This window comes from Pseudanabaena sp. lw0831 (genome assembly GCF_016584665.1).
Lineage (GTDB): Bacteria > Cyanobacteriota > Cyanobacteriia > Pseudanabaenales > Pseudanabaenaceae > Pseudanabaena.
Genome location: NZ_BBJB01000085.1, coordinates 57672 through 115342, shown reverse-complemented (window position 1 = coordinate 115342; position 57671 = coordinate 57672). Strand labels below are relative to the sequence as shown.

At 42.0% G+C, this 57671-nt stretch carries 48 protein-coding genes, 1 tRNA gene and 1 pseudogene (2 of these 50 cut by a window edge); 32 read left to right on the top strand and 18 right to left on the bottom strand.

The genetic code is table 11. The features are described 5' to 3' along the window. From APA_RS18495 to APA_RS18445, 11 genes are all read left to right on the top strand, one after another. A protein-coding gene (locus tag APA_RS18495) for a phospholipid carrier-dependent glycosyltransferase (RefSeq protein WP_201323723.1) crosses the window boundary here: on the top strand, positions 1-340 show its 3' end. The gene continues 1019 nt to the left of window position 1, outside the view; 340 of the gene's 1359 nt are visible here — the last part of the coding sequence; the start codon falls outside the window, past its left edge; it ends in the stop codon at positions 338-340. An 82-nt stretch (positions 341-422) separates the two neighbouring features. Continuing rightward, positions 423-1394 carry a DnaJ C-terminal domain-containing protein gene (locus APA_RS18490; protein WP_201323722.1) on the top strand — a complete coding sequence of 324 codons (972 nt, stop codon included), beginning with the start codon at positions 423-425 and terminating at the stop codon, positions 1392-1394. Positions 1395-1511: 117 nt separating this feature from the next. After that, positions 1512-1994 carry a CRR6 family NdhI maturation factor gene (locus APA_RS18485; protein ID WP_201323721.1) on the top strand — a complete coding sequence of 161 codons (483 nt, stop codon included), beginning with the start codon at positions 1512-1514 and terminating at the stop codon, positions 1992-1994. A 121-nt stretch (positions 1995-2115) separates the two neighbouring features. After that, positions 2116-3423: a P-loop NTPase fold protein gene (locus tag APA_RS18480; protein WP_201323720.1), complete on the top strand. Its 1308-nt coding sequence runs from the start codon at positions 2116-2118 to the stop codon at positions 3421-3423. A gap of 15 nt (positions 3424-3438) precedes the next feature. After that, positions 3439-5010 carry a tetratricopeptide repeat protein gene (locus tag APA_RS18475; RefSeq protein ID WP_201323719.1) on the top strand — a complete coding sequence of 524 codons (1572 nt, stop codon included), beginning with the start codon at positions 3439-3441 and terminating at the stop codon, positions 5008-5010. 55 nt (positions 5011-5065) lie between these two features. After that, positions 5066-5269 carry a type II toxin-antitoxin system HicA family toxin gene (locus APA_RS18470; RefSeq protein ID WP_201323718.1) on the top strand — a complete coding sequence of 68 codons (204 nt, stop codon included), beginning with the start codon at positions 5066-5068 and terminating at the stop codon, positions 5267-5269. Between the two features lie 12 nt (positions 5270-5281). Then, on the top strand, positions 5282-5509 hold the full coding sequence (locus tag APA_RS18465; RefSeq protein WP_201323717.1) for a type II toxin-antitoxin system HicB family antitoxin: 228 nt from the start codon (positions 5282-5284) through the stop codon (positions 5507-5509). 185 nt (positions 5510-5694) lie between these two features. Continuing rightward, positions 5695-6261, top strand: coding sequence for a peptide deformylase (gene def, locus APA_RS18460; protein ID WP_142653606.1), 567 nt, complete (start codon positions 5695-5697; stop codon positions 6259-6261). A gap of 54 nt (positions 6262-6315) precedes the next feature. Further along, positions 6316-6681, top strand: coding sequence for a cupin domain-containing protein (locus APA_RS18455; protein WP_201323716.1), 366 nt, complete (start codon positions 6316-6318; stop codon positions 6679-6681). Next, complete coding sequence (locus APA_RS18450) at positions 6671-7465, top strand: ABC-2 family transporter protein (protein WP_201323760.1); 795 nt, start codon at positions 6671-6673, stop codon at positions 7463-7465. Before APA_RS18455 ends, APA_RS18450 begins: the two co-directional genes overlap by 11 nt. A 167-nt stretch (positions 7466-7632) precedes the next feature. Continuing rightward, positions 7633-8529 (top strand): neutral zinc metallopeptidase, encoded by an 897-nt coding sequence (locus APA_RS18445; RefSeq protein WP_201323715.1) that lies wholly within the window; start codon positions 7633-7635, stop codon positions 8527-8529. A gap of 104 nt (positions 8530-8633) precedes the next feature. Here APA_RS18445 and APA_RS18440 read toward each other — a convergent pair whose 3' ends face one another. Continuing rightward, positions 8634-9527, bottom strand: a complete 894-nt coding sequence (locus APA_RS18440; protein WP_201323714.1) for a cation diffusion facilitator family transporter — start codon at positions 9525-9527, stop codon at positions 8634-8636. 266 nt (positions 9528-9793) lie between these two features. On the opposite strand from APA_RS18440, the gene APA_RS18435 reads away from it, so the two are divergent. From APA_RS18435 to APA_RS18420, 4 genes are all read left to right on the top strand, one after another. Next, the gene (locus tag APA_RS18435; RefSeq protein WP_201323713.1) at positions 9794-11209 is read left to right on the top strand and encodes an HlyD family secretion protein; all 1416 of its coding nucleotides are present in this window, start codon (positions 9794-9796) and stop codon (positions 11207-11209) included. Between the two features lie 123 nt (positions 11210-11332). Continuing rightward, the gene (locus APA_RS18430) at positions 11333-12607 is read left to right on the top strand and encodes an ABC transporter permease (RefSeq protein WP_201323712.1); all 1275 of its coding nucleotides are present in this window, start codon (positions 11333-11335) and stop codon (positions 12605-12607) included. A 63-nt stretch (positions 12608-12670) separates the two neighbouring features. Then, complete coding sequence (locus APA_RS18425; protein ID WP_201323711.1) at positions 12671-13357, top strand: ABC transporter ATP-binding protein; 687 nt, start codon at positions 12671-12673, stop codon at positions 13355-13357. Between the two features lie 61 nt (positions 13358-13418). Continuing rightward, positions 13419-14060 (top strand): type I restriction endonuclease subunit R, encoded by a 642-nt coding sequence (locus tag APA_RS18420; RefSeq protein ID WP_201323759.1) that lies wholly within the window; start codon positions 13419-13421, stop codon positions 14058-14060. A 13-nt stretch (positions 14061-14073) separates the two neighbouring features. Here the strand turns inward: APA_RS18420 and APA_RS18415 are convergent, their stop codons facing one another. From APA_RS18415 to APA_RS18390, 6 genes are all read right to left on the bottom strand, one after another. Then, a complete protein-coding gene (locus APA_RS18415; RefSeq protein WP_201323710.1) occupies positions 14074-14496 on the bottom strand; it encodes an HNH endonuclease in 423 nt (140 codons plus the stop codon). Positions 14497-14501: 5 nt separating this feature from the next. Continuing rightward, on the bottom strand, positions 14502-14909 hold the full coding sequence (locus APA_RS18410; protein ID WP_201323709.1) for a hypothetical protein: 408 nt from the start codon (positions 14907-14909) through the stop codon (positions 14502-14504). 39 nt (positions 14910-14948) lie between these two features. Further along, entirely contained in the window at positions 14949-15173 is a 225-nt protein-coding gene (locus APA_RS18405) for a DUF433 domain-containing protein (protein WP_201323708.1), read from the bottom strand. Between the two features lie 182 nt (positions 15174-15355). After that, positions 15356-17296 (bottom strand): hypothetical protein, encoded by a 1941-nt coding sequence (locus tag APA_RS18400; protein ID WP_201323707.1) that lies wholly within the window; start codon positions 17294-17296, stop codon positions 15356-15358. Between the two features lie 155 nt (positions 17297-17451). After that, on the bottom strand, positions 17452-17874 hold the full coding sequence (locus APA_RS18395; protein ID WP_201323706.1) for a type II toxin-antitoxin system VapC family toxin: 423 nt from the start codon (positions 17872-17874) through the stop codon (positions 17452-17454). Further along, complete coding sequence (locus tag APA_RS18390) at positions 17874-18092, bottom strand: hypothetical protein (RefSeq protein WP_201323705.1); 219 nt, start codon at positions 18090-18092, stop codon at positions 17874-17876. Before APA_RS18390 ends, APA_RS18395 begins: the two co-directional genes overlap by 1 nt. Before the next feature lie 292 nt (positions 18093-18384). On the opposite strand from APA_RS18390, the pseudogene APA_RS25850 reads away from it, so the two are divergent. Beyond that, a pseudogene (locus APA_RS25850) lies at positions 18385-18735 on the top strand (BrnT family toxin). On the opposite strand, the gene APA_RS18380 reads toward APA_RS25850, so the two are convergent. The 4 genes from APA_RS18380 to APA_RS18365 form a co-directional block, all read right to left on the bottom strand. Beyond that, a protein-coding gene (locus APA_RS18380) for an IS3 family transposase (RefSeq protein ID WP_374101331.1) occupies positions 18736-19879 on the bottom strand; the annotation gives its coding sequence in 2 pieces (ribosomal slippage) (positions 18736-19602 and positions 19604-19879; 1143 coding nt in all). Between the two features lie 153 nt (positions 19880-20032). Next, on the bottom strand, positions 20033-20302 hold the full coding sequence (locus APA_RS25605) for a DUF6745 domain-containing protein (protein WP_307837307.1): 270 nt from the start codon (positions 20300-20302) through the stop codon (positions 20033-20035). A gap of 273 nt (positions 20303-20575) precedes the next feature. Then, positions 20576-21034 (bottom strand): hypothetical protein, encoded by a 459-nt coding sequence (locus APA_RS18370; RefSeq protein ID WP_201323702.1) that lies wholly within the window; start codon positions 21032-21034, stop codon positions 20576-20578. A gap of 140 nt (positions 21035-21174) precedes the next feature. Further along, positions 21175-22110 (bottom strand): GIY-YIG nuclease family protein, encoded by a 936-nt coding sequence (locus APA_RS18365; protein WP_201323701.1) that lies wholly within the window; start codon positions 22108-22110, stop codon positions 21175-21177. Positions 22111-22251: 141 nt separating this feature from the next. On the opposite strand from APA_RS18365, the gene miaB reads away from it, so the two are divergent. From miaB to APA_RS18350, 3 genes are all read left to right on the top strand, one after another. Beyond that, positions 22252-23604, top strand: a complete 1353-nt coding sequence (gene miaB / locus APA_RS18360) for a tRNA (N6-isopentenyl adenosine(37)-C2)-methylthiotransferase MiaB (protein WP_201323700.1) — start codon at positions 22252-22254, stop codon at positions 23602-23604. Between the two features lie 77 nt (positions 23605-23681). After that, positions 23682-23753 (top strand) — tRNA-Lys (locus tag APA_RS18355). A 292-nt stretch (positions 23754-24045) separates the two neighbouring features. After that, on the top strand, positions 24046-25200 hold the full coding sequence (locus APA_RS18350) for a glycosyltransferase family 4 protein (protein WP_201323699.1): 1155 nt from the start codon (positions 24046-24048) through the stop codon (positions 25198-25200). An 88-nt stretch (positions 25201-25288) separates the two neighbouring features. Here APA_RS18350 and APA_RS18345 read toward each other — a convergent pair whose 3' ends face one another. Beyond that, complete coding sequence (locus tag APA_RS18345) at positions 25289-28300, bottom strand: AAA family ATPase (RefSeq protein WP_201323698.1); 3012 nt, start codon at positions 28298-28300, stop codon at positions 25289-25291. A gap of 138 nt (positions 28301-28438) precedes the next feature. Between APA_RS18345 and APA_RS18340 the strand changes: the two genes are divergently transcribed. Beyond that, the gene (locus APA_RS18340; RefSeq protein WP_201323697.1) at positions 28439-28801 is read left to right on the top strand and encodes a hypothetical protein; all 363 of its coding nucleotides are present in this window, start codon (positions 28439-28441) and stop codon (positions 28799-28801) included. A gap of 314 nt (positions 28802-29115) precedes the next feature. After that, entirely contained in the window at positions 29116-33378 is a 4263-nt protein-coding gene (locus APA_RS18335) for a response regulator (RefSeq protein ID WP_201323696.1), read from the top strand. A gap of 52 nt (positions 33379-33430) precedes the next feature. On the opposite strand, the gene cutA is transcribed toward APA_RS18335, so the two are convergent. Both cutA and psb29 read right to left on the bottom strand, forming a co-directional pair. Further along, complete coding sequence (cutA, locus tag APA_RS18330) at positions 33431-33757, bottom strand: divalent-cation tolerance protein CutA (protein WP_201323695.1); 327 nt, start codon at positions 33755-33757, stop codon at positions 33431-33433. 50 nt (positions 33758-33807) lie between these two features. Beyond that, positions 33808-34530, bottom strand: a complete 723-nt coding sequence (gene psb29, locus APA_RS18325) for a photosystem II biogenesis protein Psp29 (RefSeq protein WP_201323694.1) — start codon at positions 34528-34530, stop codon at positions 33808-33810. Positions 34531-34734: 204 nt separating this feature from the next. Between psb29 and APA_RS18320 the strand changes: the two genes are divergently transcribed. Further along, on the top strand, positions 34735-36234 hold the full coding sequence (locus tag APA_RS18320) for a class I adenylate-forming enzyme family protein (protein WP_201323693.1): 1500 nt from the start codon (positions 34735-34737) through the stop codon (positions 36232-36234). A 29-nt stretch (positions 36235-36263) separates the two neighbouring features. Here APA_RS18320 and APA_RS18315 read toward each other — a convergent pair whose 3' ends face one another. From APA_RS18315 to APA_RS18305, 3 genes are all read right to left on the bottom strand, one after another. After that, on the bottom strand, positions 36264-38063 hold the full coding sequence (locus tag APA_RS18315) for a DUF3685 domain-containing protein (protein WP_201323692.1): 1800 nt from the start codon (positions 38061-38063) through the stop codon (positions 36264-36266). 216 nt (positions 38064-38279) lie between these two features. Next, a complete protein-coding gene (locus APA_RS18310) occupies positions 38280-38729 on the bottom strand; it encodes an NAD(P)H-quinone oxidoreductase subunit N (protein WP_201323691.1) in 450 nt (149 codons plus the stop codon). Between the two features lie 181 nt (positions 38730-38910). After that, a complete protein-coding gene (locus APA_RS18305) occupies positions 38911-39291 on the bottom strand; it encodes a hypothetical protein (RefSeq protein ID WP_201323690.1) in 381 nt (126 codons plus the stop codon). 237 nt (positions 39292-39528) lie between these two features. On the opposite strand from APA_RS18305, the gene APA_RS18300 reads away from it, so the two are divergent. The 4 genes from APA_RS18300 to murF all read left to right on the top strand — a co-directional run bounded on the left by APA_RS18300 (position 39529) and on the right by murF (position 44729). Further along, the gene (locus tag APA_RS18300) at positions 39529-40863 is read left to right on the top strand and encodes a TrkH family potassium uptake protein (protein ID WP_201323689.1); all 1335 of its coding nucleotides are present in this window, start codon (positions 39529-39531) and stop codon (positions 40861-40863) included. A gap of 77 nt (positions 40864-40940) precedes the next feature. Next, positions 40941-41717, top strand: coding sequence for a TrkA family potassium uptake protein (locus APA_RS18295; RefSeq protein WP_201323688.1), 777 nt, complete (start codon positions 40941-40943; stop codon positions 41715-41717). Positions 41718-42049: 332 nt separating this feature from the next. Next, positions 42050-43153 carry a hypothetical protein gene (locus APA_RS18290; protein ID WP_201323687.1) on the top strand — a complete coding sequence of 368 codons (1104 nt, stop codon included), beginning with the start codon at positions 42050-42052 and terminating at the stop codon, positions 43151-43153. Positions 43154-43292: 139 nt separating this feature from the next. Continuing rightward, positions 43293-44729 (top strand): UDP-N-acetylmuramoyl-tripeptide--D-alanyl-D-alanine ligase, encoded by a 1437-nt coding sequence (murF, locus tag APA_RS18285; RefSeq protein WP_236579830.1) that lies wholly within the window; start codon positions 43293-43295, stop codon positions 44727-44729. A 103-nt stretch (positions 44730-44832) separates the two neighbouring features. On the opposite strand, the gene APA_RS18280 is transcribed toward murF, so the two are convergent. Further along, on the bottom strand, positions 44833-48393 hold the full coding sequence (locus tag APA_RS18280) for a PAS domain S-box protein (protein WP_201323686.1): 3561 nt from the start codon (positions 48391-48393) through the stop codon (positions 44833-44835). Between the two features lie 499 nt (positions 48394-48892). Between APA_RS18280 and APA_RS18275 the strand changes: the two genes are divergently transcribed. The 6 genes from APA_RS18275 to APA_RS18250 form a co-directional block, all read left to right on the top strand. Beyond that, positions 48893-50083 (top strand): response regulator, encoded by a 1191-nt coding sequence (locus tag APA_RS18275; protein ID WP_201323685.1) that lies wholly within the window; start codon positions 48893-48895, stop codon positions 50081-50083. 105 nt (positions 50084-50188) lie between these two features. Further along, positions 50189-50554 (top strand): response regulator transcription factor, encoded by a 366-nt coding sequence (locus tag APA_RS18270; RefSeq protein WP_103666878.1) that lies wholly within the window; start codon positions 50189-50191, stop codon positions 50552-50554. 13 nt (positions 50555-50567) lie between these two features. After that, positions 50568-51098, top strand: coding sequence for a chemotaxis protein CheW (locus APA_RS18265; RefSeq protein ID WP_201323684.1), 531 nt, complete (start codon positions 50568-50570; stop codon positions 51096-51098). Positions 51099-51159: 61 nt separating this feature from the next. Then, a complete protein-coding gene (locus APA_RS18260) occupies positions 51160-53496 on the top strand; it encodes a methyl-accepting chemotaxis protein (protein WP_201323683.1) in 2337 nt (778 codons plus the stop codon). Positions 53497-53566: 70 nt separating this feature from the next. Continuing rightward, entirely contained in the window at positions 53567-56203 is a 2637-nt protein-coding gene (locus tag APA_RS18255; protein WP_201323682.1) for a methyl-accepting chemotaxis protein, read from the top strand. A 48-nt stretch (positions 56204-56251) separates the two neighbouring features. Next, a protein-coding gene (locus tag APA_RS18250) for a hybrid sensor histidine kinase/response regulator (protein WP_201323681.1) crosses the window boundary here: on the top strand, positions 56252-57671 show its beginning. The gene runs 2174 nt beyond the window's last position; 1420 of the gene's 3594 nt are visible here — the first part of the coding sequence; it begins with the start codon at positions 56252-56254; its stop codon lies beyond the right edge, outside the window.

Here is a 57671-nt window from a genome sequence, read left to right as displayed (position 1 = left end):
TCAAATAAATTTTGAAAATAGTTCTCTGTCGCCATCAACATTATTCTGGTTTACGTTTTATGTAATCACTAGTTTTCTTGCCCATTGGTTGCCTTGGAGCCTAAGCAAACGCTGCATATTCTTGTATCACTACATGCCTGCGTCAGTTTTTGCTTTTGCAACTCTTGCGTTATTGGTATCGCTGATGTGGCGATCGCCATTACAAGAGTTGAGAACGCTTGGTTCTGGGATTGTGGTAATTATTGCGATCGCATTTATATTTTGGTTGCCAATTTATATCGGTTTACCGATCTCCTCAGGTTATTTGCCCGTGCTAATGTGGTTACCTAGCTGGATCTAAGTTCTTAGGGCTGCCCCCACGGCGTTTCCAAAAGCAACGATAAGGTAAGCTAAGTTATCTCCTTGTTTGCAGTTCGGGAAATATGCAAAACTTTCGCAACTATTATGAAATCCTCGGTGTACCGAAGACAGCCACGGCTGACGAAATTAAGCGCTCCTATCGCAGGTTAGCGCGGAAATATCATCCCGACCTGAATCCAAATGACAAAGCCGCCGAAGAGCGCTTTAAAGATATTGGCGAAGCCTACGAAGTCTTGTCTGATACCACCAAGCGTCAGCAATACGATCGCTTTGGACAATATTGGAAACAAGGCGGATTTCAAGGTGCAGGGAGCCGACCACCTACATCACGAGAGCAATATACGCCAGACTTTGAGCGTGGTGGCTACTCTGGCGATGTTGACTTTAGCCAATACAACGACTTCCAAGAATTTGTCGATCAATTATTAGGCAAGTTTCGCACTAATGAGCGTGCCCAAGACACTGGCGGTGCGTCGGCCTATCGCACTACTACACAAGCCCCTCCACGCCCCACACCACGCCGTGATTCTGAGGCTTTATTAGAGCTGCCTCTCGAACGAGCCTATGTTGGTGGTCGCGAACGCATTCGCCTCGAAGATGGGCGATCGCTAGAAGTAAATATGCCAGCAGGTGTGCTTTCAGGTCAAAGAATCAGACTCAAAGGTCAGGGCGCATCGGGCGGAGATCTTTATCTCAAAATTACGCTCAAGCCCCATACATTCTTCACTCTTGAAGGTTCCGATATTCGCTGCCAATTACCAATTTCACCGAGCGAATCGGTACTCGGTGTTCAGGTAGAAGTTCCCACTTTAAGCGGGCTTGTAAAGCTAACTATTCCTCCTGCGGTGAAGTCTGGACAGCAGTTGCGACTCTCTGGCAAAGGTTTCCCAAAGGATGCGCGAACCTTTGGCGATCAGTATGTAGAAGTCCAGATCGTAGTTCCCAAAACTCCCAGCAAGCGCGAGCGCGAATTATACGAGCAGTTGCTAGAAATCCAATCTTTCGATCCTCGCGAAAACTTACCGAAAAAATAAAAGTTTAATGGGCGCTTTGCGCCCATTAAACTTATTCTTCGCAAAAACTTACCAAAAAATAAATATTTAATCTTTAATGTGCGCAAAGCGCCCATCTTACTTAGCTCTAAAAGCCATATGTCTACTATCATCTACGTCAACCAAGCCTGTATTGAGTCGCTGGATATTACTCCTGCCAAAATTGCGATCGCGAAGTTATTAGCAAATTGGGATAAAACTCCCGAAGGCGATCGCCAGTTTCAAATCGAACTTGTGTGGGATAAGGAAGATGGCGATCCTCGCGAACTATCAGAAATCTCGGAAGTGCGTCTCTGGTTTGTGCGTCTCGATGCCACCTATCCTTGGTTTAGCTATCTCCTCGATTGGCGTGCAGAACTCAGTCGCTATGCCGCGATGCTAGTTCCCCACCAGTTTAAGCGCGAAGGTGATGGCTATGTATTGCAATACAATCCTGAAGCACTGGAGCTTTTTGTAATGCAGAAGATATTCACAATTTCTCTCTGGCTCAAGTCGCGCGGTATTGACAGCACGGCAAAGTTACAACAAATGACCCAAAGCCTAGGCTACGAAATTGATTCAGCATTCTTCAATCTGTTATAGCTCTAAATCTTAGTCCCAGATTACAAGTTACAACGAGAACATCATTGTTGTACCATACCTAAGCAATTTCGCCTTACAATGTAAAGGTGGATTTAGAAGCTAAGGACAGCACAATATTCCAATGTCTCAACGTACTCGTAATCAATTAATTGAAGTTTTTAGGGAAGCAGCTAATAACTTAGAGTTGTTTCCCTTAGATAATGCCTCTACGTTGGATCGGTTTGCAATTGAGTATGATCTAGAGACTTTAGAAGAACTTGCGGCGTTAGTCGAAGATAGTCCTAGCCAGTCGAGCAAAATTATTTTTAGTGGTCATACTGGTTGTGGGAAGTCTACTTTACTAGCGGCGCTAGCCCAAAAATTACACGATCGCTTTTTTGTGGTGCGCTTTTCTATTGCTAATACAATCGAGAATGCAGATGTGAATCACGTTACGATTTTGTTTGCGATCGCCTTAAAGATCATGCAAGAGGCAGAAATTCAGAATGTGACGATTTCCCCAAAAATCAAAGAGAGCTTACTTAACTGGTTTGCGAAAAAAACAAAATCTGAGGAGTTGAAAGTAACGGGTGAAGCTAGTATCGGGGCAAAACTATTAGAACTAATTGGCTTGAAACTTAAAGTTGATGCAGTGATTCGGCAGGAAATCAAGCAAGAATTTGAGAGAAAGGTATCGGAATTAGTTGCGAAGTTAAATGAGATTGCAGCGATTGCTAATGGGGCAAGTGGAAAAAATATTTTGGTGATTATTGATGATATCGATAAGCTAGAGATACCAGTAATTCGCGATGTTTTTATCAATAATATTAAGGCGCTATTTCTGCCTAATTTGCAAATCATTTACACATTGCCGATCTCGGCTTTGCATGACAAAGATATTGTGCCTATATTAGAGACGGAAACCAGCGATCGCATTGTACCGATGCGAATTTTGAAGCTATATAAAAAAGGTGAGAGTCGCCATCCAGATCCTACTCCTGTTATGGAGATTGTTGACAAGCTTGAGAAGTTATTGGCAAAGCGAATTGATTTAGAACTATTTGAGCCAGAGGCATTACAGAAAGTGATTGCCTATAGTGGCGGTGTGTTGCGTGAGGTGATTCGGATTGTGCAGCAGTCTTGTCGCATTTGTTTGCGTCAGTTGCGATCGCTACCTGAAGATGGGGATGTGAGCAATTTAAAAATTTCGCTGACAGTGGTTGAGGAAGCGGCGAATAATCTGCGTTTGCAAATGTCGCGTCCCTTGGGAAAAGTAGACTATGAGATTTTAAAAACGGTTTATCAATACTATGCCCCTGATGATCCCCGTGATAGTGAGTTTTTGGGATTGCTGAAGGGTTTGCCAGTTTTGGAATATCGCAATGCGCGGGAATGGCATGATGTGCATCCGTTGTTGTGGCAATTAGTTCAAGAGCGATTGACTCCTTAACAATATGGCGAAGCAATGGAACCGAATGAAGTTAATTTTCTAGATTTACTTGTTGCGATTGAGACGAGTAATAAGCATTTGAGTTTGTTGCTTGCCGTTTGCGATCGAGATCGCTTGCGAAATTCTTTAACTGAGCGATATGAGCAGGAGTTAGCCTCAGAGGGAATTAAATCCTATCGCGTGACGATTGATCGCCAAGAACCAAGTTTATTTGCTGCGATTAATCAACTGGTTGGAGCGGAACCCTATTTACAGGATGGGAATCTTGCGGTGATTACGGTGGAGGGGGTGGTGAGTTTGTCGAGTTTTGTATCAGAGGGTGAGAGATCGCCTGTCGATAAGTTTTTGGGCTATTTGCAATGGACTAGGGAGGGAATGCGTCAGTTTACGTTTCCGATTGTGATTTGGGTAACTGAACATATTCACAATGAGATTTCGCGTAAAGCCCAAGATTTCTACAGTTGGCGACAGGGTGTATTTTTCTTTGAGTCAATTCAAGAGGAGACGATTGTACCGATTGATGTTGAACCAATTGATTTTCCAGATCCTGAGTCTGATGATTTGGATCTGCCGATTGATGAGTTGTTGGTTTATATTGCTCAACGGGAGGCTACTGGTCAAGAGGATGCGAGTTTGGCTACGTTTTACACGTTATTGGCAAAAGCCTATAAGCGCGATAATCAGATTGATCAGGCAATTTCCACATGGGAGAAAGCAATCGATCTTCAAGAAAAGCTTAATCTCTCTCTAGAACTTGCTCATAGTTTGAATGAATTGGGATTTCTGTATTATTACCAAGGAAAGTACAACAAAGCCGAACCTCTCTATCTGCGATCGCTCGAAATCAGGGAACGGGAACTAGGAGTAGAACATTCCTCTGTCGCCACCAGTCTCAACAATCTTGCAGAACTTTACAATTCACAAGGGAATTACAACGAAGCCGAACCTCTCTATCTACGATCTCTCGACATCAAAGAACATCAACAAGAAGTAGACCATCCCAATGTCGCCATTAGTCTCAACAATCTCGCAGAGCTTTACCATTCACAAGGGAAGTACAGCGAAGCCGAACCTCTCTATTTGCGATCTCTCGATATCAAAGTACATCAACAAGAAGTAGATCATCCCGATGTCGCCATTAGTCTCAACAATCTTGCAGGGCTTTACCATTCACAAGGGAAGTACAGCGAAGCCGAAACCCTCTTTTTGCGATCACTCGAAATTATGGAACGGGAACTAGGAGTAGAACATCCTGATGTTGCTACCAGTCTTAACAATCTCGCATATCTTTACAAATCGCAAGGGAAGTACAGCGAAGCCGAACCTCTTTATAGGCGATCACTGGAAATCAGGGAACGGCAACTAGGATCAGAGCATCCCGCTGTCGCCATCAGTCTCAACAATCTTGCAGGACTTTACGATTCGCAAGGGAAATACCGCAAAGCTGAACCTCTCTATGCACGATCCTTAGCAATTTTCGTGCAAACCCTCGGACAAGACCATCCCAATACCCAAACAGTAACGTCTTCTCTAATGATGTTAAAACTGCGAATCTTAACAGGTTTTGATCCTGCTACATTAGAGTAAATGATCCAAAATAATCCCGATGAAATAGAGCAAATGCTGCAACAAATAATGTCCGATGGCTAAAAAAATTAGAGAACTAAAAGCAATGCTTTTAAAAGCTGGCTTCACCTATCGCTCTGGCAAAGGTAGCCACACCGTCTGGAGTCATCCTAAACTAGAATATAGCCTCACCCTATCAGGCAAAGATGGCAACGATGCTGATCGCTACCAAGAAAAAGACGTAAGAAACGCACTACGAGATATTGACCAACAACAATAGAGGAGAACTTCCATGAATCGTAACTACAGCATTTCTATCCAATGGTCAGAAGAAGATAGCAAATTTATCGCTCACCTACCCGAATTTGGTCCCTACGCCCACACTCACGGCGATACATATGCTAGCGCACTAGAAAATGCTTTAGAAGTTTTGGAATTACTAATCGAAGATTATACTGCTCGTCACAAACCATTACCAACTCCACGCATAATTAAAAAATCCGACTTCATAGCTGCTTAACTTGAGCTAGAAGCGATCGCTGAACTAGACGAGATTTTTAGCTATATTAATGGGGCGATGATAGTTAATAGCAAGAATGCATACGCCTCATAGCCAAGCAAAACAGGTTAATTGCTGAACAAGCGATGCAATATGCCAAAATATAAATAGTTAACTACAAGCTTATATTTACAAGCTGATTGGCAATGTCTGCAATTTCAATAAAAGTCCCCAAGCAAAAGCTCAAGAATCCACCACTGCAAGTCCATACCCTAGGCGATCGCGTATTGCGACAGCCAGCCAAGCGCATTAGCAAAGTAAACGACGAAATTCGTCAGATTGTTGTCGATATGCTGCAAACCATGTATAGCAACGATGGCATCGGTCTTGCTGCGCCACAGGTGGGGATCAATAAGCAATTACTCGTTATTGATATCGAACTCAAGGATGAGAACATCCCGCCCTTAGTAATGATCAATCCTGAAGTAAAGTCTTCAGGCGGTGACCTGATTACTGGTGAAGAAGGCTGTCTGAGTATTCCTGAAGTATTTCTTGATGTCGTGCGTCCCGATCGCGTTGAGGTGTCTTATCGCGATGAAGATGGTAGACCCAAGCATCTTGTAGCTGAAGGTTTGCTTGCAAGAGTAATTCAACATGAAATGGATCATTTGAATGGAGTCTTGTTTGTCGATCGCGTTAAGAATGCGATCGCTCTCAACAAAGAATTAAGTGCCCATGGCTTTGCGCCTAAGGATGTCCAAGCGATTAGATAGTAGCAGGGCGGCATTGCCGCTTTGCAAGGCAGCTTTGTGAGAGGAGTTCCATTTATGTTGATCCAAAAATTGCTGGATTGTCCAGAGTTTATTGCTGGAGATTCGACAATACTGCGCGAATTATTACATCCTGACAAGCAGGATATCAATCTGCGATATAGCCTCGCCCATGCAATTTTGCCAGTGGACGAGACTTCTCAATCGCATTCTCTGACAACTTCTGAGGTGTATTACATCCTGAGTGGTAAAGGGGAAATGCATATCGATGAAGAGATTCGCGAGATCGAATCTGGCGATGCGGTATATATTCCTCCAGATGCCAAGCAATTTCTGCGCAATATTGGTGATGAGCCGATTGTATTCATTTGCATCGTCGATCCCGCTTGGCGCAAAGAAGATGAAACTATTTATGCGGCTTAGATATATATTTCGGGTTGCGAGAACATTATTCTCAACCTATTACGCCTATATGCTCGAATATCGAGCAGAACTTTTTATCTGGTTATTATCGAATTCTTTGCCATTTATTTTGATGGGTGCATGGCTAAAAGCTTCAGAAACTGGTAGCTTTGGTTTCACGGCATTAGAGTTTATTCGTTACTTTTTGGCGGTATTTGTAGTAAGGCAATTTAATATTGTTTGGGTAATTTGGGACTTTGAGAGAGAACTAATTTCAGGACAGCTCTCACATCGTCTATTGCAACCGATTGACCCATTTTGGCATCATTTGATCAATCACATCGCTGAGCGTTTTGCGAGATTGCCAATGCTGGTGGTTTTGATCGCTCTATTTTTTGTTCTCTATCCGCAATCATTCTGGATTCCGTCGTGGTCAACTGGTTTACTTGCGACATTTATTGTGGCGATCGCCTTTTTATTGCGATTCCTCATTCAATATACTTTTGGACTTTTATCATTTTGGACAGAGCGAGCTAGTGCGATCGAGCAACTCTGGTTTTTAACTTATATCTTTCTATCAGGGATCATTGCCCCTCTAGATGTATTTCCACCACTAGTTCGCGATATTGTCATGTGGACACCTTTCCCTTATATGGTGTATTTCCCTGCGGCACTTTTGGTGGGTAAGGCGATCGATGTCTGGCAAGGGATTGGGGTAATGGCTGGATGGATGGGGGTTTTCTTTGTTATCAGTCGTTGGCTATGGCGTAAAGGTATCAAGCAATATTCAGGCATGGGAGCCTAAAAAGCTAAATGTGATTCTCCTGCAAACCCAAAAGATAAGTGGCGGCGCTTCGCGCCGCCACTTATCTTTTGGGTTTATTGCTATATTTTAAAAAATTATTTGGTTTTAGTTAGGGCTGATAGCGCTATATTCACAACAATGAAATCACATGAAGCAGGATTGGCAATATGAAATGGGATGAAATGCGTGAAAGCGATAACGTAGAAGACCAGCGCGATGGCTCTGATGAGTCATCTGAGCCATCTAACTTAAGTTCATTACCAATGGGGATGCTGAGTGGGCTAGGCGCTGGTGGTATCGCGATCGCAGTTATTGTTGGGCTAATTTTTAAGGTTGATCCCGCTCAGATTTTAAATTTGATTGGTGGCAATAATAAAACTGCGCCAGCACCACAAGCCCTAGTCAAAAAGCCAATCAAAGATCGCGACTCAGCTTTTGTGAAATCTGTTCTTGGTGATACTGAAGATACTTGGGAGCGAATTTTTAAGCAGCAACTAAAAACTAATTATCAAGCACCGAAATTAGTTCTGTTTGATGGTTACGTTAATTCGGCATGTGGGTCGGCAAAAACTTCGGCGGGTCCATTTTATTGTCCCGCTGACAAAAAGGTATATCTAGATATGGGTTTCTTCAGATATCTAGAAGCTACGGCTGGTAATGATGCTGACTTCGCGAGAGCCTATGCGATCGCCCATGAAGTTGGTCATCATATTCAAAATTTGCGTGGCACATCAGGCAAAGTCAGACAGTTGAAATCTAGTTCAACTAAGACTAAAGCCAATGAACTATCGGTGAGGATAGAACTACAAGCGGATTGTTTAGCGGGTGTTTGGGGACATTTCACGGCACAACGGGGCTTGATCTCCGATCAAGATGTGACTAAAGCTCTAAATACCGCAACTCAGATCGGTGACGACTATTTGCAAAAACAATCTAAGGGTGGTCATGTAGTTCCAGAATCATTCACTCATGGAACTTCGGAACAAAGGGTAACTTGGTTTAAGCGTGGTTTAAGCACAGGTGACATCAGCCAATGTGATACTTTTGAACCCAATAAATTATAAACGAGGGGCGCGAAGCGACCTTCGTTTATAATTGAAAACCCAAAAGATGAGAGGCGGCGCTTCGCGCCGCCTCTCATCTTTTGGGTTTTCAAGACTGGCAACAGTTATAAATCCTGATCCGTCCAGGATTTGGGATCTTCTAATGGTTCCAAATGCGTGAGAACATTCATATGGGGTAAAGCATTACAGATAGTAGATTCAATTTCTTCACATAAGTCATGTCCCTGCTGCACTGACCAAACTCCTGGAACCAGTATGTGAAAAGTTACAAACCCTCTGGAACCTGCCATTCTGGTGCGAATTGCGTGAAACTGTACTTGATTGCGATCGTAGGAAGAGAGAATTTCCTTGATCATTTGCCGCTCTTGTAAAGGAATAGAAACATCCAAGAGCGCTGAGCCACTTTCCTGTATTAGTTTTACGCCAGTCCAAACAATATTGGCGGCGACTAGTAGAGCGATCAAGGGATCAAGAATTAACCAACCTGTTACAGAGACTAATAATAATCCGAGGATTACGCCCACAGAAGTCCATACATCAGTGAGTAAGTGATGCGCATCGGCACGCAAAGTGATTGAGTGTAAACGTTTACCTTCCCTGAGTAATATGAGGGCAGTTCCTCCATTAATTGCTGATGCGACTATAGAAAGTACTAGACCAATACCAAGGTGTTCTAGAGGTTGAGGATTCAATAATCTGGGGATGGCTGCGATCGCAATACTTACCGCCGCCACTAAAATTAATGCGCCTTCAAAGCCACTCGAAAAATATTCAGCCTTAGAATGTCCAAATACATGTTCTTCATCAGGAGGCTTGGCAGCATAGGTTAACGCCCATACTGCACCGATCGCAGCTACGAGATTAACTCCTGACTCAAGAGAATCAGATAAAAATCCCACAGAATTAGTCAATAGATATGCGCCTAATTTCAGTGCGATCGTGGCGATTGCGGCTCCAATCGAGAGAAATCCATAATAACGAGCAGATTTGTTTTGCATATCTATTGAAAATTAGGTAATGGAGCCAAAAGCAACAATTCTCATTATGAAACCGATTTTTATCATGAGAATCTCCGAACCAAAAACGAGATACTAAAAACTACAGCGCTACAATTGTAAGCATATAGTTGCCTTTAAACTAGAAGAGTCACTTCGGGACTCATCTAGTTTTTGAATTTCACTATTAAACAATTAGTATGTTTATCCGAAGTGAACGTTTAATCGCGTATAAGAGTCTAAACCCACTAACCATTGACGTGATTTTCATGCAATCAGAAAAAGAGCTAGAACCAAAGGAAGTGGATATTACCGATGATCTATCCGATTTCCCTGATGAACTTGATCTCCCTAAAAAAAAGTTTATGGGCAAATGGAGATGGCGCATTGCGATCTTCTTAATCCTTGTGGCTGTTGGCGGCGGTGGTTACTATGCATATACCCAGCTAGTCGCACCTGCCAATAATCAATCAACCCGTAAACGCGATCGCACGGTTGCGATTAAGCGTACAGATTTACCAATTATCGTGACTGCCAATGGGACAATTCAGCCCGAAAAGTCGATTAATGTTAGTCCAAAAAGCTCAGGTAGGCTGAAGAGTTTGCTGGTCAAGGAAGGCGAAAATGTCCGCACAGGTCAAATCCTTGCCTATATGGATGAGTCCAATACTTTAGGGCAAATTACTCAAGCTGACGGAAATTTGGCGGCGGCGCAGGCAAGTCTCGATCTATTAAGGGCCGGCAATCGTCCTCAAGATATTTCTCAAGCCCAAGCAAATTTAACTAATGCCCAAGCGACGCTTGAGCAATCGGAGATCGTATATCGCCAAAATCAACAGCTTTATAAGGAAGGGGCGATCGCATCACGGGATCTTGATGCGTCAAGAACGACAATGGAAGCTAATCTCGCTAGAGTTTCGCAAACGCGAGAAGCCTTATCCTTGCAGCAAGCAGGCTCACGTCCTGAAGAAATCGATCGCGCAGAAGCGCAAGTTGTCGCTGCCGCAGGATCTTTGCAAAACGTGCAAGCTCAGTTAGAAGATACAATCATTCGCGCTCCCTTTGATGGGGTGGTAGTCAGAAAATATGCTGACCCAGGGGCATTTGTGACACCGACGACATCAGGAAGCGCTGTGAGTTCGGCAACGGCTTCTTCGATTCTTGCTTTGGCTAGCAATAATCAAGTTGTCGCCAATGTCGCTGAGGCGAATATTGCTCAAATTAAGGTTGGGCAAACAGTTACCTTACAAGTCGATGCTTATCCTAATAAAAAGTTTAATGGTCGTGTCGTCTCCATCTCGCCGCAAGCGATCGTTAATCAAAATGTCACCAGTTTTGAAGTGAAAGCCGAAATCACTTCTCAAGACAAGCAAATGCTGCGATCGGGCATGAATGCCAGTTTAGAGTTTAAGGCTGGTGAATTAAAGAATGTGCTGGTTGTGCCAACCGTAGCGATCGTGAGAGAAAAGGGTATGACAGGTGTATACGTAAAGACCGATCAGAGTGAAACTCCTGTGTTTACTCCAATTGAAACAGGGCTAACTGTTGATGATAAAACAGAAGTTAAATCTGGTTTAACTGGTAATGAGAAAATCTTTATCTCTTTCCCTGAAGGTTCGCGTCCAAAGACTGAGCCTAGAGGTATTCCCGGATTGTCACCTTCGCCTCAACGAAGTCGTAGTTAATACAACCGAATAATCTCTTAGAAGTGCTGCTTTTCAGAACTTCTAAGAGATTATTCGGTTTGGGTTTGAGCGCAAAGCGCTGTAACCAAAATCGAGATTCTAATTAAAAAGCTCAATAAATTTATGCAAAAGTCAAAGCCATTAGCAAAACCACGCATCCAAGTTGCTAAGGTTCCCTTTGCCGAAATCCTGACTATGGCGGCGGAGTCGCTCTGGAATAATCGTTTGCGAACTGCATTGACTATGCTGGGAGTAATCATTGGCATTGCGGCTGTGATTGCGATTACATCAATTGGACAAGGTATTCAAAAATCAACGGAAAGTCAGCTCCAAGCCCTTGGCACAAATTCCATTAACGTCCTGACGGGTTCAGCGCGAACAGGTGGCATTAGTCAAGGTGGTGGCTCGGCTTCTACTTTGACCTTAGAAGATGCTCAGGCTGTTGCAAAAGCGCCTGCGGTAAAGTTGGTGTCAGCATATTTACAGCGTACTAGGCAGGTTTCCTATGGCAGTCAAAACACTTCGACAACGGTGATCGGTACGGATGTTAACTATTCTCCACTCAGAAACACGTTCCCAACTGAAGGAAGATATTTTGAACAGGAAGACATTGATAATGCTAAATCAATGGTGGTGCTTGGCTCTAAAGTTCGTTCAGATTTGTTTGGTAGTAGTAATGCGATCGGGGAACGGATTCGCATTCAAGGCGAGCAGTATCAAGTAATTGGTGTAATGGAATCAAAAGGCGCATCTGGCGGCTTCGATCAGGACGATCGCGTATTTATTCCGCTCAAAAACATGTCGGCTCGACTGGTGGGTAATAATGCTTTGCAAGGTATATCTGTCAGTGGATTTTGGGTACAAGCCCTTGATGAGACAGAACTTGAAGCTGCACAATTCCAATTAACTAATCTTTTGCGTCTACGGCACAAAATTTATCCGCCACAACCTGATGATTTTCGGATTGTCAATCAAACAGATATCGTGAGTGCCTTTACAAACATAGTCGGCTTGCTGACGCTCATGGTCGGCGCGATCGCAGCCATATCTCTAATCGTTGGCGGCATCGGCATTGCAAATATCATGCTAGTTTCGGTGGTAGAACGTACCCGCGAAATCGGTGTGCGCAAGGCATTAGGAGCAACGCGATCGGCGATTCTGAATCAGTTTCTTACCGAAGCGATTTTAGTGTCAGGGCTAGGCGGTGTAGTTGGGATTGGGTTAGGTGTTGCGATCGCCTATGCTTCAGCGACAATTTTTCAATTTCCATTTCTGATTTCAATTTGGTCAGTAGCAGCAGGTTTCGGTTTGTCGATGGTGGTGGGCTTAGTTGCGGGAGTAATTCCTGCGCGGAGTGCCGCTAAGTTAGATCCTATTCAAGCGCTCAGAAGTGACTAAATTATAAGAAAGAGCAACCCTTCGGGTTGCTCTTTCTCAAACACAACTCAAGTGATTAACAAAATGATTCGTTTAGAAAATATCCGCAAAGCTTACCGCCTTGGTGAAGTTGATGTGCCAATTCTTAAAGGTATTGATTTAGAGATTAAATCAGGAGAATATGCGGCGATTATGGGAATGTCAGGTTCGGGTAAATCGACACTGATGAACATTATCGGCTGTCTCGATCGCCCTACATCTGGCAAATACTATCTCGAAGATCGGGAACTGACGACTTATAACGATGATGAATTAGCATTTATTCGTAATCGGCGCATTGGGTTTGTGTTTCAGCAATTTAATTTGCTATCACGCTCAAGTGCGATCGAGAATGTGATGCTGCCGATGATTTATTCCAATATCCCTAAAGAAAAACGTCATCGCCTCGCCACTGAAGCCTTAACAAAAGTCGGACTGAGCGATCGCATGTCCAATCGGCCTAATCAACTATCGGGTGGACAACAACAGAGGGTGGCGATCGCGCGTGCTTTAGCTAATCGTCCTGCGTTAATTCTGGCGGATGAACCGACGGGAGCGCTAGATACCCATACATCCCATGAGGTAATGGAACTATTAGGAGAGTTAAATTCACAGGGAATTACGATTGTTCTCGTTACCCATGAGCATGATGTTGCGGAAAGAACTCGCCGTATTATTCGGATTCAAGATGGTTTGATCGTTAAAGCAGAACAGGTATTGGCTCTCAAATGAGCATTGGTTTCTAGCGATCGCTATGTTAGCGTAAATCTAAGTAATAACTCAAAGTATGACTATGCAAACACTAGCCGTTACTGAGACTGTCACCACGATCGTTGATGCAGAACAAAAGTTTGGCTTGAGTCGTAGTGAATCAAAGAATTTTTTTACAGAATGGTATGACCAACTTCCTGAGATCAAGGCTGGCGATCGCGCTAGTTTAGAAGTTCTATGGCGGCGTTATATTTATCATCGCTCTGGTGGACATTTACTAGAAAGTACGGTGATGTTGTTGCTGGTTTCTCCATTGCTAACGATTACTGGTTTATACGATCCTCCATTTCTTCTCAAGGCGAAAGAGTCTGTAATGATCGAGATAGCGGATAGTGAAGAAACTCTACAGGGACGCATCGACGTATTGGTATTGCGCGATCGCATTTGGATCATCGTTTTAGAGTCAAAGAAAACAATGCTTTCGGTTTGGTCTGCTTTGCCGCAAACTCTTGCTTATTTGATGGCTAGTCCAAATGGCGGCGGTACGCATCCCGCAGGGAATCGCCCGACTTTTGCGATGTTGACTAATGGTGATGATATTGTGTTTGTGAAGCTAGAGGGTAAACAATATGGAATGTCTCAGGTTTTGTCTCCTCTGGTTAATCAGGGTGAGTTAGAGGTGGCATGGCGAGGTTTACGCAAAATTGCAGAAATAGAAATTTGATGTTTTTTACAGTTCAATTTGGTGGATGCCAACCAATTGCAAACCAACGTTTACGAGTAGCGACAATGACAGCATTATTCATCCGTAAAGCGATAACCGTTACACGTCCGATCACTGTTAAACCTTCAATTTGAGAGGCATCATTATTCCATTGAAAATGCTCCTTCCAATTTTGTTGTCGTGGATTAAATAAGGCTACAAGTTCGCCTGTTAGTGGATCGATCGCTTCTGTGGTGTCAGATTTATATTCATTGCAAGTTCGACAGGCAAGACATAGGTTTTCAGTTGTATTCAGTCCTCCTTTTGAAACTGGTTGAATATGATCGATTGTCATGGGCATACCGCTATTTGCTTCGGTTGTGAGGCAATAGCAGCAACGCTTACGGTCAATTGATTCTATTTGCGATCGCAGATTTTGAGAAATATAGCCTGACACAAAATCTACCCTGCTAGTCTAGAAACGTTATGTCCGCGCCATTTGAGGATCGCGGCAGCTTGGGATTTGCGTAACATAAAGCGATCGCTATCTTTACGCAGGTCATCTAATTCCAATCTTTCGGAATCAGTAAGTGATGTATCTTGTTGTTTTGACAATAGGGATTCGTAGCGTTCCATTTCTAATTGAGTTTTTTGGCTACGGGCAATTTGCCATAGTGAATCTTCATCAAGTCGATCTAAGCTGGCAAGGTCGGTTTGAAATTCTTCGGGTACGTCTTTCCATGTTGGTGGGCTACCAATTTGTAAGGCTTGTAAAATTATGTCTTCTAGCGATCGATGGGTAGCTCCAGCCGCGATCGCTAAGCGTTGGTATAATGCTTCTGGTATTTGTAAGGTAACGGTTTCAGACATATTTTTTCTCAATTTATAAATGGGCATCACTCTAGATGGTCATGCGACTAATACGGGATGGTTGAGTTTACGGGAGGCATAAACTAGTGCTGGTTTTAGGTCATCTCTTTCTAAGTCAGGCATTTCTTCTAATATCTCTTCAGCACTTAGACCAGCTACAAATAAGTCGAGAACGTCTGAAACGCGAATTCTCATGCCACGAATGCAAGGACAGCCGCCACATTGTTTGGGGTTAACGGTAATTCTTGTAAGTAGTTCTAGCATTTGAGTATTTACCTAACACTTTTTCTAGTATAAATGGGTTGTATGGTATTGCATAGCTAGGCGTTGATACAATGCTTCTGGTATTTTCAAAACAACTGTTTCAGCCATACTTTCTGAATAGTTTATGCTTCCAAAAGAGGGCAAGTGCAAACAACTATACAAAAACTTTGAGAATAATTGATTTACATATTAGGAATAAATAAGATTTCTTGTGGACTAACTTCAAGGTTGTCAGACTCTAGTGCACTTTGTATTGAAGTTTGAAGACTTGGATATAATGATGCATCTTCATATGCATCATTTAGCCACTTTTTCCGTTCTTCATCTGCTCCTTCGTTTTGGAATAGTCTAGCAATTTCAAGCATACATGCTATTTCTATACGAATTGGGATAAAGAATTTGGTTGTCTTGAAGTGTTGTAGAACAAGGGCTTCAGCTTGTTTTCCTTTCCAATCCTGTGTCTTGTCATGAATAACATCCACAATGAAACGCTGAAGTTCTTGTATTCTATCTCCAAAAGTGCTTTTCTTTAAAATAGTATCCCAAACTGGTAGTGTTTCACATTTGTTAGAGAGGAAATAATAAGCATAGGTTATAAAAAAATGCTGATATGGGTTTGATGTTTTTATCAAATGACCTAATTCAACAAATGTGACACACACAGACCAAACTTCTTCGTAACTATTTATCATTTCGAGATGAGTACAAAGTAGAGTAATGGCTTGAAGATATTTCTTGTCAGATTTCTTAGAGCTACTAATTAGACCTAGAGCTTGTTCTTTAAGAGCTTTCCAGTCATAAGATGGATTGGGATCAAAGCGGAAGACTGCCCTACCTGCCATAGAACCTGAGGTAGCTATACCCATAATCAAGTCTAAGTCTGCTTGATTTTTTGACCTCTGTTCATGAAGTCTTTCAATGTAGTTGTCTTGGTAAATAACAAGGATGTCTTCAAACCAGTTTTGAGCATTCTCAGATGGAATAATGTGAAGCTTGTCATCAGGTCTTTCCACGCGGAGGTATGCTGGATTACGATTTAACCTGATTATGCTATCATCTGATTCCTCTATCCAAGGATGAAAACGAAGATCGATAGTTTCTTGTTTCTCAATAAACTCTAGTATAATAGAACGGACTACTCGAAATAATCCTCTTAAAGTTAAATATGATGTTTTAACCTTTTTATCTTTTATATCAATCGATTCAACCTCTTCAGCACGTTCCGATTCATCTATCAGGAATTGAGGGAGTAGTTCTAAGGCATGAGAGAAAGAAGATCTCAAATCATAAGCATTCTCAATATTTTTGCGAATTCGTGAACGTCGTAATTGTGATTTTGAATTACTATTTGATGCTTTGTACAGATCTGGGGGAATATGATCGAGTGCAAAATCAGTAAATCTTTTTGTAGCCTTTGGCTGTACGATATCCACCAAAACTCTCCGTAGATCATCAGTCCAAGTCTCATCGAGTGGAGAAATACGTTCATCTTGTAAAAGATTATCAATCTTATCTCTTGATGCATTAGACACATTATCCCAAGTAGCTTGATAAGCTGGATGCCCATTTGCTAATGCTTCGAGTGCAAACACAAGTAATGAATATGAAAGTGTAGGATCGCTGGAGAGAACATGAAGAGCACGTTCATATGCAGTAAGAGCTTGGCAGATTGTAAGGTATTGTTTTCGAGGTATTGATAAAGTTTTCTGAAGCCAAGAATTAAGTGCTTCTATCTCTTCATGTCGTAAATTTGATGTGTCCCTGAACATATCAGGTAAGATTCTCTTTCCTGCCGAGTGTTTTTTATTACAGTGTTGGTCAACCTCTTCTGGGGACTCAGCAAAAAACAAATTCATTCGTAGGATCAAGAGGAGCCTAATTTGCTTACATATTGCATCTACAGGTGTTGGAGATGAACCAGCGCCAACAAAAATCGAGTAATTATTAATGGCTAATGTCCAAGCATAAGTATTAGAGATTATCCCTCCACCAACAATAAGAAAAGCTGGACTCAAGAATGTCAGATGTGGAAATTCATGGTTACAAAAAATAGTCCTAAACTCTTGGGTATCTTGGATATTCTCACTTTGAATATGTTTTAACCAATAGATCTTTTGTAGCACTAGTAACTATATCCAATTACAAAAAAATTAACTAGCTAAAAAAATATTTTAACAATTTAATTATTCTAACTCAGCTATCTAGCTTGTGATGGCATAGCAAACATATTACATCGGGGACAAAGCGATCACGCTTGATGATAACAAAAGGCGATCGGCTAACTTGTCCAATCTTCCGCTTGCAAATTAGCAATATTTTCAAAATCAGACAGATTGCGCGTTAACAGAGTTGCCCCTTTAGAAATAGCGATCGCTGCAATTTTAAGATCCATCGTTCCCAACCTCGGATACTCAGCGCGAATTCGCTTAAAAATAGCTGCTGATTCACTGTCAAATCCAATCACCTTAAGCTTTGAAAAAGTCGCAATATGCATTTCTAGCTTACGATAGGCAATGATTTGCTCTTCTAAGTTACGAGCCTTAGCGATATAGCCCAACCAACCACGAGTTTGCTCCTCGTAAGTAACCACCGTAACATTAATATCTTCAGGGGAAAGTATAACAAGTCTACTTATAATCCTTTGAGCAATATCCCCACTACGCTCAAGAATGCTCAGATGATCTGTGTCCAAAAGATACATTATTCGACCTCAGATGGATCAAATAAATCTTTGTAAGATCGACGATATTCTCTACCGATCGCGATCGCTTCTTCAAAACTAGGATCATCAGCAAATGTACCCACGATATTCTCCCACCAAGGCTTGATAGTATTTGTACTATTCAATAAAGATATCTTTAATTGCGTAACTTCAGCTTCAAGTTTTGATAGACGTTCTTCAACTTTAGATGGAGACATAATAAATTTTAGAACAGTAAATTTGCAATTAATTATAGCCCAAATCAATAATAGGGACATGATCGCAGATTCCCGCCTCACTCAACTTTTGTCTGAAAGGTGCTGTTTGCGATCGCGCTTGATGATGACAAGAGGCGATCAGCCCAAACGAGTAAAGCTATAATAAGCAAAACTCATAGATACTAAGCTTATGCTGGAACTCCAAAAACGAAACATTACCAACGCTCAAGGCGATCGCATAGCCTGTCGTAACTCATCAAAAGCTACTTGAACACACGGGCATATCCCAAAAATGAAATTTTACTCTTGGAATCCCGACAAGAACAAACTACTTCAACAAGAGCGTGGTATTAGCTTTGAGGAAATCGTATTTCATATTCAGTCTGGTGATGAAATTGAAATTTTTGATCATCCCAATCAAGAACGCTATCCCAATCAAAAAATATCTGCCGTTATCGTTGAAGGATATGTTTAGTTAGTCCCTTTCGTTGAATCTGAAGAAGGAATCTTCTTAAAAACAATTATCCCCAGTCGCAAAGCCACCAAAAAATATCTAGGTGAAATAAAGCGCTCCCCATTGTCAAGACAAAAAAGTATAAAAGTTAAGATAAAAAGCTGCATCGACAAAAGGCAATCAAAATAACTACATATGAACCTCCTTGTTAGGTTGTTTAAAATGAACTGTTGCAGGAGTTTGATAGTCCAAAGACTGATGCAGTCTTACATTGTTGTAGAAGTGGAAATATTTATCCAACTCCTGCATCGCCTCTTTGACCGATGTGTAAGCTTTGGGGTACACCTCCTCATACTTCACCGATCGCCACAACCGCTCTACAAAGATATTGTCTAAGGCTCGACCTCGCCCATCTTGGCTGATGGCTATTCCTTTCTGCTCTAATCTGCTGGTGAAAGCTAAGCTGGTAAATTGACTACCCTGATCGGTGTTAAAGATCTTGGGTGTATTCTGAGTCAAAGCCCGATCCAAAGCACTGAGGCAAAAGGTAACATCCATGGTGTTAGATAACTCCCAAGATAGTACATACCTGCTGTACCAATCGATTACGGCGACCAAATAGATATGTCCTTGCGGTAGTGAAATGTAGGTAATATCTGTACTCCAAACTTGGTTGGGGACTGTTATTTCTTGCTCCTTTAAAAGATACGGGTACTTCCTTACGTTGTCTTTAGCTTTGCTGAGATTTGGTTTGGGATAGATCGATTCTAAACCCATCTCTCTCATCAATCGCCTGACTCGTTTAGGGTTGACGGCTTCACCTTGTGTGGCAAGCCAAGCCGTCATTCTGCGGACACCGTAGAATGGTGTTGTAGTGAACTGTTTGTCTAACATCTGCATCAGCTTTAGATTTTGCTCACTTTCGGGTTTCGGTTCATAGTAAAAACTAGACCTTGCTAGTCCCAATAGTTCGCACTGTCGAGCAATCGAGATTGATCGATGCGTTGGCTCAATCAATTCTTTCTTCTCAGCTACGGCTAAGACCAGATTTTTTTTTCATCCAGTCCAGTTCTACCTTGAGCTGACCGATTTGTTGATACAGTGCGCCTGTCAAATCTTCCTCCTTTTTTTCTTGCTGTCCTCGACCACTGGCAAATAGGCTTGGCATTTCATCTAGCAGTTGTTTCTTCCATAGAGTCACTTGGGTTGGGTGTACCTCGGCTTCTCCTGCTATTTCGTTGATTGTTTTCAATCCTTTCGCTGCTTCCAGCGCTATTTTGGCTTTGAATTCTGCACTGTGTTTTTTTCGTTGCATTATTTTTATTTTCTCCATACTTTCTTCGTGATTTCTGGCAGCTTTTCTATCTTAATCTCCTGTCCGATTTATAGGGAGCATTATACTGTTAATAGTTCTAACCCATCTTGACCTATGCATTTATCGACTAAACCACAAGAGAGTTGCAGCGTTTAGCGCTACAACTCTCTTTCATTCAAACACCTTAAAGCCATCACTAAATTGCATGATTGGCTCAGCGTTCATGCACAAGTGATGTCTAACACTGAAAGAAATTTGAGTTGGGCGATCGCAAATCAAGCAAATATTTTCAAAAGGAAATATCCAGTCACATTCTTGAAAGAGTATTTGATACATATTCCACAAATTGTGGTCGTATTTGCATTTTAAGACGGAAATACGCGAGTGTAAAGCAGATTGTGTAAAGCCTAGGAAGCATACAGAGAGACAATCTAGACACACAATTACTAACACCAAAACAGACGAATATTCGCAAAGAACTACATGTTTCTAAGAAATGGACTATACCGATTCGCGATTGGAAACCTGCACTTAATCGCTTTGCGATCCTCGAAGAGGATCGTCTCCAATTCTAGCTTCTAGACTTTACACAGTTTGCTTGACAGTCTCTGATTCGCACCCAGTCCCACAAAATATTAGATCCCATGATGATTATTTAGGCATAGCGATCGCTTCACACAAATGTTAGTCAACTTTAAACATTTCGATAAAGAATTATTTCATCTGTGTCAATTTATAATATCTCCCTTCCTTAAACTCTATCCTTTCTGCTCTGAACAAGGCGGTATCAGAAAGATACAAACTATATCGATCTATGTATGACCCTTGAAAATCAACCTGACCATTGACAACGCCCTCTATATCTGTTGGTTGTTCTTCTCGATGTACAATTTTTCCGTCTTTGGTAAAAACCATAAGCCTAGTAAATTCAATAAGATCAGGGTATTTTATCCCAAGAGCTTTGTCTATATGCTCATTTCTAGCTCCACTCGTAAACACATACATTTTATCCCATTGAAAGTCTGTCAATTCTTTGATTTTAATGATGCAAGCTTCTGTCAGCTTACATGCATTTACGCGATCGCCTATTCTCTGTTCGATGACTCCTGACTTGGAGCAACTAATCATTATTGGCAAAACAAACGCGAAGACAAGAAATTGTTTTACAAACATACAGAAATCCAAAGCTCCATATAATCACATTCTCCCAAACACTAGGTTTTGCGTTTAAATATATCTCGCGACAATTGCGATCGTTACATCCAACAATGATCGCTCCTAATGGATTGGATTGTCACCTCGAGAAAATCGTTTTAAAAAACTAACATTGGGACTGGATCGCTTTCAATGGCGAATATTTTGGGATACTTATCCTGTAAATAAGAATGCTTTGATAATAAAGATTGGAGTTGAATATCACTTAAACAAAGTATTTCAACTCCACTGATGTTACGAAATTGCGCCCCACACTCTAATGGAAATAGTTTTTGACCAATTTCTGAACTACGTGCCAATTGCAACCTTTCTTTGAAAGACATTGATCTTACATCCTGCCGCATAGACTCGTACTCAGGCATGGGAATTGAGGTAAACGAACCAAAGCGTCTCTCTATCATAACCTCATACATACTAGGATTATGCATAAGTCTCTCTTCAAACCAAGGGAGTAAGTGGATTTCAACCCCGTTACATTTTGTCACCCAATGAGCGCCGTCTCTGCGTCGAACAACTTCTGTCCATCTAAATAAACTGTTTGGCTTTCTTGTAATTGCCTGTAAAGTCTTGCGAAGATTAGTTGTTGCGAGTCGTACTTCTCTGTAGTCAGCCAAGTATCCAAAAATTAATGTTGTCAATCGTTGGTTATCAGCAGCACATATCCCAAAACCTAGTATACGCTCATTCAATTTTTTTAAAGACTGAGTAAGCATCTGAAAACTTGGTACAATTTGTCGCTCTGGGACTTTTGTTTGGTTCAAAATTGGACAGTAATGCTCAATGTACTGACTCTCAAGATCATTAAGTTGATTCTGAGTGCAAACAAGCCAAAACAATTTGACTTCAGATCTTTTGTTGACCGCTTCAAGTTGTGTTAGACGATGATGGTTTTGCCAACGGCTCCTCAAATTTGTTGCTAAGCCAACATAGAGAACCTGATCGCGCGAGATCACAAAGTAAATAGCAGAACATTCTGGTAATCTTTGCCTCTCTAACAGTTTCAAACTTGGTAACGTAATAAATTCTTGTAACATCCCTATTATTTGACTAATCGACTATTTCAATTTCAATCCCAAAATATAACCTTTTAGTTGTGGTTCCCATAGATTATGACAATCCATGCTGAAAGATATTAGAATAGGACAGCAATAATTTCGGCTTGGTTAAACACTTTCATGACTGCTCAGAAATATCACATCATCACCTTCGGCTGCCAAATGAACAAAGCGGATTCTGAGCGCATGGCAGGCGTATTAGAAAACATGGGCTACCAGTCAACCGAAGAGACCGAAGAAGCCGACTTGATTTTGTATAACACTTGCAGCATTCGTGACAATGCCGAGCAAAAAGTTTATTCGTACTTAGGCAGACAAGCCAAGCGCAAACGCGAAAATCCGAAATTAACCCTCGTCGTTGCGGGTTGTGTCGCCCAGCAAGAAGGTGAAGCCCTAATGCGGCGCGTTCCTGAACTCGATCTAGTCATGGGACCCCAGCATGTTAATCGTCTTGGCGATCTGTTGGGACAAGTATTTAATGGCAATCAAGTAGTCGCCACCGATGAAGCCTATATCGAAGAAGACATCACCACACCACGCCGTAATAGTGCTGTTTCCGCTTGGGTGAATATTATTTATGGATGCAACGAAAACTGTACATATTGCATCGTGCCTGCGGTAAGAGGTAGAGAACAATCGCGATCGCCTGAATCCATCCGTAAAGAAATTGAAAATCTCGCGGCGCAGGGCTACAAAGAAATTACCTTGCTCGGTCAAAACATCGATGCCTATGGGCGCGACCTTCCAGCAGGTGGTATTGGTGCAGGCATCGGCGGCAAAATCACATTTACAGATCTGCTTTATTACGTCCATGACATTGAGGGGATCGATCGCATTCGTTATGCCACCAGTCACCCTCGATACTTCAGCCCACGCTTGATCAAAGCTTGTTTTGAACTGCCAAAGGTTTGCGAACATTTTCATATTCCTTTTCAGTCGGGCGACAACGATATCCTCAAGGCGATGGCGCGGGGCTATACCCATGAGCGCTACCGCCGCATTATTGATGACATTCGCGAGATTATGCCCGATGCGGCGATTACTGCCGATGCGATCGTGGCTTTTCCTGGGGAAACTGAAGAGCAATTTGAGCGCACTGTGCAGCTAGTTAACGACATTGGCTTTGACTTGGTAAATACGGCGGCTTATTCACCTCGCCCAGGTACACCTGCGGCAGTTTGGGAAAATCAGTTAAGTGAAGAGGTCAAAAGCGATCGCCTTCAGCGTCTTAATCATGCCGTTAATCAAAATGCTGCTGAGCGTTCTAACCGTTATGCAGGGCGCACCGAAGAGATCATGATCGAAGGGACAAACCACAAAAATCCTTTGCAAATTATGGGACGCACGCGCACCAATCGGATTGCCTTCACCGAGAACAACACGGGTAAACCATTAGCTGAGCTAATTGGTCAAACTCTTTCTATAAGAATTACTGAAGTAAGACCATTTAGTTTGACTGGTGTAATTTGCTAAAAGCATGTTAGACTAGCCAAGCGCGTAAAAAACACATCTGCGAAACGCATATAAAAGTTTACGATCATTGCTCAAATGGGTTGCTAACTCAACGGTAGAGTACTCGGCTTTTAACCGATTTGTTCCGGGTTCAAATCCCGGGCAACCCATAAAATAACGAAGAATAGCTAGCACTTAGTGCTGGCTATTCTTTTTAGCGCCAAAAGATACGCCCTTCCCCCTAATTCTTCACTGGGAAGGGCATACCAGCTATTCTCATTATGAAAATCGGTTTTGATGAAGGTGTGCTGTCGGCACACCTTCATCAAAACCGATTTTGGGGTTTGTAGTGCCTACGGTGCTGCAAACCCTCATGATGAGAATTACTGAAAAGATAGTGTTGACACTTCGCGCCGCCACTAGTTTTGGTATTATACGTCTGGAAATAATGTGGTGTAGTTCATGCATATTGCATGGTTAGGTAAAAAATCGCCTGCTTGTGGCAACGTGACCTATAGTCGCGAAATTACAAATGCGTTACTCGATCGCGGACATCGTGTCAGCTTTATGCATTTTGCCCCAGAGAGTGATTCAGAGCATGAAGAAGAACATGCTCAAGAGAATCAGGATGTCGCTTTACCATTTTTTTACAAATCCACAATTTACACAGTTCCTTCTCTAAGAGCAAATAAGATTCTCGTTGATTCTTTGCGATCGCTTAAGCCCGATATTATTCATGCATCCCTTGCCATATCTCCTCTCGATTTTCGATTGCCAGAAATTTGTGCCGAACTCGATTTACCCCTCGTAGCTACATTTCATCAACCTTTTGATCTCAAACGGCGGAACCTTGCCTCTAGTACACAGCAACTCACCTATCAAATTTACGCACCATCGTTAGCTGACTACAATCAAGTTATTATCTTTTCTAATATTCAAAAAGAACTTCTGAATAAATTAGGAGTTCCCAATACCAGAATTGCTGTCATTCCCAATGGAGTTGATAGCGATCGCTATTCCCCAGGGGCTTCAAATATTAAGGCTGAACTAAATGCTGATGTGCTTTTCCTCTATCAAGGGCGACTAGCTGCCGAGAAAAATGTCGAAGCTTTGCTCAAGGCATGGCGCAAATGTCGAATGCCTGAAGGTTGCAAACTTGCGATCGTTGGGACTGGTCCTTTATTGGCAGGTTTAAAGACTTTTTATGGTCACGATCCCAGCATTGTCTGGATGGGATATATTGCTGATGAGCAAAGGCGTATTGAGATTTTGCGCGGCACTGATGTATTTATCTTACCTTCACTAGTGGAAGGTTTGTCTCTATCGTTATTAGAGGCGATGTCTTGTGGAGTTGCTTGCATCGCTACGGATGTAGGCGCTGATGGTGAAGTAATTGAGAATGGAGCAGGGATTATTCTTGATTCTCATAGGGTTACTTCTCAGCTTTGCACGCTTTTACCACTATTTGTCGATCATCCCGAGATGGCTAAGATTATTGGAATTAAGGCAAGGCAAAGGGTTTTAGATCGCTATACGTTGGTAAAAAATATTGATCGCTTAGAAGTCCTCTACGAGCAAACCATGAGTCAGCAATGGGTTCGGGCTAGCGCATTCTAGAAATATAGAAGCAAAAAATTTTTAAAAGTGTTGCTTTGCAACACTTTTAAAAATTTTTTGGTTTGAGTTTGAGCGCAAAGTGCTGTAACTAACCTACTAATTGCACGGTTGAGCCTTCCTCACCCTTCGACACTTCAATCAATGTGTTAAAGGATTCCTTCATTTGTGGCATATGCGTAATTACTAAAATGCACTCAAAATCTGGCGCGATCGCATTAATTGCACTCACAAGCCGATCGCAACCTAACTGGTCTTGACTGCCGAAGCCTTCATCAATAATCAGGGTTTGCAAAGTGCTGCCTTTGCGCTGGGCAAGTACGCGGGAGAGGGCTAGACGTACCGCAAAATTAATCCGAAATGCTTCACCGCCAGAATAGGTCTCATAGGGTCTAGTGCCTTTAGTATCAGCAATTTCAATATCGAGAGTTTCGATAATGCGATCGCTTTTTTTACCAGATTTTTGGGTGATAAATCTCACATTTAATTGGCGATCGCTAAGTTGAGCGAGAATTTGATTGGCTTCTACTTCGATTTGCGGCAGCACATTTTCTAGCATCAGGGATTGAATGCCATTTTTACCAAAGGCTTGATAGAGTTCCGTGTGGATGCGTTGGCGTTGACGGGCTACTTCGATTTGAGAGAGCGTTTCTTGTTCGCGTTGGCGACTTTGCTCTAGTTGTTGTTGTTGTTGCTGAAGGCTGCCAATTTGAGCGAGGAGAGCATCCATTTGCGATCGCCAGTTTTGTAAATTTTGACGCAAAGATTGAATTTCCTGTGCATGATCACCATGTACAGTTTTGACCTGTGACTGTAATTGGGAAATTTGAGCAGTGATATTTTGTAATTCTTGTTGATTAACGTTTTGAGTCTGTTGTAAATGCTGAACTTGTTGCTGAAGCTCAGGATATTCCTGCTCGGCACGAGTGAGTTCTTGATAGCGCAATAATGATGGCGTGAGTTCTTGTTTTTGAGCGCGGAGTTGTTGATGTCGATCAGGATCGTAGGCTAACTGTGTAAGAGTGCGATCGCATTGTTCGAGTTCATGCTGCACTTCTAAATCAATCAGATTTTTAGTGAGCCGATCTTGCAAGTGATTGATTTTGGTTTGTAGATCAGGAATTTTTTGAGATAAATTATCGGCTTGACGCTGAGCATTTTTTAATTCTGATTGTTTGATTTCTGCCCATCGCCAACGTTCAACATCGCCACGGGCAAGCGCATGATTTTTTTCGTCGTAAGCAAATTTATAAATATTTTTATCGATGAGTTCCATCTCATCCCATGCTTCACGGCTATAGTTTTGCGTCTGAAGGCGATCGCCTAAATCCACAATCTCGGCATCAATTAGCGCTAGCTTTTGCTTTGCCTCCGCGATCGCTTTGAGCCTTTCCTGCAAAGTTCCTTTACGCTGAATCAAATCATTAAGCGGTGCGAGTTCCTTTTTTAAAACGCGATATTCTTCTCGCAAAACTTCAATTTCACAGTTAGAGGCTGCTTGCTGTTCTTTTACTACCCAAATATCGGCTTGCAAATCGCGAGATTCCTGTTTATGCTTTTTCTGGACTAGCTGCCAATGAGCTTCATCTAGAGGGCGATCGCATAGAGGACAGGGTGCATTTGGCACAGTTAACTGACGCATTTTTGATTCTAATTTATGAAACGCAGCTTCACTATCCGCCAATCTTGTTTTTAAGCGCTCCAAAAAATCGCGGCGTTCTAATCCTTTTTCATGAACTCGCTGTTGATAAACTTGTTTGTTTTGTAATAAAACAATTTGCCGATCTAGCTCTTTGGCATTAGCCAACAATTGATCGTGATTCTTGACTTGTAAATATAATTGTTCGCGTTTAGCAACTAATTCTTCTAGTTTTGCAGCCAGTTTGGTCTGCTCTCTTTCCAGTTGATGCTTGAGAACTTGATGGCGATGGATTAGCGGTGTGGATTGAGAATGAAGACGATCAAATTCTTGCAAGACTGCCCTAGCTTTGTGCAATTCGGCGATCGCAGTTTCGATTTCCCTAGTACGGCTCAGAATCCCTTTCAAGTCGCTGTCTTGCTGCAATAGAGACTCTAATTGCGCTTGATAAGCCCTTAACTGTCCCCTGAGTTCACTTTGCAAACTCGCGAGTTTATGACTAAATTCTCCCCGTCGATCGCAAAGATGTTGATACTTTTGAAACTTACGTTCTAGTTCTGATTCTTGGTTTGATAGCAATTGATAGCGCTCATAGTCCTGCAAAATCTGCGATCGCATTGTCAAGCATGATTCTAATTGCTGCAATTGTTTTTGCTGACTGGCTAATTGTCGTGATGATTGCGCCAAATTGGCAGTGAGTGAAGCTTGCTGTTGTTGTTGCCAAGTTAGTTGCTGGGTCACATTTTGATATTGTTTCTGCAATTCTTCCACAACTTGCAATTGTTGACGATCGCGAGATTCCCATGCTTGCAAGTCAACTAACTGCGATCGCAAAATTTCTAACTGCGGTGCGATCGCCTCTCCTGATTGAATTTGTTCTCGCAGATGTACCAGCATATTCTCTAAAACTGCTGACTCACCCTTGCTAGTTCGCGCAATGTCTTTGGCACGTTCGGCAAGCTCGTCATACTGCGACAAAGCTAGCATATCCGCCAAAATCTGTTTGCGATCGCTCGGACGCTTCAGCATAAATTCATCAGCCCGACCTTGACGCAAATATGCGGAATTAACGAAGGTTTCGTAATCCATTTTTAGGTGCGAAATGATGGTGTGCTGAGTCGATTGAACCTTGCGCTCGGTGAGGGATTTAAATTTTCCTTCACTCTGCACCTGAAATTCTAGAGAAGTTGAACTATTGCGCGATCGGGTTCTGATTACCCGATAGACTTCACCACCTGCGATAAAGGTAAAGTCCACTTGTGCTTCTTTTGAGCCAACATGAATTACATCATCTTGGCTTGCCACACGGCTTGCACCCCAAATCGCCCAAGAAATTGCTTCTAATAATGATGATTTTCCCGCCCCATTCGCACCGCAAATACAAGCAACATGTAGCCCACTAAAATCTAAGGCTAATTGTTGATAGCTCAAGAAATTTATTAATCGTAATTTCTGAGGGATCATATGTTATGAAATTTGGCTTGTAAGAATCTTTCTGATACAGTTATACTAATTGTTATCTAATTATCATAATAATGCATTATATAACCAAGAGTTTAGCCCCTAATAGGTGCGGTATAGCCAATAAAAGCCGAGGGAGTTATGGAAGTATGGGAAGAAATTAGCCGCCAAAGAGTAAAGTACATCGTCGATAGCTATCAGTTAGATGGCAATGACGATGAAGATTTTGATGAATATTTGGAAGATCTATTGCAAGCCTACGCACCTCCACAAATCGAACTAGCGCTTGTTGAAGTTTTAATCGAAAGTTGGCGAGTTACACCTCTGATTCGCGGTGTTGTATTTCTAGAGCGATCGCACGAGCTTTTAAAAGGTTGGGAAAACAAGCCAATCGCTCCACATATTTCTCCTACACATTTCCGTTTGATTACTGGTTTAGATCCTACGCCTGTATTTGGTAATAGCATCACTCAACCAAACAAAATAAAAATCCCTTCCACATAAGGAACCAGTTTTTTTATAGCGCGGCGAAGCCGCAACCTAAAAAACTGCTTCCTTACGCAGATGATGAATCTCTTGTTGGAAGCGAAGCAAGGCAACCACCTACTACAACATTTCTGCTTATCTGCATACATCGCGAATGCCCTGCACTCAAGTGCTGGCTAAGAGCTAAAACCCGTTGAAACGGGTTGAATTTTTCAGTCGGTTTCAACCGACTTTAGCTTTTAGCCAAGAACTTGAGTTCTTGGTAGCTTTGCACTATTTAAGAGAGGGTTTGTTTCTGTAAGCTAAAATGGACTAAGAGTAGTGATTATTTAATGAATTTCTTCTTGCCGATCGCCACATTTCTACGAAAACTTTTCAACGATAAATTTCAGGCTAAATTAAAAAGTAAATTTATCCTGAAATATTTGTTCGTATTTTTACTATTTTCGACTCTAGGGTATTTAGGGAATTATTTTCGACTACCTTTGTTTTCTGGTGTTGATTTTTTGTTCGGCAGCATTTTTGTACTGATCGCCACCTATTTTTATGGGATCACAATGGGGGTGCTGGTCTCTGCGATCGCCAGTACTTATACTTATTTTCTATGGGGACATCCCTATGCCGCAGTTTTGTTGATTTTAGAAAGCTTGTGGATTGGGATTGGACTACGTTATCAAGAAAAAAAAGGGCGATCGCGCAACATCGTCGTGCTTGCGCTTTCCTATTGGCTATGTTTAGGGGCACCCTTATGTTTCGTTTTTTATGCTTTCTTTCTCAAATTTGGATTTAACTCAGTTGTTCTAGTAGTTCTCAAGCAAGTAATTAATGGCGCATTTAACTCATTAATTGCTAGCTTATGTATTAATTATCTGCCACTAAAGCAATGGTTTCAGAAAGGGCATGGAGATCGCCATGATCAGCCCATCCAGCAAATGCTATTTCATCTGTTGTTAGCCTTTGTTTTTGTGCCGATTTTCATGATCGCGATTTTGACAGGGGCGCAGTCTTTACAAAATATTAACCATGAAATTGATAGTCAATTGCTTTCTAGTACTTCGTCCCTTACTACAGATCTAAAATTTTGGCATCAACGCAATTCACAGACCATCCGAGAGTTAGCCGCAATCAGTGCTGATAATGAAAACCTAGAACGATTACAGTTTGCCACTACTACGCTAGGGAAAGCCACACCAACCTTTCTCTCTATCCATACTACAGATATTGAAGGAAATATTTTGACAGCTTTCCCCAATATTTCTGATTCAACCAGAGCCAGTCTCAGTAAAACTACTGTTAAGCAATATATCTTTCAGCAGGTTCAATCAACTTTGAGCATTGTTTTTGGAGATATCCACATTGATGAGATGACAGCTTATCCGCACATTGATGTTGCTGTCCCAATCTTCAAAAACAATCGCTTTAATGGCATCGTTATTGCAGCTTTGGACATCTCTAATATTAAAAATTTTTTAATAGAGAATTCAAAAACATTGAGAACTGAGGCTTTTCTGATTGATCGTCAGAATAAAATAATTTCTAGTACTTCTCCAGATTTTTTGACTGAACAGCTTTTTGATTTGGATCGGGGAGGTGAAATTCACACTATTGGAATCGATCAGTTCCAATGGTTTCCAAAGGCAAAAGGCATGTCAGCCATGACTCGCTGGCGCAAGTCTTATTATTTACAGCAAGTTACGATTAGTAATGAGCTTCCTTGGAGTCTAGTTGTCCGTTTGTCTCCAGTTTCATACATTGATATCCTCGAAGAACTGCACACCAAAATTCTCGCGATTTTACTTGCAATTATTTTACCAGCTACGATAGCTGCAAATTTCCTAAGCCGCAGTTTTGCAAGACCGATCGCCAAATTAATGAGACTGACCACAGATCTTCAGCAGAATCCAGCAACAGACAAAGATTTTACTTGGCATTCCAGTAATTTGACGGAAATCGATGCCCTCGGCTATAACTTCCAAGTTATGGCGATCGCCCTCCAAGAGAAGTTTCATGAAATTGAAGAAGTAAATCAAAACCTAGAAATACGCATCAAAGAACGTACAGCCGAACTCCTTAAAAGTGAAGAAAGATGGCAGTTAGCGAGCCAAGCCGCCGATGATGGTATTTGGGATTGGAATATCAAGACTGGAGTCACATTTCGCTCAGACCGTTGGCGCACAATGTTAGGGATGAACCCCATTATTGACAATGAAAAACCAGTTGATTGGATAGATATGATTCATCCAGATGATCGAGATCGCCTTTTGCAGATACAAGAAGATTACTTTGCTCATAGAATTGAACACTATATAACTGAATATCGACTGCGCTGTCAGGATGGCACTTATAAATGGGTATCAACTCAAGCTAAAGCTTTGTGGAATGAACAAGATAAGCCAATTCGCATGGTCGGTACAAACAAAGATATTACCGATCGCAAACTTGCGATCGCGGCGCTGGAAAAAAGAGAAAGCTATCTCACTATGCTCGTCGAGATCCAGCGCCATCTACTTACCGAAAGTATCAGATATCAAGAATATGGCAATATTTTAGGAATACTGGGCAAAGTTTCTGATTTTTCAAGTATTAAGCTATTTATTTGTGAGCAGGATCAATTTGATGAGCCTGCTCTCAAATTACATTCCGCTTGGTTTGCAGAAAATATAGGTCTCCATGAAGAATCAGTGCAGACTAGATTTAAGCAAATAATCGTTAATTTGCAATGGTTGTCGCGTCTTGCCAATGGAGAGATCGTCAATGAGTCCTTATCGACAATTTCTGAAGCTGAGAGTCCAATTCTAACATCCAAGAATATTAACTCGATTTTAATGATGCCTATTGTCGTTAGTGGAAAATTTTGGGGCTTTTTGAGCTTTCATGATTACTTATGCGATCGCTTACGCGATCCTGTAGAAGTTAGCCTATTGAGAATTTCGGCATCTTCTCTAGCCATGCATCTAGAACGCCAGCAAGCAAAAATGGAAATGTTACAAGCAATGCAATCAGCCCAAACAGCTAATCGCGCTAAGAGCGAATTCCTTGCCACGATGAGTCATGAAATTCGCACGCCAATGAATGCGGTGATTGGCATGACAAGTTTATTGTTAGATACAGAACTTAACTCTGAGCAACAGGAATTTGCAGAAATCATTAGATCGAGTGGAGATAATTTACTCACACTTATTAACGATATTCTTGACTTCTCAAAAATTGAATCAGGGAAATTAACATTAGATATTCATCCCTTTATCTTACGGCATTGTATCGAAGAGTCCCTAGATCTTTTAGCTTCTACCGCAATTACTAAAGGGATAGAGCTAGCCTACTGCATAGATACTGATGTGCCTGAATGGATTGTCACTGATATAACCCGCTTAAGACAAATATTAGTTAATTTATTTGGCAATGCAGTTAAATTTACCACTCAAGGAGCAGTGACGTTAAAAGTATCTGTAAAAGAAATTGATCCGCAGCATCAAAATTATCAATTACTATTTGCAGTTAAAGATACTGGTATTGGCATCCCTAGTGATCGCTACGCTCGCCTATTTAAGCCCTTTAGCCAAGTGGACTCATCCACAACCCGCCAATATGGTGGAACAGGTCTAGGACTAGCGATCTCTAACCAGTTAACCATACTGATGGGAGGCGAGATGTCTGTGGAGAGCGAAGTTGGATCTGGTTCTACTTTTACTTTTACGATATCTACAGTTGCCGACAAAAAAGAACCAGTACGTGAAGGATGGGATTTGAGTCTTGTCGGTAAACGCCTATTAATTCTCGAAGATAATGACATTAGTCGTGAAAGCTTAACTATATTTGCTCAAACATTACAAATGGAAGTGCTAGCAACTAACTCCAGTGAGCAAGCGATCGCATGGCTACAGAGTGACAAGCAATTTGATCTAGCAATTGTTGATGCTAGTATTCCAATCACTATTAATGCAAATAATTCTAGTGATAAGTGCGACAATTGTGATATCAGAAAGTTAATGCGAATGCAATCAAACTCGCTGCCAATGATTTTACTCTCTCATTCCTTCAGTTGTGATTTCTTCAGTCCTGACCCGATCACTACATGTCTGAGCAAACCAATTAAGCGATCGCAATTATATAACTCTTTATTAAAGCTCTATAGTCGTCATTCCATAGTTAGAAGTCAAGCAAAAAATAAAGACATTTCGCTTTTCGATGAAAATTTTGCCAACAAATTCCCTTTGAAGATCCTGCTAGCCGAAGATAATATTGTCAATCAAAAAATTGCTACCCGTTTTCTCAATCGCTTAGGATATCGTGTGGATGTCGTGGCTAATGGCACAGAGGTTTTAGCGTCGATATATCGCCAAAACTATGATGTAATTCTGATGGATGTATATATGCCAGAAATGGATGGATTAACCGCCACAAGAAGAATCGTTGCCGAGTTTACCCAGAAGCCTTGGATTATTGCGCTAACTGCCAATGCCATGCAAGGCGATCGCGAGATGTGTTTAGAAGCAGGGATGCAAGATTATGTGAGCAAACCTATTCAAATCAAGGAATTAATACAAGCTTTAGAAAAAGCACATAGCGCGTTGCACTTAAACCCAAACCAATAAAGTTGTGTGGCGCGGCGGAGCCGCGCCACACAACTTTATTGGTTCTTTAATTTTACAAAGTAGCGCTTGCCCAGAGAAGATAGTCTCGATCAACAGCGATCGCAGGTATAGCAATAATTTCTGGAGTTTCGTATGGGTGTAGCGATCGCAGTCTAGATGCCAACGCATCATAATTAGTTTGCAAAGTTTTGATTAAGACTAAATGCTCGGACTCGTGGCAAAGCTCGCCTTCCCATATATATGTAGAAGTCATGCTAGGTAAGACTTGTACACAAGCCGCAAGTTTTTCTGTAACCAATAAATTGGCAGTACTTTGAGCCTGATTAATTTCAGGGAAAGTTGTCATGATCACGATTAAAGTCGGTTCTAAGCTTGACATGATTAATCACAGATCAAAAGATGGAAGGCAGAGCCTTCCATCTTTTGATCTTATGCCGTAGTTTCTGGAGTTTCACTTGCGGGTTCGGTAGTTACAGCACTAACTGATGCGGCTTCTTTCTGAGCACGTTTTTTCCGTTCAGCTTCTACCATATCAGCGATCATTTGACGTGCTTGCTCGATCTTGTCGAGGTTAGAGCGATACAGATCAATATCTTTCAGTAAGCGATCGCTACCAAATTTCAGCGTTTCACCCACTAGCTTGAGCACTTCTTCACGCTTGGTGTTATCGGCGATATCGTCAGGATCGCCAATCTCTAACAATGCGTACAGCCCGACACCGAGCAAACGACTGTATTTAAAGTTTTCTTTGTTAGCGATCGTGTGTAATTGTCCAGACAAAGGCTCAAGATTAATGCCAGAGTCTAGGTTGGTCAATAGCGTTTTAATATCACTTGCGGATCGCGCCGCTAAGTCGCTCAGAGCTGTGGCATCTTGGCGAATGCGATCGGAGTCAAATTGCAGTGCTGAACATAATGCATGAAATACCGCAAAGCGATCGGTTTCAGGCTTGTACCCCACTGTAAAGCGATCGAAAGTTGTCACAAATCCTAATGCGAAAATTGCATCATAAACAAATGTTTGATTTACTTTCAGCAGATGGACTTCTACCAAAAGCTCATCCACAACCCGTCTATAGACTTGATTGACTGGCTTGGGGAAGGCTAAATAAAAATCTTTTTTAGTATCAGAAACAGTACGAACGGTATTCACAGTCAACAAAACCTAAAGACAAGATAGTTAAAATTATCATCGCACAATTAGCCATAGCATCAGTCTATCGCTGTACATAAAATCCAAAAAAGCGAGTGGCGGCGCTTCGTGCCGCCACTCGCTTTTTTGGATTTTATGTATAAAATTAGGAGCAGCGCGAAGCGCTGTCCCTACAATAATTAGAAAATTTAGGTAAATCTAGTCATGAATTTAGCTCGGCTAATTTCCGAAACCGCAGCAAAATACGCTGACAAACCAGCGATCGTCTTTGCAGGTAAAACTTGGACTTACCGAGATTTCGATCGCCAAGTACAGAATTATGCAACTAACCTCGATCGCTTAGGCATCAAAAAAGGCGATCGCGTAGCAGTTCAACTACCAAAATGCGTCGAGTTTCTGTTCTTTCACTTTGCGATTCTCTCCATCGGCGCGATCTCCCTACCGCTAAATCCAGATTATCGTCCTGAAGAAATTGTCTATTTTTTAACGGATTCGGGTAGTTCACTGTTTGTGACCACTAGCGATCGCCTTAGCAAAGTACGATCGGCAATTCAACATTTATCAGAATTAAAAATCCTACTAAAAGAAGAAGAACTGCCGACGACAGAGGAAGCAGTTCTTCCAAAATACTCCGCAGGTGGTGACGATATTGCGATGATTTGCTACACATCAGGCACAACGGGACGCTGCAAAGGAGCGGCAATTTCTCATCATAATCTTATAGCCAATATGAGAGCCTTACATCAAGCTTGGGAATGGAGCGATCGCGATATTTTGCTGCATGTCTTACCCCTATTTCATGTGCATGGCTTGAATGTCGCCGCTCTAGGCAGTCTCTACGCAGGCTCAACCATGCTCATGTTCGAGAAATTTGAGCCGCGCCAAGTCTGGGAGACCTTAGCCTCAAAAAACTGTACCTTGTTTATGGGCGTTCCCACTATTTATCAACGACTAATTAATGAATGGGCGAAATTAGAAACTCAGTCAGAATTAAGGAAGATGCGCTTATTTGTCTGTGGTTCTGCGCCTCTTAGCGATCAACAATTCTATCAATTTGAAAATATTACAGGTTTTCGCATTCTTGAACGTTATGGCATGACCGAAACAGGAATGAATGCTTCTAATCACATTACGCCAGAACATCGTAAAGCCAAGAGTGTTGGATTCCCTTTAGAAGGTGTAGAAATTCGCATTGTTGATCGTGATGGTAATGATGTGGCGATCGCAGAAGTAGGGGAAGTCTGGATACGTGGCGCAAATGTCTTTCAAGGCTATTGGGGAATGCCCGACAAAACAGCAGAATCATTTACTGATAGATGGTTTCACACAGGCGATCTCGGATTTCAAGATCCCGATGATGGCAATAGATTGTACTTAGTCGGTCGTGCTAAGGAACTAATTATCACTGGTGGATTTAATGTCTATCCCAAAGAGATCGAAAATGTTCTCGAATCCCATGAGGCTGTCAAAGAATCGGCAGTAGTGGGATTGCCCGATAGCGATTTTGGCGAAAAAGTCGTGGCTGCGATCGCCCTCAAAGAGGCGATCAATATTACACCTGAAGAGTTAATTACCTATTGCAAAAGTCGTCTCGCCGCCTACAAATGTCCCAAGCAAATATTTTTTGTCACTGAAATCCCTCGCAATGCGATGGGGAAAATCCAGAAAAATATTTTAGTCCAACAAATCAGCACGCTCCTTTAGTAGATTACGGCGCGAAGCGCCGTAATCTACTACTTTTTGGTTCGGCTATCTTGCCAAGCATTGCCAATTCCTTGCACCACACCCCGACCAATTAAGCCAATGCCTCGACCGATCACATTGGTTAATACATACACAAATCCACTGCCAATAAAGGCGATCGCAGATTTTAGGCGTGGGGCGATCGCATCTTGTAGTTCTAGCGCCAAAGTAACCGCGAGCTGAACTCCTTCTAGGTTTTGTAGTTCTTGATTACGCGGAGTATAGATACTTACTTTTTTGATACCGCAATCTGCAAATGTCAACAACATATGGCGACTTTCAAAGATTAATTGTGGGTCAGTAATATACTTCTCTAAGCGATATTTCCAAGATAATTCATTGCGAAATCTCTCAATTTCACGGGTAGCAAGTAGATTATAACGATAGAAATTTTGTTTAATCTCTTCAACATTTGCAAAATTATTTAAGAGTGGTTGAATCACGGCATTAGCAATTTGAATAATCAAATTATCTAAGATTAACTCCACCCTCTGCATCGCTTCAGTTGTACCCATGGCGGCGGTAGAATTATCAACAATTAATTCTGTCTCAAACAATAAATGTGATAGAAAATTATCAAATTGTGTGATTTTATCTAAAAACTCTATTTGTATGATCGCTACATCATTAAGCAAAACATCAACAACATTAACCTCAGTATCAACATTAGCAAGATCATTCAGAGCGTAATATTTACCAAAGAAATTAATTACAGTTTCCTGCCAAATACTTTTTAAAATGTCTGGTATTTTCAATTCTAACTGTGACGGGCTAATTTGAGAAAACCGCAAATCAGTAATACTTTGTTCAACTTGATGCAAAGCAATATAAAGAAGTTGACGTTTTTTTTCGTCTTTTAAAACATCAATTTCTAAAGGAGTTTTGCTGGAATTTAACAAACTAGATTGTAGTTTGTTAACGGTCTTGTTCCATAGACTCGCTTGAACAGCTAAAGCATTATTATTTGATTTCTGCCCAGATTGATTTTGTGATGTAATAGTTGAGCGATCGCTTATTTCCACATTAGGTTTAGAAATTTCCTCGAAAATATTAGAAGCATTATTTGTGGAAGCATTAACTGGTGCTGTTTTTTGTCCCCATAGGCGATTAACCAGCCAACGCGCCGCTTGCAATTCTCGCGCTTGCCCCGCTAAAACCATTTTGGCAATCCGATCGCTAAGCTGCTCATTATTGGTATTAGCCAAATTTGCTTTTACCTCGGCTAATACTCGATCAATTCCTCTCATTCCCGATAAATAGAAATTACGCCGCACGATTGCCACAACAGTCTGCTCAGGCAAGTTTTTCACTAAGCGATCGGCTTTATCGGCTTGATTAGTTTGATCAATACCGAGTCTGATGCGATCGCTCAAATATCGATTTCCTGAGGCAACTTGGCGAATAGCGGTAATTAATTCATCAGGATTAGTCCCCTTCAGGCAATATCCCTGAACACCAGCACGAAAAGCCGTCTCCACCAATTCAGGAGCTTGGGTAGAACTTAGCAGCAAAATTGGCAATTTAGGATATTCAGATTTTAAGCGCTGGCATAGTTCTAAATCAGATTGGCGACTACTTTTTCCTAATCCCAAATTTTTTGCACCTAGATTAAGATCGAGAATTATTAAATCAAGATCTAATTCTCCTTGCAAAATCCCTAAAGCTTCGTCAACTGTCTCCGCTTCCGCAACCACTTCCAAATCTGAAAATTGAGCTAACCACGATCTCATCCCCATCCGAAAAATGCGATCGGCATCTATTAAAAGTAATTTATATAGCTCGTCACTCATAAGGAAATTCCTGAAATCGCCTAAATCAAGGGCTGCGCCCTGTGGCACAGCCCCTATACAATCCTAAATTTTCAGGTGGGGCAATCCCTTTTTGGTTGCCCTGCTCTGCTATCAGCAGTGGGATTGGCATCTTCCCTCTGCGTAACATTAGCTAGATCAATCAGCGTATCATCTCAAAAACAAAAAAAGAGTCGCTTTGCGACTCTTTTTTTGTTGCTAAGCGGCAACAGCTAGTTTGAGAGGTTGCCAAGTCACTTGCCGATCGCTACCAACTTCGATCACGATTTTTACTCGTGGATCGAGATCGGGGATTTGGCTTAAAGTCTCAAGTTCTTCTTTAGACAGATATTTACCCTCAATCAGCCACACAACTAAACCCTTAGCTTTAGGGGGTAAAGCATTGAGGCGCAGCTGGATCGCGGGTGGGATGAAATATGTCCGAATCTCGGTTTTGCCAAGGTGAGAAGGACGCACACCATGAACTCCAGTGAGATAGCTACTCACATCACCTAAACCACGCGCAGAAATGAACAAAATGTCATAACCCGCATTCTTAAGTCTGAGTTGGTAGCGACCTTCATATCCACCTTCAGGGGGAACGCGCATTGCTAAAGCACCTGCTTTTTCTATGTCTTTAACAATTTTATCGGTTGCAATCAAGGGCATGGTGTCATCCTATGCTAAACGCTAAATATAGAGCTAACAGTATTTTATACCTAGAAAGCAAAAGGATGCGCGAAGCACATCCTTTTGCTTTCTAGGTATTGCTAAAACCCAAAAACAAAAGGCGGCGTGAAGCGCCGCCTTTTGTTTTTGGGTTTTAGCAATACGGCACAAACTGCTGGATTCATTCCACAACTTGGACATCAACATCGATTGTGCCTGGTGGGGTAAGCCGTACAAATTTATTTTGCTGCTCTTGCAAAGGTTCACCGCAGTTAGGGCATTGAAACTGACTTGACCTTGAGGCATTAAAAGTTGTATCGCACATAGGACAATCTGCCGTCACGATGCTGCGCTTAATCCACCATTGCAAACCAAAAAAGGCGACTACAGGGACAACTGTAACTAAACCAATCAAGATGAAAAACGAGTTAACTAGCCAGCCTAGCCCGATCGCACTAAAGGCCCAAAAAACAAGCATAGTCGTTAGCCAAAAACGCACACCTGACCAGCGATCGCCACCGCCGCCATTGGGAAAATTATTGCCAAATGTGTAGTATTTCATTTGTTTCAGTCCCTGTATTTACCCTGTATTTGCATAATAGCGATCGTAACACTCTTATCTAATGTTGCCCTTCTGTCCTTGGGTATGGTTAACCACAAACCCAAAGATTAGAAGCGGCGCTTTGCGCCGCTTCTAATCTTTGGGTTTGTGCGTCGGCACAAATTTGTGTCGTCTCTATTTTCCAATAATCGCTATAGAATTAATTTTGTAACTCACGGATATATTTGCGGAATCAACGTGAACCCTGCTAGAACAATTTGTCTTGGCTTTGTGGCTGTCATATCAATTGGGACATTTTTACTAATGCTGCCGATATCATCTAGTAACGGCACATGGTCAGATCTGATCACCGCTTTATTTACATCGACCTCAGCTGTATGTGTAACGGGTTTATCTGTAGTTGATGTCGGTAAATTTTATTCATTTTGGGGACAACTATTCCTGACATTGTTAGTCCAAGTGGGCGGATTGGGCTATATGACTGCAACTACCATCCTCCTATTGCTGATTGGACGTAAATTTAGCCTGCGTGACAAAGTAACTTTACAGTCCGCCTTAGATACCTCTGGTATTCGTAGTGGGCTGCAACTAGTTAAGTCGATCATTGCCGTGACGCTACTATTTGAATTGACTGGAGTATTTGCCCTAATTCCCATCTTTAGTCAAAAAATGAGCTTTACTGAAAGCGTTTGGCAATCAATTTTTCATAGCGTTAATGCTTTTAACAACGCTGGTTTTAGCCTATTCACCGACAATTTGATGGGCTATGTCAACACCCCCATGGTTAGTATCATTATTGGCTTACTGATTATTTTTGGTGGCATTGGCTATCAAGTTATTTTGGAGGGCTATCTGTGGCTAAGAACAAAATTTTCACGCGATCGCGATTACATCTCCTTTAGCCTAACCTTCTGCGTAGCAACCAGTACAACGATCGCATTACTCTTATTTGGCACTATATTTTTCTGGTTTACAGAGTTTAGTAATAGCGAAACATTGGGTAAATTGCCACTGTTTGATCAGATCATAGGTGCATGGTTTCAGTCAGTTACCACGCGCACGGCTGGTTTCAATACGATTGATAATGGCAAAATGACTGTAACTGGAATATTTATCACCATCGCCTTGATGTTTATTGGTGCAAGCCCTGGGGGCACTGGCGGCGGCATTAAAACAACAACTACTAGGATTTTGGCTAGTTGCACGGGTGCAGCATTGCAGGGTCGAGATCAAATCAATCTTTATAAGCTACAAGTACCAAACGGTCTGATTGTAAAAGCGGTTGGTGTTGCTGTGGGTTCATTATTTACAGTAATTTGTTCAACAGGGTTACTATCCTTAACCGATCGCAATATTGGCTTTATAAATATCCTATTTGAAGCAACTTCAGCCTTTGGAACAGTTGGCTTATCGACTGGAATTACTGCATCGCTTTCGTCAGCAGGTCGCATCGTGATCATTGCCACCATGTATGTCGGTCGGGTTGGGGTATTACTATTGATGGCAGCAATCTTCACTGATACCCGTCATAGTCTGATTAAATATCCTCAAGAGTCGATGCTAGTAGGTTGAGCTACTAAAGACAGCGCTACGCGCTGTCTTTAGTAATATATAAAATTACATCACCGTCAGGAATACAGGAAAATTTTGTGGATATATCTTCTTTAAGCTTTTTTCGCAGTCTGCGCCATGAGAATAAGCAATTTGCTGTGATTGGCTTAGGGCGATTTGGGAGATCGGTATGTTCGACCCTCGATCGATTGGGGTATGAAGTCTTAGCTGCCGACAAAGATGAAGAGAGTGTCAGTCATGTCCGTGCCAATAACCTAGCGGCGCATTGTATCCAATTAGATTCCACTAATATACTTGCGCTCAAAGAATCTGGCATTCTCGAAATTGATACGGTGATTGTGGCGATCGGCAATTTCTTAGAAGAGAGTATTATTACTACTCTTAATGTGAAGGAAGCAGGAGTGAAGCATGTTGTTGCTAAGGCTTCATCAGAAATACATGGTACATTGCTCAAAAAAGTTGGTGCGGATCTGGTTGTTTATCCTGAAGCAGAAATGGGAAAAGCTTTAGCGCGATCGCTTACTCAACGAGGCATTTTAGAACGCTTTGAACTCGATCCAGATAATAGTATTGTCGAAGTGATGGTTCCTGAAGAGTTTGATGGCAAGACGATCCTAGAACTAAAGCTGCGTGGTCACTATGGTGTAAACGTGATTGCCGTTAGCCATAATCAAAAGTTTGAGATTAACCCTGATCCAACCCAAAAGCTGTGTAAAGGATCGGCGATCGTCGTAATTGGCAGCAACAAAAACATTAGTCGTCTTCCAATTTCCTGTGATTTGTTTAATAACGATGGAACTTCCGTAACAACTCAGTTACCATTACATCAATCATCAGAAGTCAAACTTAAATAGCTGATGTTACGTAGAACGCAGATGATGAATCTCTTGCTGGTAGCGAATCAAGGCAACCATGGGGGGATTGCGTCTAAATTCATGCTCTGTAGGGGCTGCGCCCTCTTGCCAGCCCTAAACCTCAGCCATCGCAGGAATTCTATCTGCTGCGTATGGTGAGTTAAATAGACTAAAGCCAAAAAATTAGAGGCGGCGCAAAGCGCCGCCTCTAATTTTTTGGCTTTGGGTAGAAACTGAATCCTAATAAGTGTTTTTAACTTAACCTTAACTATTTTAGGCACAGGAAATATAATGTGACTAATTTAACAAAACATTTTACTCTCGGAGTCGCAATGACTAGACATACGCTTGCAGATAATCTAGCGGAGGATTTTCACAATGCTGCCAGTGCTGCTATTCCAACATTGGCAAATATTTGGGCAAAGAAGTATATTCAAAATTTGCAAGCGGACTCACCCAAGCAAGATACTAAATCTAATAATTTAGAGGAAATCTTATCACCAGAAAGACGTGAGGCTACTGCTGCAAATTTATTGCAGTCTCTACGTTTCTCCAGCGCTCAAGCTTGGGCAAAAACTGAAAATTTATTGATGGGGCAGTTGCAAACCCATGGCATTTCCGCAGACTTAATCGATCCTTGGGAAATCGCCACCGATTCTCGTTTTCTGTTAGAGCAGTCTCTAAAGGTGTATACAGAGAATGCTGAAAGTCGGTTTGTAGAGATAGACTTGAACATCAATGGGCAAAAATTGAGTCTAGCCAGCCACACTCAACTCCCAACAATTGGACAACTCTCAGTCGCGATCGCGCAAAGAGTCGGTAAGATTCGCAAAAAATACACATCGGTTGATGCGCGGGCGATCGGTTTTGTGAGTATGCAGTTTCATTACAGTGGGCAGTTACTTCTCGACTCGCTTCCACCACTCGAAAAATTGATGGTCAACGCCTACTTCAAAGTCATTGACGATCATCTCTACATGCCCTTGCAAAGGTGCTATGAAGCGGCTGGAGATCTAGAATATAACGAAATTGCTCTAGAATCTGTGCGTCATTTGCTTACAAGAACTAGTGAAATTGCACGGCGAGTTTCTCAAAAAACACTGATTATGCATTCTGACTATCAGTGTTATAGCGGCGAGCTAAGTTCACCTCAAATTCGCATTTCTAGCTTGCGCGATATTGAGATGTTTCAAGTTTATCTTTGTCTATGTGCCCTCGAAAAAAGCGTTGCTTCAATTCAGCAAGAGCTTTTCCCCCTCTGTATCATGCTCTATCCACCTTTAAAAGTTAGTTGGGAACTAGTGCGCACTTTGTTAAGACTGCTTTCTCAAGAAATGCATAATTGTCTTGGCGAAGAACATGTTCAGCAGTTTGAGCCATATCTCACCGCCTTGAATGAAATGTTTGGTGATGATGTGCTGCCCGAAGCCCGATAATAATAAAGCTTGGAATGTTAGACCTAAGTACCTCGGCATAATTAAAAACCCAGAAACAAAATCTGTACCGCCCGCTAAGCGGGCGGTACAGATTTTGGGGATTTATATTTAATCGGGTTGCGTAACTTTTTTACCAAATTTGGGTTTGCCATCCGAAGCACAGAACCGCTACGAACAGAAAAAATTAAGCATGACCTGTATTTGTACGATTAGCCAAGCGATCGCCATTACATCGGCAACGGTTGCCAATATTGACGAAAACGCGCAAAAAAACATAGCGATAAGGGGCGTTACTTCCGATAGCCGCAAACTCAAAGCTGGTGAGTTATTTGTGGCTTTAACTGGCGAAAACTTTGATGGTCATATGTTTGTGGCAAAAGCGATCGCCCAGGGCGCAGTTGCTGCACTCGTCAGCCGTGAATGGGCTAGCTCGGATGCCGCCGTCGGTTTACCCGTCTTAGCTGTTGACGATATAATCACGGCCTATCAAGATCTAGCCCGCTGGTGGCGATCGCAGTTTTTGCAACCAGTTGTATCGATTACTGGCTCAGTGGGGAAAACCACCACTAAAGAAATTATTGCCAGCATGTTAGCTTGCTATGTCGCTCCCGATCAGCGAGTTCACAAGAGTCAGGCTAACCATAATAATGATATTGGCGTGGCACAAACTTTGTTGTCGATTGACCCTGAGCGGGATAGTTTTGTAGTTGTAGAAATGGGGATGCGTGGTCTAGGCGAAATCGAACGCCTCGCCAAAACGGCTTTACCGACAGTGAGCGTAATCACTAATGTGGGAACCGCACATATTGGCAGATTGGGTTCGCGCGAAGCGATCGCTCAAGCTAAATGTGAACTTTTAGCCGAGACTTCTCCCACTGGCACGGCAGTTCTCAATGCTAGTAATTCGCTTTTACTAGAAAGTGCCAGCAAAGTTTGGCAAGGCAAAACGATCACCTATGGCTTAGGGATTGGGGATATCAATGGTGAACTAATTGATCAGCAGTTGCATGTGGAAGGGCTAACATGGGACTTGCCTTTACCAGGTCGTCATAATGCTTTAAATTTTTTGGCAGGTTTAGCGGTTCTCAGAGCCTTAAATCTCGATTGGGATCGGACAACTCACGGTATTGGGAAACTCGATCTTCCGTTTGGTAGAGCGCAGGTATACGAGTTGTCTCAAGATGTGATGATTCTTGATGAGACTTATAATGCTTCCCCTGAGGGGATGCTGGCGGCCCTGCGCCAACTTGCTGATATGCCAGCAAAGCGACATTGGGCTGTTTTGGGGACGATGAAGGAATTGGGGAAGATGTCTACTCAATTGCATCGTCAAGTTGGTGAAGCGATCAGTAAATTAGGAATTGAAGGCACGATTATCTTGACCGATGGCGAAGCAGATGCGATTTTGGCAGGAGCTAATGGTTCATTGAAATATGCGATCGCCTGTAAGTCCTATGACGATATCACGCAGACGCTTTTGCAAAAAGTTAAAAGTGGCGATCGTATTCTGTTCAAAGCTTCGCGATCGGTTGGTATGGATCAAGTTGTCAGAGCCTTTCGCCAAACTTGGCAATAGTTTATTTTGCAATTAATAAAAACTCAAACCCAAAAAGATAAATCGCCCGCGTAGCGGGCGATTTATCTTTTTGGGAATAAATGGCGGCGCGTAGCACCGCCATTTATATGGGCTTCTGGAGTTGTTGTTGGATGATTGCTGTTAGATGAGATAGTTGCACAGGTTTGGCGAGATATTCATTCGCACCAACGGCTAAACATTTTTCGCGATCGCCTGTCATCGCCAAGGCTGTTAGCGCCACGATGGGAATATTGTTTACATCTGGATTTGCTCGTATACTTTCAATTGCGCTGAGTCCATCTAGAACTGGCATTTGAATATCCATCAGAATCAGATCAGGGTTTTGGGCAATCGTCATATTGATTGCTTCTTGACCATTAGAAGCAAAAATTAGTCGATATCCTCGATTAGTTAAATAATTAGAGAAAGTCTCAATATTAATGGGATTATCATCTGCTAGCAAAATCAAAGGATTAACAGCTAAATTATTCTCTAAATTGCTTGCTTGGTTATAACTCTCGCCAAAGGAATTTGATGGAGGCTTGGCTCTATCTAATTTATCTAATTCAATCGATTCTGTATAGGGCAAAATTATCGAAAAACAACTTCCCTTGTCAACTTGACTAGTAACACTCACACAGCCCCCATGTAGTTCCGCAAGCTGCTTGACTAGAGTAAGCCCTAAACCCGTACCTGCATATTGTCGATTTAGGCTGCTATCAATCTGGACAAAAGCTTGAAATAGATTGCTGATATCTTCTGGAGAGATGCCGATACCCGTATCAATGATTGAGAAGACCATTACATAAGGGCATTCAGCGGTTAGCTCTGTTGTTTCTGTTGCTTGAAGATTAACTTCTAAGCAAACTTTCCCTCCTTTAGGCGTAAACTTGACTGCATTGCTGAGTAGGTTAATTAGAGCTTGCCTCATCCGCCGTTCATCAACTGTGATAATTTTGATACTGGGGTTGACAGATAATTTGAGTTGAATATTTTTCTGATTAGCAATTTGCTTGACAAAATTTAGACTAGATTTGCAGAGATATTCGATCGCTACAGAACTAAGATCCAGATCTAATTTACCTGCGCCAATTTTGGCTACATCCAAAATGTCATTAATTAATTCCAACAAATGCCGACCACTAGTTTCGATTAGAGATAGCGATCGCATCTGTCGCTCGTTTAAATCTCCAAATACTCCTGTCATCAAACCTTCAGACATTCCTAGCACAGCATTAAGCGGAGTCCGAAGTTCATGGCTCATATTGGCAAGAAATTCATCCTTAAGTTTTGTCGCCTTAGCTAGCTCATTATTAGCCGCGCTCAATTGCTGATTGGTAAATTGAAGCTCTTGCGTACGTTGAGCAACTCTTGACTCTAATTGTTGATTGAGTTGATAGAGATCGTCGATCGCTTCTTGTCGTTCTATCTCTGCACTGGCTCTTGCTGCAAAAACTCGTAACATCGCATTTGCCCGTTGTACTTGAGAGATGGGTTTGTCGTCAAGAATGCATAAACTACCGATCTTTTCGCCTTTGCTATTGGCAATCGCAATTCCCAAATAAGAATCTACATCCAGATTTTCTATAAATTCACATTTAGCAAAATGCTGCTGCAAATTGTCGGCACAGAAAAATATTCCTTCTTTGACTGTTAAAGTACAGGGAGAATCTGCAAATGAAAAATACAATGTGGGATGAAGTTGTCCATCCATCCACGCCGCCCTAGCTTCTAGAATTCCTCCTTTCTTCTGTGTGATAAATACATAGCGCACTTCTAAAGCATCAGCAATGTACTGCACTAATGCAGGTAAGAAATTCTCTCCAGTTTGAGCCGCAGTTCCCTCAACCAAACTTTGCAAAGATTCTTCAGCTTGTTTGCGATCGCTAATATCTTCGATAACCCCAACAAAAAGTGGTGGCTGACCAACTTCATCCAATATTTTAGAACTAGTTGTTCGTACCCAAAGCATTTTGCCATCTCGATGTAAAAGCCGCTTTTCCAATTGATAGCTTTCACTTTCACCAGACAAGACTTGAGTACGCAGTCGCAAATTATCTTCTATATCTTCTGGCAGCATATTGTCAGTAAATCGCATTAATTGCAATTCATTTTCAGAATAGCCAACCATTTGTTGATAAAAAGGATTAGTCCTAACAAATTTACCGTCAGCATCAGTAATTGCCATACCTACAACTGAACGTTCAAACATGGCACTTAAGAGAGACTCGCTTGCTTTTAACCGTTGTTCGCTCTCCCTTAAGGCTATTTCCGCAATCTTGCGATCGCTAATATCTTCAGCAATAGCAGCCATTTGCTCGATTTTTCCATTGGCATTTTTTAATGGGAAGCAGCGTCCCCATATCCATCGAATATCGCCATCTGGACGAATAATTCGATATTCCTCACTAAAGAATCCACTACTAACTGTTAATTGATAAAGTTGAAGAACTCTATCAATATCTTCAGGATGGATCGACTGCATCCAAATATCAGGATTTTGATATAAATACTCACTTGAATGCCCCCAAATATCAGCATATCGAGGACTCACATACACCACCTTCCCAGTGCTAAATTCACGAAGAATAATCGCTCCACGATTATTTTCGGCAAATTGACGAAACATATTATTACTGCCTGCTAGTGCAAATGTGCTTGCTTGCACTTGGCTCTCCAATAGTTTATTACGACCTTGGAGTAGCTCTAGTTTCTCTTGCTCTAGTCGAGACATCTTTGTTTCTAGCATCGAGACTAATTTATAAATCTCTGTGGGCTGAAGTGTATTAAGCAAATCACTTTGACTAATAATTCCCTCCATTGTTCCATCTGGATTAGTCACAATTAAGTGATTAATCATTCGCTCTTGCATTATCTCCCGCACTGTCCAAAGCGTCTCATCTGGACTGACTGTAGCAACTGGAAAACTCATCACTAGTTGTACAGATGTTGTCGCTAGCGCTAATTCTAAAGCAAGATATTGAACGATATCTCCCTCAGTCACAATTCCCACAGGGCATAAACCATTATCCCCCTCTTCTACGATCACTACTGAACTTACTTTCTTCTCCAGCATTAAGTTGGCAATCTGCGCTACTGAAGCTGTAGGATTTGCATGAATTACACAGGTAATTATCACCTCCCTGACCTTACGCAAGCGCAACATATCGATGGGACGTAATAATTGCCGCAAACTCTCATGGGTGAGCAACCCAACGATTTCGCCGAGATCATTTACTAGTGGCAAATGTCGGATCTTATAGCGATGGAAGCGATTAATCGGCACAAGTATATCGGTAAATTCCCACGCCAACAGTGATTGAACTGGATATGTCATTACCTCAGCGATCGCAGTTTCGAGCAGATTTTGCGCCGAATTTTGTGCCGAAGTTTCAGGATTCGCGTTTTGTCCACATAGCCTAACCAAGTCACGTTCAGTCAAAATACCAATCAGTTTTTTCCCTTCAGTTACTAAAATGCAACTGTTTTGGGCGTGGGATAATTGCAAATCTGTTTCTGAGCCAATCTCACATAATAAGTTGCAAGTTTGACTCCCCACACTCATCAAGGCGATCGCGTCGGCAACAGTTGCACTTGCCGCGATCGTTAAGGGAGAGCGAATGATCGCCTGTTCAAGTAGCACTTCCTGACTATTCGCATACATAGGCGCATCCACAAAATTTTATGAAATTTCTATACAAACATCCTTTAGCTAAATTCTACTTCAAGTTCTTGGTTTTTACTTGGCAATCACAAATTTGCGACGATTGTCATTATGAAACTGATTTTGGATTTTGTTGAGTTAGATTCTGAATTCAGCAGTTCTAATGCAGTTCTTATTATGAAACCGATTTTGGACTATGGGTATCAATGGTGTTGTAAGTCAATCTCTGAAGTAATGAAATTTACTAAATAATTGTTTAACACAGAGAAAAAGAATAATTCCTATAGTATAGTAATCCTGAAACCAGTCTTCTAAGATAGAATCAAGCAAAAAGTTTTTTTATAGATGTTTTAACTGTATCTATTGCTACTTAGTGAGTTTCTTGTGATTACTTTGTAAACAGATATTTATATCAGTAGGTAATAAGGACAAATGACTATATTCTAGTTGCCTGTGATTTTCAGTATTGCTCATACATGCTACTTACCAGACTTGTCTAGTGGACACATCAATTCAATCCCAACCTAAGTTTATTCAAGATTTGAAGCAGCTACATGTCCTGTTTCAACAGGCTACTGGTGAACTGTTGGTAACTGGAGACCAAGAGGCTGATCCTGCTTGGAATGTATATTTTTACCTAGGACGGTTGGTATATGCAACTGGAGGCAAACATCGTGTCCGCAGGTTGGCAAGAGCGATTCGTCAGCATTCACCCAATGTAAATATCCAAGAATTACTCGAACAAGCCAAGCCTACTGCCGACGCTTGGGAGGTAAAGATCATTGAACAGGCTATCCACGAAAATTTACTGACGACCGAGCAGGCGAGGTCAATCATTCAGGCAAGTATTCATGAAGTCTTTTATAGCCTATGCGATCAAAAGAATCCAAAATCATCTTGGAAGCCCCTAGAAGCTTTAGCATTTAAGCCAATCGTTGCTTTACCTACGACCCAGACTTTAGATAACATTGTTGCAGCCCAATTAAGGTGGCAGCAGGCGGGATTATCCCATGTACAGAATATGATTCAAGGATTTTCCTTTGATTTAGCGCCCTATATTGCTAATTCAGACCAATTAGACTTGATGTTAAATTCCGAAGCCATCACGAGCAAAACCTATAAAACGCTCAAGAAAATTGTTAATGGCAAAAATACCCTATGGGATATGTCAATCATCATGCACTGCTCGATGATTGCCGTGATGCGATCGCTATTACCCTTAGTGGTAGATGGGATTGTGGCGTTTCACGAAGTTCCTGATTGGATATCACCAAATTGGAAATTGCCCAGTAAGCCGAGTAAAGTTCCACTTCGAGGTTTGATTGCTTGTATTGATGACAGTCCTCAAGTAGCAGTTGAAATGAGGCGAATCCTCGAACCTCTGGGCTATGAAGTTCTGGGCATTACTGAGCCTTTACAAAGTGTTAGTACTTTATTGCAACGTAAGCCTGACTTAATTTTTCTTGATTTGGTGATGCCAAATACTAACGGTTATGAACTATGTACTTTTTTACGGAAAACCACAACATTTCAGGAAATCCCAATTGTAATTTTGACGGGGCGCGATGGGATGATTGATCGGGTAAGAGCGAAGATGGCTGGCTCATCAGACTTTTTGAGCAAACCACCAGATCCTGCCAAAGTTCTGCAAATACTGCGTAAGTTTTTGCAACTTGCTGATCCCAATTAGCTTGCAGAAACTCTTAATTCAACGCATTAATATCAATAGTGCGTCAATAAACGCATTAATAACGCATCAATAAATAAAATAGTAAGTAAAGGAAAAAATTTTTATATGAGTACGATTTTAGTGGTTGAGGACACAATGACTCAAGCTGAGATTATTACAGGTAGTCTTAGAAATGCTGGCTTCAATACGATTTTGGCAATGAGCGGCGATGAAGCTAGGACTAAAATTAGCCAACAAAAGCCTAGTGCTATTGTTCTCGATGTGGTTTTACCCAATGAAAGTGGGTTTGAGTTATGCCGAGATCTGAAAGATAAGCCTGAGACTAAAGATATTCCGATCATTCTTTGCTCTACTAAGAGTGGTGAAATGGATAAGTTTTGGGGCATGAAACAGGGTGCTTCAGCTTATCTGACCAAGCCAGTGGATGTTGCTGAACTGATCCGCACAATTAAGTTATTAGTCAAAGATTAGGAAAGCGATCGCTATGACGAATCAGATGATTAGCAGTCAGAAAAAATCAACTCAGCTAGCTAAGTCTCAAGCAACGATTGAGCAATTTCTGTCATTTTATTTGGAAGCGGATCAGCAAGCCTTGCTGCCAACTCAGCAATTACTCGAAATCGTCAAGGTTAGTCTGACACAAGTAACAGCGATCGCAGGATTGGCTCCCAGCATCATGGGCATATATAACTGGCGTGGAGATGTGATCTGGGTCGTTGATTTGGCTAGTCTTTTGGGATATAAGCCTCTTTATGCACAGCAATATGAACAGGAGAAACTTCAGGACAAATGTCACATTGTATTTCTGCGTAGCCAAGAAAATATAATTGGCTTTGCAGTGCCGCGTGTGGGGCAGATAGTGAAATGTGATATTTCCACAATTCAAACTTCATCTCTCACATTTGCAAATCCAGCAATGATGCAGGCTTGTCGAGGCTATTGGTTGAGTGGTGGTGCTGAAGAAACTTTTTTAGTGCTTGATGGCGATGCAATCGCCGAGATTACAAGTACATAGATATCGACAATTACGAATTTTATTTTTAAATACTTTTTTAGACATTTAGGGAGCAAAAACAATGTTGACACAAAATAATCAGCCCAAAAACCAACCTCAATCAGGAGCTGCTGACATAAATGGCAATAATGCTGCTGCAAGTAATGCGGGGACTCTCGAAAACTTACTAGAAGATGACTTGTCACCCATTCCACAAGTGCCTAAACCAAAAAAATGGGGCTGGCGATCGCTATCTCTGCGGAACAAAGCCACGTTACTAGCAGTAATGATTAGTACGATTCCTGTAGTCGCGATCGGTAGTGCAGCTTACTACTTCTCTAGCCGTTCACTTGATGAGCAAATTCGCGAATCGCAACTCCAAAAGACAAATACAATCGCCGACAAAATTAATCGCTTTACATATGAGCGCTATGGTGATGTTCAGGTATTAGCAAATCATCCTATTTTTACAAACCGCAAAGCTCAAGCTGTTATTAACCAAGCTGAGCGCGAAGCTATTTTGAATGACTATGCCAGAGTCTATGGCATATATAACTTAATTGCATTTGCAGATTTGGAGGGGAACACACCAATTCGTTCAACGATTACATCTGATCCTGCACCAAATATCAAAGAACGTGACTTCTTTAAAATTGCTTTATCTACAGGTAAACCATTTATTAGTCAGCCTGGGAAATCAACAGTCACCAAAAAAGTTAGCTTGTTTATTTCTGCGCCTGTCAAAGAACTTGGCTCAGACAAGTTGATTGGTGTAGTGAGGACAAGGACTCCGATTGAAAGACTTGAGGATGTTGTTAAAGCTAGTTCTAGCGATGATGATCAATACCATTTGACCGATGTCTCAGGCAAAATATTTGTAGCCAAGGAAATAGACGAGTTGGATGCGCAATCCAAGGATATTTATCCACTGCTAGCTTCCGCAATTACGAGCAAGACTTCAATTACGGTGGTGAGTTTTGTCGGTGGCAAAGAGCAACTTTTGACCTATGTGCCATTGCCTAATTTTCAAGATATGCCTAATCTCAATTTTGGCATCATCATGGCTCTGAATACTGATGTTGCTTTTAAACCCCAACGGGATCTGTTGATTACTCTAGCCACTGGGACAGGGATAACGACTTTACTGGTAGCTCTGCTAGCAGCAATAATCGCTAATCGAGCTGTAAAACCAATTCAGGAAGCCGCGAAGGTGGTCGAAAAGATTGGACTAGGCGATCTAGATACTCGCCTTGACGTAGTAAGTGAAGATGAGCTAGGAGTCTTGTCTAGTAACATTAACGGGATGGCTGAGCAACTCAAGTACCTGAGTGACATCCAGCAGCAAGAAGCAGGAAGATTGGAGTCGGCTCGGCAAGAGGCAAGAGCGGAAGCAGATGAACGGGCTGAAGAGCAGAAGCAGGAAAAAGAGTTCTTGCAACGTCGTGCGTTAGAGCTATTGATGGAAGTTGATCCTGTTAGTCGCGGTGACTTAACGATTCGGGCAAACGTGACTGCTGATGAGGTAGGAACGATCGCTGATTCTTATAACGCAATTATTCGTAACTTGCGGAAACTGGTAGTTGAAGTTCAGGGAGCTTCGCAATCTGTAACCCAAACGGCAATAAGTAATGAAATGTCGGTGCGATCGGTTTCTAATGAAGCATTGAAGCAGTCAGAATCGATTAACTCAGCACTACAAGAAATTAAAGTCATGACTGAGTCAAGTCGAGGTGTAGAAACTAGAGCCAAACAAGCTGAACAGGGAATGCAAGTAGCAGCATCGGTTCTGAAAGAAGGAGACGAGGCGATGAACCGCACGGTTCAAGGCATTTCCGAGATCCGTGAGACTGTGTCGGAAACTGCGAAAAAAGTCAAGCGTCTTGGAGAAACTTCGCAAAAGATTTCGCGAATTGTGAACTTGATCAGTAACTTTGCGGCTCAAACCAACTTGTTAGCTTTGAATGCTGCAATTGAGGCGGCTCGTGCTGGTGAAGAAGGCAGAGGTTTTAGCGTGGTTGCGGAAGAAGTCCGAGATCTTGCGGAGCAGTCGGCAACATCAACGGCGGAAATCGAACAACTAGTGGAAGAGATTCAGTCGCAAACGAATGAAGTAGTTGCAGCGATGGAGACTGGTACAGAACAGGTGGTCACAGGCACAAAACTCGTCCAAAATGCTCGTGAAAAACTAACTCAAATTGCGATGGTGAGTAAACAGGTAAACTCAATTGTGCGCGAGATTGCGATCGCTGCGGATACGCAGACCCAAACTTCCGATCACATGGGGGAGACAATGCAAAGTATTGCCGCGATCGCAAAGGATACATCTAAACAGTCTGAAGATGTGGCGCGATCGTTCTCTGAGCTTTTGCAAGTTGCTCAAGATTTACAGGTGAGTGTATCTCAGTTCAAGGTTGCTTAAGTCTCTTGGATGGTCGCCGCTTAGCGACGACCATCTGAATTCAATATTGATCATAGATTTAGAGAAAATTATGTTACTTAAAGACAAACCAGAGATGCCATCACCTGAGGATGCAGAGCAAACCTCACTTGCAAAATCATCGGAAGACAAACAAATTTCCATAACAAAGACGAAATTGCCTAGCCCTAAAATCCCTGTCTGGAAGTTGCCCGCACAAGCTTGGAATAACTTAGGTGTGCGTTGGAAGTTGTCGATTGTACTATTGTTGGCTTCGGGGCTGCCAGTCATAATCGTCACACAAACACTAGTTAAATCTTCAGAACAGGCTGCTCTTAGAGAATTACGTACTTCAGTACAAGAAAAAGGTTCATTCTTTGTATCAGAATATGTGCTTTGGACAAATAATGAAAGTAAGCAGGATGCCGAGGCGATCGCCAAAAGCATTGAAGATGCTAATCTAGATTTAAGCGATGCAACTTCCCTAGCAGCTAAGCGCTCCATTCTGCAACCATTGCTTCAAGTTAGCGGCGAAGGTGTCGATCCTGAATCGATTAAGAATATAAAGTTGATCACAGACAGCAGTGGTCGCAGTATTGAAGGGAATGTCCTGATCCTGCAAGAAGATTTTTCTAAGTTTCCATTTCTGGCTTATAAAGACCCAGCTCTACTAAGTATCAAGGCTGCCAAAGAGAAATCAGCAATAGCTGTTCAGTCTTACAAACAAGAACCAGTAAAGGTCAACACCAATTTAGATAATCTCCCCATCGTCAAAAATGCGATCGCAACTGGCAAGCCGATGTATGGGATCGAATTGGTGAAATCGGCTGATCTGCAAGCCCTCGGCTTAGAAAAGCAAGCCAACATTGGCATCCGCCCTCAAATAACACAGGGACTGAAAGAATTAAAACAGCCAGCTCCAACAGGAACCTACGACATTGAACAAGGTAAGTCAGGCTTAGTAAGTATGGCAGTGTATCCAATCAAGGTCAAAGGGCGAGTAGTTGGGACTGCTGTGGTGGGAGCCTTGCTCAATCGAAATTATGGCATCGTTGATAAGTTTTCTGTACGCTACAATATGCCAACAGCAACAATCTTCGCTCAAGATTGGCGGGTCACGACGAACGTTCCTTACGTCGATCCCAACACTAAAAGTGCAGACAGCACCAGAGCGATCGGCACTCGTGCGGCGCGTGAAGTATCAGATACAGTACTTCAACAAGGTCAAGAATATATCGGGGAAACGAACATTACAGGTGTCAATTACTTGACATTTTATGCCCCTCTTTATGATCACCGCAAGCTGATTGATGATAAGGCTAAGCCTGTTGGCATTGCTTATGTGGGTCGTCCTCTATCCGAAATTCAGGACTTGTTAAGTGGTTTATCCAATGCTGGATATGCGATCGCCTTAATCTCGATTGTAATTGCTAGTGCGATCGGTTTAATCATTGCTGGTTCCTTTGCTAGTCCGTTGCGGCGTTTGTCAGGTTTCACCCAAAAAGTGGGTCGCGGTGAAATGGCTGAAAGATTAACTGATAGCGATCGCCGTGATGAAATTGGCACCCTGTCACAAGAGCTAAATAACATGGCTGAACAGCTAGAAGTGCTGATTGCTGAGAAGCAGCTAGAAGCAGAGCGGATTGCTTTAGCTAGACAGGAGGTTGCTCAAACCGAGTCAGAATCGCGCATTCAAGAACAACGTCAGGCGAAGGAATTTCTGCAAAAACGAGCCTTGGAATTGCTGATCGAAGTTGATCCGATCAGTCGAGGTGACTTAACAATTCGCGCTCAGGTTACCGAAGATGAAATTGGTACGATTGCTGACTCCTATAATGCCACCATTAGAAACCTTCGCAAGCTGGTACTAGAAGTCCAATCTGCTGCTCAGTCTGTATCTCAAACCGTTTTGAAGAATCAACCAACTATGGAAAACGTCTCCAATGGAGCTTCAGAACAAGTACAAGCGATCGATCAGACTCTTGAAAGAATTCATACGCTCACCGAATTGATCGCAGGTGTAGAAATGCGTGCAGTTCAAGCGGAAGCACAGGTGGAATCGACAAACCAAGCACTGCTCGAAGGTGATATGGCGATGAATAGTACCGTTGAAGGCTTCACGGCTATTCGTGAGACGGTAGCCGAAACCGCCGAAAAAGTGCAGCAGTTGGGAGAAGCTTCACAGAAAATTTCTAAGGTCGTCAAACTGATTAGTGGTTTTGCCAATCAGACAAATATGCTAGCGCTGAATGCTTCGATTGAAGCCGCAAGAGCTGGAGAGGAAGGTCAGGGCTTTGGCGTAGTTGCTAACGAAGTACGAGCACTTGCTCAACGTTCGGCAAAGGCTACCACCGAAATTCGGCAATTGATTGAGGAAATTCAATCGCAAGTTAATGATCTCGTCAAGGCTATGGCAATGGGGACAAAACAAGTAAACAGTGGTTCGCAATTGGTTGAAGAAACCCGCCTGAAGCTAACTGATATTTCGGCATCTAGTCAACAAGTTAACCAATTAGTTAGAGAAATCGCTCAATCAGCTTCTTTGCAATCACAGACTTCGGATGAGGCTAGCCAAACGATTCAAAACGTAGCTGCGATCGCCACTTCTAACTCTGTTTATGCCCAAAATCTTAACGAGTCCTTTAGCGAGTTATTGCAAGTTGCCGAAGAATTGCAAGTCAGCGTAGCTCAGTTTAAAGTCAACGCCTAGAATCCATTACTAGAGAGAGAATCAAGCAAAAGAAGCAGGATAGCAGCCATGTACAGCACAGAAAGAGAAATTCACGATCAGGCCTACCAATTTTTCAAGCAAGAAGCACCTGAATTTTTGCAGACGATTGAGACAGGCTTACTCTCTCTGCGGGAAGATCGCAGTACCAATAATATCCACTCGATCATGCGAGCTGCTCACTCGATTAAAGGCGGTTCCGCTAGCCTCAATCTCGAAGGCATCAAAACGATCGCCCATCAATTAGAAGATGTCTTCCGATCGCTATACCGTTTTGAAGGCGAAATTGATGCAGATGTTGAGGGATTACTATTGCAAGCTTATGACTGCTTGCGCTTGCCATTAATGGATCAACTGCAATCAGGACAATACGAATCCGCCGCCGCGATCGCGGCGGCGGAACCAGTATTTGAAGTACTAAAGCTGTATTTGGGTGATACGGATGAAGATGTTGAATTACCAACTGCGGCTGAGTTAGGTGTTGACATTGTTCAGATCGTCTTTGAAGGCGATGTCCAACAGGGGCTTACTCGCTTACAAAGCGTCCTTGCAAATCCTGAAGGTGTACCTGTAGCAGGGGAAATCCGAGCGCAAATAGAAGTATTTAGCGGTATTGGCGAATTATTAAATTTATCTGGGTTTAAGGCGATCTCCGATGCAACCCTACAGGCGCTTGCACATAATTCTGACAATCCAATTTTGGTGGGCAAAGTTGCCGTCGCTAATTTTGAAGCGGCACGCGCTCAAGTTTTGGCAGGCGATCGCACTCAAGGCGGGCAACCAAGTCCAGAGTTAATTGCCCTAACAAAATCTCATTCTCAAGCTAATCAAGCTCAATCTAGTCCAACAGTAAAAAATCCGACAGTAACAGTTCCGACAGCAACAATTCCAGCTTTGATAGAAGAAGCCACTTTTGAGACTGAGACAAATTTTGACGATGATGATTGGTTCCAGTCTTTAGAGCAGGAATTAAATGAGATTGTATATCCAGAGACTAACTCAGATCTACAACTAGAAACACAGACAGGTTTAACTTCAGAATTAAACTTAGATATATTTGCAAACACCAAAGAATTTGATCATCTTGACGATATTTCCTTAATCAATTCAGGGTTATGGGAAGCAACATCAGAAATTAAGAACTTTGAGGCTCAGGATCTTGAGCAACTCGATCAAAATTTTGATATTTTTTCTACAAATCTGGATGAAGATCTACAACTAGAAACACAGATAGATCTAGCCACAGATAGTTTTGTCGATAATTCTCCAGAAATGGAATTAGATTTATTTGTAGATACTCAAGAATTTGATGTTTCCTTAATCAGCTCAGGGATCAATTCGGAGTTATCGGAAACAATGTCAGAATTTGAGAACTTTGAGGCTCTAGATATCGATCAACTCGAGCAAAATTTTGATTTTGATATTTTTTCTGAGGATCTGGATGAGAATG

Bases quoted from the DNA above. Each gene is read 5' to 3' on its own strand.
- APA_RS18490 (WP_201323722.1), top strand. From the start codon at position 423: ATGCAAAACTTTCGCAACTATTATGAAATCCTCGGTGTACCGAAGACA.
- APA_RS18485 (WP_201323721.1), top strand. From the start codon at position 1,512: ATGTCTACTATCATCTACGTCAACCAAGCCTGTATTGAGTCGCTGGAT.
- APA_RS18480 (WP_201323720.1), top strand. From the start codon at position 2,116: ATGTCTCAACGTACTCGTAATCAATTAATTGAAGTTTTTAGGGAAGCA.
- APA_RS18475 (WP_201323719.1), top strand. From the start codon at position 3,439: ATGGAACCGAATGAAGTTAATTTTCTAGATTTACTTGTTGCGATTGAG.
- APA_RS18470 (WP_201323718.1), top strand. From the start codon at position 5,066: ATGGCTAAAAAAATTAGAGAACTAAAAGCAATGCTTTTAAAAGCTGGC.
- APA_RS18465 (WP_201323717.1), top strand. From the start codon at position 5,282: ATGAATCGTAACTACAGCATTTCTATCCAATGGTCAGAAGAAGATAGC.
- def (WP_142653606.1), top strand. From the start codon at position 5,695: ATGTCTGCAATTTCAATAAAAGTCCCCAAGCAAAAGCTCAAGAATCCA.
- APA_RS18455 (WP_201323716.1), top strand. From the start codon at position 6,316: ATGTTGATCCAAAAATTGCTGGATTGTCCAGAGTTTATTGCTGGAGAT.
- APA_RS18450 (WP_201323760.1), top strand. From the start codon at position 6,671: ATGCGGCTTAGATATATATTTCGGGTTGCGAGAACATTATTCTCAACC.
- APA_RS18445 (WP_201323715.1), top strand. From the start codon at position 7,633: ATGAAATGGGATGAAATGCGTGAAAGCGATAACGTAGAAGACCAGCGC.
- APA_RS18440 (WP_201323714.1), bottom strand. From the start codon at position 9,527: ATGCAAAACAAATCTGCTCGTTATTATGGATTTCTCTCGATTGGAGCC.
- APA_RS18435 (WP_201323713.1), top strand. From the start codon at position 9,794: ATGCAATCAGAAAAAGAGCTAGAACCAAAGGAAGTGGATATTACCGAT.
- APA_RS18430 (WP_201323712.1), top strand. From the start codon at position 11,333: ATGCAAAAGTCAAAGCCATTAGCAAAACCACGCATCCAAGTTGCTAAG.
- APA_RS18425 (WP_201323711.1), top strand. From the start codon at position 12,671: ATGATTCGTTTAGAAAATATCCGCAAAGCTTACCGCCTTGGTGAAGTT.
- APA_RS18420 (WP_201323759.1), top strand. From the start codon at position 13,419: ATGCAAACACTAGCCGTTACTGAGACTGTCACCACGATCGTTGATGCA.
- APA_RS18410 (WP_201323709.1), bottom strand. From the start codon at position 14,909: ATGTCTGAAACCGTTACCTTACAAATACCAGAAGCATTATACCAACGC.
- APA_RS18405 (WP_201323708.1), bottom strand. From the start codon at position 15,173: ATGCTAGAACTACTTACAAGAATTACCGTTAACCCCAAACAATGTGGC.
- APA_RS18395 (WP_201323706.1), bottom strand. From the start codon at position 17,874: ATGTATCTTTTGGACACAGATCATCTGAGCATTCTTGAGCGTAGTGGG.
- APA_RS18390 (WP_201323705.1), bottom strand. From the start codon at position 18,092: ATGTCTCCATCTAAAGTTGAAGAACGTCTATCAAAACTTGAAGCTGAA.
- APA_RS18370 (WP_201323702.1), bottom strand. From the start codon at position 21,034: ATGTTTGTAAAACAATTTCTTGTCTTCGCGTTTGTTTTGCCAATAATG.
- APA_RS18365 (WP_201323701.1), bottom strand. From the start codon at position 22,110: ATGTTACAAGAATTTATTACGTTACCAAGTTTGAAACTGTTAGAGAGG.
- miaB (WP_201323700.1), top strand. From the start codon at position 22,252: ATGACTGCTCAGAAATATCACATCATCACCTTCGGCTGCCAAATGAAC.
- APA_RS18350 (WP_201323699.1), top strand. From the start codon at position 24,046: ATGCATATTGCATGGTTAGGTAAAAAATCGCCTGCTTGTGGCAACGTG.
- APA_RS18345 (WP_201323698.1), bottom strand. From the start codon at position 28,300: ATGATCCCTCAGAAATTACGATTAATAAATTTCTTGAGCTATCAACAA.
- APA_RS18340 (WP_201323697.1), top strand. From the start codon at position 28,439: ATGGAAGTATGGGAAGAAATTAGCCGCCAAAGAGTAAAGTACATCGTC.
- APA_RS18335 (WP_201323696.1), top strand. From the start codon at position 29,116: ATGAATTTCTTCTTGCCGATCGCCACATTTCTACGAAAACTTTTCAAC.
- cutA (WP_201323695.1), bottom strand. From the start codon at position 33,757: ATGTCAAGCTTAGAACCGACTTTAATCGTGATCATGACAACTTTCCCT.
- APA_RS18320 (WP_201323693.1), top strand. From the start codon at position 34,735: ATGAATTTAGCTCGGCTAATTTCCGAAACCGCAGCAAAATACGCTGAC.
- APA_RS18315 (WP_201323692.1), bottom strand. From the start codon at position 38,063: ATGAGTGACGAGCTATATAAATTACTTTTAATAGATGCCGATCGCATT.
- APA_RS18310 (WP_201323691.1), bottom strand. From the start codon at position 38,729: ATGCCCTTGATTGCAACCGATAAAATTGTTAAAGACATAGAAAAAGCA.
- APA_RS18305 (WP_201323690.1), bottom strand. From the start codon at position 39,291: ATGAAATACTACACATTTGGCAATAATTTTCCCAATGGCGGCGGTGGC.
- APA_RS18290 (WP_201323687.1), top strand. From the start codon at position 42,050: ATGACTAGACATACGCTTGCAGATAATCTAGCGGAGGATTTTCACAAT.
- APA_RS18280 (WP_201323686.1), bottom strand. From the start codon at position 48,393: ATGTATGCGAATAGTCAGGAAGTGCTACTTGAACAGGCGATCATTCGC.
- APA_RS18270 (WP_103666878.1), top strand. From the start codon at position 50,189: ATGAGTACGATTTTAGTGGTTGAGGACACAATGACTCAAGCTGAGATT.
- APA_RS18265 (WP_201323684.1), top strand. From the start codon at position 50,568: ATGACGAATCAGATGATTAGCAGTCAGAAAAAATCAACTCAGCTAGCT.
- APA_RS18260 (WP_201323683.1), top strand. From the start codon at position 51,160: ATGTTGACACAAAATAATCAGCCCAAAAACCAACCTCAATCAGGAGCT.
- APA_RS18255 (WP_201323682.1), top strand. From the start codon at position 53,567: ATGTTACTTAAAGACAAACCAGAGATGCCATCACCTGAGGATGCAGAG.